The 40,724-nt window shown below is 62.2% G+C and carries 37 protein-coding genes, 1 tRNA gene and 2 rRNA genes (1 of these 40 cut by a window edge); 17 read left to right on the top strand and 23 right to left on the bottom strand.

Going from position 1 to position 40,724, the window contains the following annotated elements; translation table 11 throughout:
• Together JWV26_RS04630 and rhlB are read left to right on the top strand one after the other, a co-directional pair.
• Positions 1–1,147, top strand: the 3' portion of a protein-coding gene (locus JWV26_RS04630) for a dipeptidase (protein WP_206418504.1). 17 nt of this gene lie to the left of the window's left edge; only the last 1,147 of its 1,164 coding nucleotides appear in the window; its start codon lies beyond the left edge, outside the window; the stop codon is at positions 1,145–1,147.
• Positions 1,148–1,257: 110 nt separating this feature from the next.
• Positions 1,258–2,706 carry an ATP-dependent RNA helicase RhlB gene (gene rhlB, locus JWV26_RS04635; RefSeq protein WP_072426112.1) on the top strand — a complete coding sequence of 483 codons (1,449 nt, stop codon included), beginning with the start codon at positions 1,258–1,260 and terminating at the stop codon, positions 2,704–2,706.
• A 59-nt stretch (positions 2,707–2,765) separates the two neighbouring features.
• On the opposite strand, the gene JWV26_RS04640 is transcribed toward rhlB, so the two are convergent.
• The 5 genes from JWV26_RS04640 to JWV26_RS04660 all read right to left on the bottom strand — a co-directional run bounded on the left by JWV26_RS04640 (position 2,766) and on the right by JWV26_RS04660 (position 7,725).
• Entirely contained in the window at positions 2,766–4,205 is a 1,440-nt protein-coding gene (locus JWV26_RS04640) for a catalase (protein WP_206418505.1), read from the bottom strand.
• A 90-nt stretch (positions 4,206–4,295) separates the two neighbouring features.
• Entirely contained in the window at positions 4,296–5,033 is a 738-nt protein-coding gene (locus JWV26_RS04645) for a hypothetical protein (protein ID WP_206418506.1), read from the bottom strand.
• An 8-nt stretch (positions 5,034–5,041) separates the two neighbouring features.
• The gene (locus tag JWV26_RS04650; RefSeq protein WP_192984662.1) at positions 5,042–5,596 is read right to left on the bottom strand and encodes a cysteine hydrolase family protein; all 555 of its coding nucleotides are present in this window, start codon (positions 5,594–5,596) and stop codon (positions 5,042–5,044) included.
• Positions 5,597–5,639: 43 nt separating this feature from the next.
• Positions 5,640–6,464, bottom strand: coding sequence for an alpha/beta fold hydrolase (locus JWV26_RS04655; RefSeq protein WP_206419175.1), 825 nt, complete (start codon positions 6,462–6,464; stop codon positions 5,640–5,642).
• A gap of 145 nt (positions 6,465–6,609) precedes the next feature.
• A complete protein-coding gene (locus JWV26_RS04660; protein WP_206418507.1) occupies positions 6,610–7,725 on the bottom strand; it encodes an SMP-30/gluconolactonase/LRE family protein in 1,116 nt (371 codons plus the stop codon).
• 214 nt (positions 7,726–7,939) lie between these two features.
• Here JWV26_RS04660 and JWV26_RS04665 point away from each other — a divergent pair, with 214 nt between their 5' ends.
• The gene (locus tag JWV26_RS04665) at positions 7,940–8,323 is read left to right on the top strand and encodes a helix-turn-helix domain-containing protein (RefSeq protein WP_206418508.1); all 384 of its coding nucleotides are present in this window, start codon (positions 7,940–7,942) and stop codon (positions 8,321–8,323) included.
• On the opposite strand, the gene JWV26_RS04670 is transcribed toward JWV26_RS04665, so the two are convergent.
• From JWV26_RS04670 to JWV26_RS04680, 3 genes are all read right to left on the bottom strand, one after another.
• Complete coding sequence (locus JWV26_RS04670) at positions 8,310–9,263, bottom strand: helix-turn-helix domain-containing protein (RefSeq protein WP_241201275.1); 954 nt, start codon at positions 9,261–9,263, stop codon at positions 8,310–8,312. The two genes, JWV26_RS04665 and JWV26_RS04670, sit on opposite strands and share 14 nt — an antisense overlap.
• A 118-nt stretch (positions 9,264–9,381) precedes the next feature.
• Entirely contained in the window at positions 9,382–10,077 is a 696-nt protein-coding gene (locus JWV26_RS04675) for an MOSC domain-containing protein (protein ID WP_206418509.1), read from the bottom strand.
• On the bottom strand, positions 10,074–10,640 hold the full coding sequence (locus JWV26_RS04680; RefSeq protein WP_072426118.1) for a MarR family winged helix-turn-helix transcriptional regulator: 567 nt from the start codon (positions 10,638–10,640) through the stop codon (positions 10,074–10,076). Before JWV26_RS04680 ends, JWV26_RS04675 begins: the two co-directional genes overlap by 4 nt.
• Positions 10,641–10,757: 117 nt before the next feature.
• Here JWV26_RS04680 and JWV26_RS04685 point away from each other — a divergent pair, with 117 nt between their 5' ends.
• Genes JWV26_RS04685 through JWV26_RS04705 form a run of 5 tightly spaced genes read left to right on the top strand, consistent with a single transcriptional unit; the run spans position 10,758 to position 13,057 of the window.
• A complete protein-coding gene (locus JWV26_RS04685) occupies positions 10,758–10,988 on the top strand; it encodes a thioredoxin family protein (RefSeq protein ID WP_017675260.1) in 231 nt (76 codons plus the stop codon).
• A gap of 55 nt (positions 10,989–11,043) precedes the next feature.
• Positions 11,044–11,298 carry a DUF2024 family protein gene (locus JWV26_RS04690; protein ID WP_074917707.1) on the top strand — a complete coding sequence of 85 codons (255 nt, stop codon included), beginning with the start codon at positions 11,044–11,046 and terminating at the stop codon, positions 11,296–11,298.
• A 10-nt stretch (positions 11,299–11,308) separates the two neighbouring features.
• The gene (locus JWV26_RS04695) at positions 11,309–11,587 is read left to right on the top strand and encodes a Rho-binding antiterminator (protein WP_093053415.1); all 279 of its coding nucleotides are present in this window, start codon (positions 11,309–11,311) and stop codon (positions 11,585–11,587) included.
• A gap of 55 nt (positions 11,588–11,642) precedes the next feature.
• The gene (locus JWV26_RS04700; protein WP_206418510.1) at positions 11,643–11,897 is read left to right on the top strand and encodes a cytoplasmic protein; all 255 of its coding nucleotides are present in this window, start codon (positions 11,643–11,645) and stop codon (positions 11,895–11,897) included.
• 32 nt (positions 11,898–11,929) lie between these two features.
• Complete coding sequence (locus JWV26_RS04705; protein ID WP_206418511.1) at positions 11,930–13,057, top strand: NAD(P)/FAD-dependent oxidoreductase; 1,128 nt, start codon at positions 11,930–11,932, stop codon at positions 13,055–13,057.
• Between the two features lie 96 nt (positions 13,058–13,153).
• Here JWV26_RS04705 and JWV26_RS04710 read toward each other — a convergent pair whose 3' ends face one another.
• The 3 genes from JWV26_RS04710 to JWV26_RS04720 form a co-directional block, all read right to left on the bottom strand.
• On the bottom strand, positions 13,154–13,453 hold the full coding sequence (locus JWV26_RS04710) for a hypothetical protein (protein ID WP_241201276.1): 300 nt from the start codon (positions 13,451–13,453) through the stop codon (positions 13,154–13,156).
• A gap of 59 nt (positions 13,454–13,512) precedes the next feature.
• On the bottom strand, positions 13,513–14,499 hold the full coding sequence (locus JWV26_RS04715; protein ID WP_072426124.1) for a TerC family protein: 987 nt from the start codon (positions 14,497–14,499) through the stop codon (positions 13,513–13,515).
• Positions 14,500–14,682: 183 nt separating this feature from the next.
• Positions 14,683–17,046, bottom strand: a complete 2,364-nt coding sequence (locus JWV26_RS04720) for a DNA polymerase II (RefSeq protein ID WP_206418512.1) — start codon at positions 17,044–17,046, stop codon at positions 14,683–14,685.
• Between the two features lie 211 nt (positions 17,047–17,257).
• On the opposite strand from JWV26_RS04720, the gene JWV26_RS04725 reads away from it, so the two are divergent.
• Genes JWV26_RS04725 through JWV26_RS04735 form a run of 3 tightly spaced genes read left to right on the top strand, consistent with a single transcriptional unit; the run spans position 17,258 to position 18,945 of the window.
• On the top strand, positions 17,258–17,686 hold the full coding sequence (locus JWV26_RS04725; protein WP_206418513.1) for a group II truncated hemoglobin: 429 nt from the start codon (positions 17,258–17,260) through the stop codon (positions 17,684–17,686).
• Between the two features lies 1 nt (position 17,687).
• Positions 17,688–18,026, top strand: a complete 339-nt coding sequence (locus JWV26_RS04730; protein ID WP_059392951.1) for an FKBP-type peptidyl-prolyl cis-trans isomerase — start codon at positions 17,688–17,690, stop codon at positions 18,024–18,026.
• Positions 18,019–18,945, top strand: a complete 927-nt coding sequence (locus JWV26_RS04735) for a class I SAM-dependent methyltransferase (protein WP_206418514.1) — start codon at positions 18,019–18,021, stop codon at positions 18,943–18,945. Before JWV26_RS04730 ends, JWV26_RS04735 begins: the two co-directional genes overlap by 8 nt.
• Before the next feature lie 123 nt (positions 18,946–19,068).
• Here JWV26_RS04735 and norR read toward each other — a convergent pair whose 3' ends face one another.
• Positions 19,069–20,619 (bottom strand): nitric oxide reductase transcriptional regulator NorR, encoded by a 1,551-nt coding sequence (norR, locus tag JWV26_RS04740; protein WP_206418515.1) that lies wholly within the window; start codon positions 20,617–20,619, stop codon positions 19,069–19,071.
• A 192-nt stretch (positions 20,620–20,811) separates the two neighbouring features.
• On the opposite strand from norR, the gene hmpA reads away from it, so the two are divergent.
• Genes hmpA through JWV26_RS04755 form a run of 3 tightly spaced genes read left to right on the top strand, consistent with a single transcriptional unit; the run spans position 20,812 to position 23,425 of the window.
• Entirely contained in the window at positions 20,812–21,993 is a 1,182-nt protein-coding gene (hmpA, locus tag JWV26_RS04745) for an NO-inducible flavohemoprotein (RefSeq protein ID WP_206418516.1), read from the top strand.
• An 18-nt stretch (positions 21,994–22,011) separates the two neighbouring features.
• Entirely contained in the window at positions 22,012–22,263 is a 252-nt protein-coding gene (locus JWV26_RS04750) for a transmembrane sensor/regulator PpyR (protein ID WP_074917666.1), read from the top strand.
• On the top strand, positions 22,250–23,425 hold the full coding sequence (locus tag JWV26_RS04755; protein ID WP_206418517.1) for an NnrS family protein: 1,176 nt from the start codon (positions 22,250–22,252) through the stop codon (positions 23,423–23,425). Before JWV26_RS04750 ends, JWV26_RS04755 begins: the two co-directional genes overlap by 14 nt.
• Before the next feature lie 84 nt (positions 23,426–23,509).
• On the opposite strand, the gene rimI is transcribed toward JWV26_RS04755, so the two are convergent.
• From rimI to JWV26_RS04780, 5 genes are all read right to left on the bottom strand, one after another.
• A complete protein-coding gene (gene rimI / locus JWV26_RS04760) occupies positions 23,510–23,962 on the bottom strand; it encodes a ribosomal protein S18-alanine N-acetyltransferase (protein ID WP_021488733.1) in 453 nt (150 codons plus the stop codon).
• Between the two features lie 32 nt (positions 23,963–23,994).
• Entirely contained in the window at positions 23,995–24,780 is a 786-nt protein-coding gene (locus JWV26_RS04765; protein WP_206418518.1) for an energy transducer TonB, read from the bottom strand.
• Between the two features lie 151 nt (positions 24,781–24,931).
• Positions 24,932–26,170, bottom strand: coding sequence for a saccharopine dehydrogenase family protein (locus tag JWV26_RS04770; RefSeq protein WP_059392957.1), 1,239 nt, complete (start codon positions 26,168–26,170; stop codon positions 24,932–24,934).
• Between the two features lie 143 nt (positions 26,171–26,313).
• Positions 26,314–27,411, bottom strand: coding sequence for a carboxynorspermidine decarboxylase (locus JWV26_RS04775; RefSeq protein ID WP_072426134.1), 1,098 nt, complete (start codon positions 27,409–27,411; stop codon positions 26,314–26,316).
• 264 nt (positions 27,412–27,675) lie between these two features.
• Positions 27,676–28,281, bottom strand: a complete 606-nt coding sequence (locus JWV26_RS04780) for a hypothetical protein (protein ID WP_206418519.1) — start codon at positions 28,279–28,281, stop codon at positions 27,676–27,678.
• 221 nt (positions 28,282–28,502) lie between these two features.
• Here JWV26_RS04780 and mksB point away from each other — a divergent pair, with 221 nt between their 5' ends.
• The 3 genes from mksB (at position 28,503) to mksF (ending at position 33,346) form a co-directional block, all read left to right on the top strand.
• Complete coding sequence (mksB, locus tag JWV26_RS04785) at positions 28,503–29,744, top strand: Mks condensin complex protein MksB (protein WP_072426136.1); 1,242 nt, start codon at positions 28,503–28,505, stop codon at positions 29,742–29,744.
• Between the two features lie 84 nt (positions 29,745–29,828).
• Positions 29,829–30,518 carry an Mks condensin complex protein MksE gene (gene mksE, locus JWV26_RS04790; protein WP_061241048.1) on the top strand — a complete coding sequence of 230 codons (690 nt, stop codon included), beginning with the start codon at positions 29,829–29,831 and terminating at the stop codon, positions 30,516–30,518.
• The gene (mksF, locus tag JWV26_RS04795) at positions 30,515–33,346 is read left to right on the top strand and encodes an Mks condensin complex protein MksF (protein WP_206418520.1); all 2,832 of its coding nucleotides are present in this window, start codon (positions 30,515–30,517) and stop codon (positions 33,344–33,346) included. The genes mksE and mksF overlap by 4 nt, the downstream gene beginning before the upstream one ends.
• 130 nt (positions 33,347–33,476) lie before the next feature.
• On the opposite strand, the gene JWV26_RS04800 is transcribed toward mksF, so the two are convergent.
• The 6 genes from JWV26_RS04800 to JWV26_RS04825 form a co-directional block, all read right to left on the bottom strand.
• Positions 33,477–35,780 carry a PqiB family protein gene (locus JWV26_RS04800; protein WP_206418521.1) on the bottom strand — a complete coding sequence of 768 codons (2,304 nt, stop codon included), beginning with the start codon at positions 35,778–35,780 and terminating at the stop codon, positions 33,477–33,479.
• Positions 35,773–36,390: a paraquat-inducible protein A gene (locus JWV26_RS04805; protein WP_072426140.1), complete on the bottom strand. Its 618-nt coding sequence runs from the start codon at positions 36,388–36,390 to the stop codon at positions 35,773–35,775. The genes JWV26_RS04800 and JWV26_RS04805 overlap by 8 nt, the downstream gene beginning before the upstream one ends.
• Positions 36,377–37,036 (bottom strand): paraquat-inducible protein A, encoded by a 660-nt coding sequence (locus tag JWV26_RS04810; RefSeq protein ID WP_072426141.1) that lies wholly within the window; start codon positions 37,034–37,036, stop codon positions 36,377–36,379. Before JWV26_RS04810 ends, JWV26_RS04805 begins: the two co-directional genes overlap by 14 nt.
• A gap of 191 nt (positions 37,037–37,227) precedes the next feature.
• Positions 37,228–37,343 (bottom strand): 5S ribosomal RNA (rrf, locus tag JWV26_RS04815).
• Between the two features lie 139 nt (positions 37,344–37,482).
• Positions 37,483–40,375 (bottom strand): 23S ribosomal RNA (locus tag JWV26_RS04820).
• A gap of 258 nt (positions 40,376–40,633) precedes the next feature.
• Positions 40,634–40,709, bottom strand: a tRNA-Ala gene (locus JWV26_RS04825).
• Positions 40,710–40,724: the final 15 nt, after the last annotated feature.

Raw genomic sequence — 40,724 nt, forward strand, 5'->3', positions numbered from 1 at the left:
CGCCCTGCTTCTGCTGATTCCTCTCTCTGCCCTCGCCGTTCTGGGCCTGCCCCAGGTACTCGACGCGCAAATGAACAGCGTCGCCAGCCCGCCCCCTTACCCGGTCAGCGCCAGTGCGCAGAAGCTGCACCAGGGGCTGTTCGTCGCCGACCTGCACGACGACGCCCTGCTCTGGGAGCGCGACCTGCTCAAACGCTACGACTACGGTCACTCCGATCTGCCGCGCATGCTCGAAGGCCGCCTCGGCCTGCAGGTGTTCTCCACCGTGACCAAGACGCCACGCGGGCTGAACATGGAGAGCAACGCCGCCGACAGTGACAACATCACCCTGCTGGCCATGGCCCAGCGCTGGCCGCGGGAAACCTGGAACAGCCTGCTGCAGCGCGCCCTGTACCAGGCGCAGAAGCTGCAGGATGCGGCGCAGGCCAGCGAAGGGCGCCTGGTGCTGATCCGCAGCCGCGCGGACCTGGCCCGTTTCATCAAGGCCTGGGACCAAGACCCGCAGCGTGTGGCAGGCCTGCTCGCCACCGAGGGCCTGCAGCCCATCGAGAACCAGCTGGAGAACGTCGATACGCTGTTTGATGCTGGCTTTCGTATCGCCGGTCTGACCCACTTCTTCGATAACGAAGTGGGCGGTTCGGCCCACGGCCTGGCAAAAGGGGGACTGACGCCGCTGGGGCGCCAGGTGATCGCGCGCCTGGAAGAAAAAGCCATGCTGGTCGACCTGGCCCATGCCTCGCGCCCACTGATCGATGACGTATTGGCCATGGCCACGCGCCCGGTGCTGGTCTCGCACACCGGGGTCGAGGGCACCTGCCCCGGCACGCGCAACCTCAGCGACAAGCATCTGCAGGCCATCGCCGCCACGGGCGGGGTGATCGGTATCGGCTACTGGAGCACCGCCGTGTGCGACACCTCGGTCGCGGCCATAGTCCGGGCCATCCGCTATACGGTGGACAAGGTCGGTGTCGAGCACGTCGCCCTGGGCTCGGACTTCAATGGCACCGTGCATACACCATTCGACGTCACCGGCCTGGCGCAAATTACCGAGGGGCTGCAAACCGCCGGCTTCGACAATGACGCCATTGCCGCGATCATGGGCGGCAATGTACAGCGCCTGCTGCTGGCCAGCCTGCCGGAGAAATGAGGCACTGGGCACACGCTCCTCTTGACAGACGCGAGCGAAGCACTTCGCCACGCCCGCGTCTTGCATTACACTGGCGGGCGTTCACTCCTTAACCAGTCGATGAGAAGCCCGTGCTCAAAGCACTCAAGAAAATGTTCGGCAAAGCCGAAGACGAGCAGCCACAACCAGTGCCGTCACCCGTAACAGCGCCCGCCCAGAGCGGTGACGCAGAGCAGAAGCGTCCCCGCAAGAACAAGCCCGCCCGCACTGCCAGCGAGAGCGCAGGCGATAGCCCGGCGCAGCAACAGCCCCGCCCGCCCAAGGCCGACAAGCCACGCCGCGAGCGCCCAGCCAAGCCAGTAAGCACCTGGAAACTGGAAGATTTCGTGGTCGAGCCGGCCGAAGGCAAGACCCGTTTCCATGACTTCAAGCTCGCCCCCGAGCTGATGCATGCCATTCATGATCTGGGCTTCCCCTACTGCACGCCGATCCAGGCTGGCGTACTGGGCTACACCCTCAAGGGCCAGGACGCCATTGGCCGCGCCCAGACCGGCACCGGCAAGACCGCTGCGTTCCTCATCTCGATCATCACCCAGCTGCTGCAGACCCCGCCGCCGAAAGAGCGCTACATGGGCGAGCCACGCGCGCTGATCATCGCGCCGACCCGCGAACTGGTGGTGCAGATCGCCAAGGACGCTGCCGAGCTGACCAAGTACACCGGCCTCAACGTCATGCAGTTCGTCGGCGGCATGGACTTCGACAAGCAGCTCAAACAACTGGAATCGCGCTTCTGCGACATCCTCGTGGCCACCCCGGGCCGCCTGCTGGACTTCAACCAGCGCGGCGAAGTGCACCTGGACATGGTCGAGGTGATGGTGCTGGACGAAGCCGACCGCATGCTCGACATGGGCTTCATCCCGCAGGTGCGCCAGATCATCCGTCAGACGCCGATGAAAGGTGACCGCCAGACCCTGCTGTTCTCCGCCACTTTCACCGACGACGTGATGAACCTGGCCAAGCAATGGACGGTCAACCCGGCCATCGTCGAGATCGAGCCGGAGAACGTCGCCAGCGATACCGTCGAGCAGCATGTGTACGCCGTAGCCTCGGCTGACAAGTACAAGCTGCTGTACAACCTGATCAGCCAGAACGACTGGACGCGGGTCATGGTCTTCGCCAATCGCAAGGACGAAGTACGGCGCATCGAAGAGCGCCTGACCCGCGACGGCATCAGCGCCGTGCAGATGTCCGGCGACATTCCCCAGCACAAGCGTATCCGCGCCCTGGAAGGCTTCCGCGAAGGCAAAATCCGCGTCATGGTCGCCACCGACGTCGCTGGTCGCGGCATCCACGTCGATGCCATCAGCCACGTGATCAACTTCACCCTGCCGGAAGACCCGGACGACTACGTGCACCGCATCGGCCGTACCGGCCGCGCCGGCACCAGCGGCACCTCGATCAGCTTCGCTGGCGAAGACGATGCCTTCGCCCTGCCGCCGATCGAGGCACTGATCGGCCGCAAGATCCAGTGCGAAATGCCGCCGGACGAACTGCTCAAGCCGGTACCGCGCAAGCACTGAGCCAGCGCAGGTAGAACCAAGGCGAAGCCGCGAGGCTTCGCCTTTTTCATGCCTGAGCGTCAGTCACCCAAACCCAGCGCCCTGGCCACCCCTGCACCATAAGCGGGATCCGCCTTGCTGCAATGGCCGATATGGCGCCGTTTGATTTCTGCGGATGCGTCGCCCATCGCCCTGGCCGTGTTCTCGAACAACACTTGCCGCTGCGCCGGGCTCATCAGGCGGAACAGATCCCCCGGCTGCTGAAAGTGGTCATCGTCGACGCGGTGATCCCAGTTGGTCGCGCTTCCCTGCAGGGGTAATGGCGGCTCGCGCAGTTCCTGCCGATCCTCCCATTCGCCCTGACTGTTGGGGTAATGGGCGATGGTCGAGCCCTGATTACCGTCGGTGCGCATCTGACCGTCCCGGTGGTAGCTGTGGTACGGGCAGCGCGGTGCATTGACCGGGATCAGGTTGAAGTTGACACCCAGCCGATACCGCTGGGCATCGCCGTAGGAGAACAGACGCGCCTGCAACATCTTGTCCGGTGAAAAGCCAATGCCAGGTACGACATTGGCAGGCGAGAACGCGGCCTGCTCTACCTCGGCGAAATGGTTGTCCGGGTTGCGATTGAGCTCCAGCACGCCGACCTCGATCAGCGGGTAATTGGCATGCGACCACACCTTGGTCAGATCGAAGGGGTTGTGCGGGTGGCGACTGGCCTGCTCCTCGGTCATCACCTGAACACATAACGTCCAGCGCGGATAGTCGCCCCGCTCGATGCTCTGGTAGAGATCACGCAGATGGCTTTCACGGTCGGCGCCGATCACACTGGCCGCCTCGGCGTCGCTGAGGTTTTCGATGCCCTGCTGGCAGCGCAGGTGAAACTTGACCCAGAAGCGCTGATTGTCCGCATTGACCAGGCTGAAGGTATGACTGCCGAATCCGTGCATGTGCCGGTAGCTGCGCGGTATACCGCGTTCACTCATGGTGATGGTGACCTGGTGCAATGCCTCGGGCAGCAGACTCCAGAAGTCCCAGTTGTTGCTGGCACTGCGCAGGCCGCTACGCGGATCGCGCTTGACCGCGTGGTTGAGATCGGGAAAACGCATCGGGTCGCGGAAGAAGAACACCGGGGTGTTGTTGCCGACCAGATCCCAATTGCCTTCATCGGTGTAGAACTTCACGGCGAAACCACGGATATCACGCTCGGCATCGGCGGCGCCACGTTCCCCAGCCACCGTGGAGAAACGCACGAACACCGGTGTCTGCTTGCCTGTCGAGGCGAACAGACTGGCGTGGCTGAAACGGCTGATGTTGCCCGTCACGGTGAAGGTGCCATAGGCACCTGCGCCCTTGGCGTGCATGCGCCGCTCGGCAATCACCTCGCGGTCGAAATGGGCGAGTTTCTCGATCAGCCAGATGTCCTGTAGCAGAGCCGGCCCTCGAGGCCCAGCGGTCTGGATGTTGAGGTTGTCCACCACTGGCGCACCGGTGGCATGGGTCAGCTTCTGTTTGGACATGACAGGTAATCCTCAAGCAAATATGCCGAACGACGGGCGAACGCCAGCCGCCAGCGGAATCGATGACAGCCGACAATTGCGCGCGATGATTTAGTCCGAGGTCTTCCAGGTCGCAGGCAGGGACAGGTCGCCCGAGGCGACATCCCAAACGCTGGAGACACACAACAAAGGGTCATGCAGATCGGCATTGACCTGCAGCGCGGCGGTCACCCCGTCGTAGTTGAAACTGGCGGGGAAACCAACGGCCGCGAGTGGAACACGAATCTGCGCCGTGTCGTTCTTCACACTCAGGTCATAGCCTGGCGAATCGATGTACAGCGGCACGCCTGGCCAGGTGGCGGGCAACTTGGGTGTGGCACCCTCTGGAATGTCCCGCACCTTCAGGCCGCTGGGCCCACAGCTGGGCTCCTTGGTCAGCACCACCCAGTGCGAGTGCCACAGACCACCGTCATTGCCCTTGTCGCCGTCACCGTTCTCGTCGAGCTGCGGGGTGTCGTCGAAATCAGGGTGCGAGGTCAGCGCCAGAGCAAGAATGCCCGACTCCTGTTCGAACCCCACCGAACCACTGTCCAGACTCGTTGGCCAGACGTAGCTGTAGACCTCTGCACCGGCAAAGCTGCCTTTGGCGGTGGGCAGACGACTACCGGCCTGACCATCGACCAATTGCTCGAAGACCAGATCGCTGCCCTCCTTGAACACCCGGGTATGCACCAGATCGAAAGCCGCCTCGACCTGCCCGCCCTTTTCGCTGTGGATGCCTTCCGGGCCGTGGGCCCAGGCCGGGCTTGCCAGCATGGCCAGCCACGCACTTAGCGTCACCGTGTTCATAAGCGTCCCTAGCCTTTGGCAAGATATTCAGCAGTGGAAATCACGGGTGCGTAGCCGAAGCTGAGCGCCGCCATGAATGCCGCATGCACGTGCTCGGCCGGCACCGTTACACCGTTGAATTGCAGATCGAGCGTGGCACAGGCGTCATGCAGCACCGTGGTGTCGTAGCCGAAATCCACCGCGGCTCGGGTGATGCCATCAACGCACATATGACTCATGTTGCCGACGATCACCACGGCGTCGATGGCGTGCCGATCGAGTACCGCCTTGAGTTCGGTTTCGCGAAACGAGTTGATGTAATGCTTGAGCACCACCGGCTCGTCGCCCTGATTGATGACGCTGGGATGGATATGCGCCCCCTCGCTGCCGGGTCGAAAGAACGGCGCATCGGCGCTGGTGAACTCATGACGGATGTGCACAACCAGATCGCCGCGCTCACGAAAAACGGCGATCACCTGTGCCGCCTTCGCGGCGGCGGCTTCGACCTTGCTCAGCGTCCAGAGGCCGCCTGGGAAGTAATCGTTCTGGATATCCACGACGATCAGGGCTGTCTTGCTACTCATGGGTCAGTCCTCAAAATGACATTGAATGGCCGTTGCTGGCCGATCAGCTACGCAGGAAGGCCAGCATGTCCGCACCCAGTTGTTCCTTGTGGGTATCGGTGATGCCGTGAGGCGCGCCGGGATAGATGACCAGCTTGGCGTGTGGCACCAACTTGGCCGAAGCTCTAGCAGCGGCGTCCACGGGCACGATCTGGTCGTCATCGCCATGCAGGATCAGCGTCGGCACATCGAACTTCTTCAGGTCGTCGCTGAAGTCGGTTTCGGAGAAAGCCTTGATGCAGTCATAGGCATTCTTGTGACCCGCCATCATGCCCTGCATCCAGAACGCGTCGATCACTCCCTGCGAGGGTTTGGCACCGGGGCGGTTGTAGCCAAAGAACGGCCCACCGGCGACGTCGCGGTACAGCTGCGAACGATCGGCGAGCGATGCCGCGCGGATGCCATCGAATACCGAGAGTGGCAGACCACCTGGATTGGCCTCGGTCTGCACCATCAACGGCGGAACAGCGGCAATCAGCCCCGCCTTGGCCACCCGGGCGGTGCCATGCCGGCCGATGTAGCGCGCCACCTCACCGCCACCAGTGGAAAAACCGAACAGCGAAGCGCCACGCACATCCAGGTGATCGAGCAGTGCAGCCAGATCATCGGCGTAGGTGTTCATCTCGTTGCCATTCCAGGGCTGGCTGGAGCGTCCATGGCCACGCCGGTCATGAGCGATCACCCGATAGCCGTTGCTGGCCAGGAACATCATCTGCGCCTCCCAGCTATCGGAGTTCAGTGGCCAGCCATGGCTGAGCACCACGACCGGGCCGCTGCCCCAGTCCTTATAGTAGATTTGTGTACCGTCGCGTGTGGTGATGGTGCCCATGGTTCTACGCCCTCCATTCTCGGTTTGCGGATGGGCAGTGCCGGGACCAGCGCCCCGCACGCAACCGCCCAGGGGTAACAACATCACCGTTGCCAGCGCGGCAGAGCCGAGCAGCAATTGGCGACGTCCGTTATTCAAAGGTTGTTCAGGGGTTTGCGGCATGAGTTGCCCCTCCCTTGGCCGAAGATCGCGGCAGACGCAGCCGCACCAGATTCCAGGTACGCACCTGCTCTTCCCACTCGTCACCTTCGGTGGGGGTCAATGGCAGCGCCAGATTGCTGATCACCATCCAGTCGCCCTGCACCACGCTGCTGGCAGGGAACAGCAAGCCCAACGGGGCTCCGCTGGCACTGAGGCCCTGGAAACCACCGGCACGTATACGGATCAGCCCCTGTTCATCGACTCCCAGAAGCTGGTCGACCTGGTTGGCCAGCAGCCACAGCAGACCGTCGTGAAACAGCAGACCATCGGCTCCAGGCACGCTTTCGGCCACCACCTGCAACTCACCGCCAGGCAGCGGCATGCGCAGCAGACGACCGTCACCCGCGTTGTTGATATAGAGATGGCGCTCGCCATCATCGAGGGCTAGTCCATTGGCGCCAAAGGGCAGGAAGCCCGCCGTCGCGAGGAGCGGATCACGCGACAGCACCTCAAGCGAACAGGGTCTGCAGTGCGTGGCGTCAGCGATTCGATACAGCGCGCCCTGGAAGGAGTCGGACACATAGAGATCACCATTGCCGGCGAACACCAGGCCGTTGGGAGCAGGCATGCCACTGGCAGCGAACTCGATCCGGTCCTGGCTGCCGTCCGGGTTGTCCACCATGCGAGCCGCCGGTGCTGGCGGAACGAGCCGGGGGAAATCGAGCACATCCTCCACCGGGGTGTTCGCCGTGAAATCGGCCAGGATGCGTTGCAGCTTGCTGGCACCGAAATTGAGGATGTAGAGCTGGCCGTCGGCATAGCCCAGCCCGGTCAGCGGCATGCCGGCGAATGATCGCTGTGCCAGCAGGCGGCCATCGGCTGCGTAACGAAGCAGTTGATTGTTGCGCTCGGAGGCGGGCTGGCGCATATCGAACGTGCCGACGTAGATGTCGCCGTTACGTGGGTTGGTTGCCAGGCCTTCGGGGTAGCGCACCCCTGACGGCAACTCGACGAATGGCTCGACCTCCAGCACCTGCGGCCCGAGCGGCTGCGCCTGGCTGGCGGCAAACGCACCGGCCAGCACCAGACAGATGCCCAAGCTGCACGTCGACGGACTCATATAGCCTCCCCTCGCGTCGATCCACATCGAACGCTTCTGAAGGCTCGTCAGCTCGAACGGCGACTGGCGAGCGTTGAGTCGATGCTCGCCGTAGTGAGTGGTCGCTCACTACGTAAAATCGGCAAATCTCACTGCCTGGCGATTTGCCTGTTTTACGTAGCGAGCACCGTTGCACGCGCGCAACCTGAGTGCTCCCCCCGGCCAGGACACCGCCATGCAACTGCGAATGACGCCTCGCCAGCGCGCTCGCCAGGCCTCCCATGAGCAATTGCTGCAGCAGGTGCTGGCGCTGCTACCGCTGGCCGGCGGGCGCACACCACGGCTGACCGAGCTATGTCGAATGGTAGGCGTCAGTGAGCGGACCTTGCGCAGCGCCTTCGTGCATACGCTGGGCATGCCGCCGGCACGTTATCTGCGCCTGCGACGCCTGCACCTGCTGCGCGCCGCGCTGGCCATAGCCGATGGGCAACAGAGCAGCGTCGCGGCGATTGCACAGCGTTTCGGTTATACCGACTGCGGACGTATGGCTGCTGAGTACTACAGAGTTTTCGGCGAGTATCCCAGTACCACCTTGCTGCGACCGCTCAACGCGGGTTGAGCGGCCCAGCGAGTGCGCGGCGACTGCGCAGTGATTGCGACGGCAACTCACCGAAATAGAGCCGGTAAAAACCTGCGAAACGACCAAAATCCCAAACCCCGAAACGGGCACAGATCTCGGTGATGGTCTCATTGGCTTGCGCATGCAGAATTGCCCGGCGGATCGCATGAAGACGATGCTGCATGAGATAGCGGTGCGGGCTCATGCCCAGGTAGCGGGTGAACAGATTGCGTAAAGTGCGCTCCGAGGTGCTGCACGCCTGACACAGATCGGACATATGCAGCGGCGCATCCGGTGTCGCCTCCAGCAGCTCCAGGGCACGGCGGAGAATCTGCTGATGCCCGGCGTGATTTCGCGGAGCCAGCGTCACCGGCAACAGGCTGCGAAACACCAGCGCCATCAACTCTGCCTGTGCTGCACGCTCGGCCGCCGGAACATGCAGGTCCTGCGGCGCACAGTGGTCGATGCGTAACAGACGCAGCGCCAGCCATATCAGCGGCGCCAGATCCTGTTGAGCCACGCAGACCAGGTTGCGGGAAAGTATCGACAGATCGAACTCGTCTTCATGCTGCTGCGCCCAGCGCAATACCAGCTCGCATGACATGGCCACCGTCATCCAGCTGGCTGGCTGGCTGGCATCGATGTGGAACATGGCGTCAGGCACCATCCAGCCGATCAACCGACGGTCGAGGCGCTTGCCACCCAATACCGTGCATTCGTGCCGGCTCAGCGGCAGGAAGATATTGAAGAAGCCCGGCAGGCCGACGCCACTGTAGACCGTGCCCGCCCCCTCGCGACCGAACATCAGCGCCACGCCATCGAGCTCGACGACACGTAAACGCCAGTCGCGCTGCTGCCGTGAACGCAGCAGATAACGGCCCTCTACCCCGTACAAGGCCTCCTCGAACTCATCGAAGTCGGCGCAGATCAACCTGCTCATCTTGCCCCCACGGCAAACGCTAGGCGCTTGGTATAGAACCACCTGGAATCAACAAGAGAAACCAGTGTAGAAGCATTCGCATCCGTTTGCCGTTCCAGTCATCTGCGCATTTCGCTCGCTACCCAATGATGTCTGTGCCTTGCAGCCGAGGCGCCCAGTCCTCGACCTCGGCTTTTTCCAGGCGTCGCTCCAGGGTTCTGCGCCAGGACGGCACCAGCGGCAGGGCCAGGCATTCACGCAACAGCTCGGGCTCCACGCGCTTGTCGAACAACACCGCCGAAAGACGGCTGAGCGGCCAATCGGCATGAATGCGCTCCACCACCTGCAGCCGGTCTCCCACGCCAACCACGCCTTCCTGCAGAACGCGGTAATACCAACCGGTACGGCCGGACTGCTGCACCCTTAGCGCCAGGTTGGCAACGCCGAAGCGATCACTCAGTTTCCAGCACGGCATGCGCCCCTGGGAAACCTGCAGCAGGGCGGACCCCGCACGTATGAGGTCGCCCAGACAGGCGTCATCTTCGGTCCAGCCCGTGGTGCTGAAGTTTTCGCCGAAAGCACCGGGCTGCATCAGCAGTGGATGCTCGCCCAACTCGGCCAGCCAGGCGGCGTAGTGTTCGCGCGGGTAGTGGTGGATGGCCTTTTCCACGCCGCCATGCACCCGCAGGTCGCCCTGCTCGTCTCCGGCCAGCCCCAGCGTGGTCACCGCCAGCGCTTCCTGGCGTGGCACCTTGACAATGCCGCTGCGCGAGCCAGGCCGGGTGAAAGGCTGGGCACGGCCCGTCAGCAATGCATCGAGTTGCAGGCTGTTCATGCGGCCTCCGGGGGCTGATGTTCGCGGCAGATCAATTTGGCATCGCTTGGCTGCAGCGGCTCCTGGGTCAGGCCGCAGAACGGCTGGCCATCGACCTTCTGGTGAAAACGGCAGCTGCCACAGAGACCGAAGCCCGGCACATCGGTGTCGCGCTGAATTTCCCGCAGAAGATCGGTCAGCAGATTTTTCAACTGCCCTGCCTGGGCCCCCAGGCGCGCTTCGCCAGCAGCGAGGAAATCCGGCGGCAGCAGCGCCTGCAGCAACGCCCAGGCCGGGTCGGTGAGCGCCAGGTGCACGCTGCGCTTATCGCGTGCGTCCTGCGTCTTGATGATCAGCCCCTTGCCTTCCAGCGCCTTGAGCGACTGCGACACCGTGCCCTTGGTCAGGCCGAGGTAATCGGTCACCCCCAGCGGTGTATTCGAATAGTGGTTGCAGCGCGCCAGGTACATCAGCGCACTGAGCTGGATGGGCTGCAACTCGGCCAGCAGCGGGTGCTGGCGAAACCAGATACGGGTCAGGCTGGAAAGTCTTTCGAGCAGATCGAAGAGAGTCGTGTCGGTCATGTATCACTCCTGTCGAAACATAGTATCGACTAAATACCATGTTGACAAAGATCGATTTGAGCGTAGCCTGCGACTCAGTATCGATTCGATACCAAATTGACGAACAGGAGATTGACCATGACTCAAGCACGCTTCTATCACGCCGGTTGCCCCGTCTGCGTATCGGCCGAACAGACCCTGTTGAACCTGCTGGCTCCGGAGGTGAAGGTGGAGATCGTTCACCTCGGCGAACAGGCCACCCGAGTGGCGGAAGCCGAACAGGCCGGGGTCAAGTCGGTCCCCGCACTCGTGGTCGACGGCCAGGTGCTGCACCTGAACTTCGGCGCGTCCATCGACGACCTGAAGTAACCCAGAGCGTGCGAGACGCCCTGCGGCGTCTCGCTCCCCAGCGAGGAGAAACGATATGAAGGTGAATGTTTTCGATACCCACGTACGCACGCGCGACGGCCGTTACCTGCACTTCGATGTACTGATCGAGGGTAACGACCAGGGGCGAGCCAACCAGTTCGCCCAAGACTGGATGGCCGAACGCGGCCTGCAAGGCGACGATATCGAACAAAGCCACTGCCAGTTCTGCCACAGCGAGCCCGCACACCCCGAAGTCGCCGCGGCCATCAGCAGCAAAGGCTATTTCATCATTCCTCTGCAAGGCTGCTAGGAGACGCCCCATGAACGCGTATCGCCCCTTGAACTGCGACCTGCACGACTACCTGGAAATTGCCTGCATGCATGGCTATCGCTTGCTGATCGAACGACTCGAAGGTCCGAGCTTCGAGGCCAGGGCGCTGACCACGCGCACGACAGCCAGCAAGGAAGAATTTCTGGTGGTGCAAGGCGAAACCGGCCAGCAGGAGCTGCGCCTGGATCGGTTGCTGGCCATCACCCCGCTCAACACCGGCGCCAGCTTCGGCCGGATCGTGCTGGCTGACAGTTACTGCGCCGTCTGACCGCCTCTCGTCTGCCTGAAACCAGGTCGCATTGCCATCCGAGGATGAATCACCCATGCCCATCTTCCGACTTACCATCCGCCATGACGATCAGTTGCTTGGGCACTTCGAGTCCGATCTGCCTGCGGCACTGCAGGCCATCCGGAAAATCGCTGCCAGCCTGAGCGCGTCAGGGTACAGTCTCGACCTGCTCGTGGCGCACAGCGAACGGCGCCTGCTGGAAAGCGGTCCTGACGGCGTGCGCATGATCAGCCGGGAGCCAATGTTCGTCCCTGCACCTCTCGAGCAGTACCTGGACAGCGCCCCCTGACGAAATCACCTTGCACAGTGGATAGACGCGGCATGCAGCATTGCGATTACCTGATCATCGGCGCCGGCATTGCCGGCGCGTCCACCGGCTACTTTCTCGCCAGCCACGGCAAGACGCTGCTGCTCGAGCGCGAGGCGCAGCCCGGTTATCACGCCACCGGCCGCTCGGCCGCGCTCTACACCGTGGCCTACGGTACGCCGCAGGTCCGCGCACTGACGGCCGCCAGCCGCGCCTTCTACGATGCCCCGCCAGCCGGTTTCGCCGAGCATCCCTTGCTAACGCCGCGTGGCGAGCTGGTGGTGGATTTCAGTGGTGACGCCGCCGAGTTGCAGCGCCAGTACGCGCAAGCCCGCGAGCATGTCACCGTGGCTCGTCTGCTCGACGCTGACGAGGCCTGCGCGCTGGTTCCGGTGCTGCGCCGTGAGCGCGTGCATGGCGCACTGCTGGACCCCAGCGCCGCCGATATCGATACCGCGGCGCTGCACCAGGGTTACCTGCGTGGCATCCGCCAGCAAGGTGGGGAGATTCACTGCAACCGCGACGTGGTATCGATCGTGCGCCATGCTGGCGGCTGGCAGGTGGATTGCGCCGGGCAAAGCTATTGGGCAACGATGCTGATCAATGCGGCCGGTGCCTGGTGCGATGAGATCGCGCACCTGGCCGGGCTGCCCGGCATCGGCCTGCAACCCAAACGCCGCGCGGCCTTCACCTTTGCCGGTCCGCCGGGTGTCGACTGCCAGGCCTGGCCGGCGCTGGTGAGCCTGGACGAGTCCTTCTACTTCAAACCCGATGCCGGCCTGCTGCTGGGCTCACCGGCCAATGCCGACCCGGTGGCGCCGCATGACGTGCAACCGGAAGAGCTGGATATCGCACTGGGAATCCATCAGATCGAGGCACACACCACCTTGCAGATTCGCCGCCCGGCGCATACATGGGCCGGCCTGCGCAGCTTCGTCGCCGACGGCGATCTGGTCGGCGGCTTCGACACTCACGCAGATGACTTCTTCTGGGTAGCAGCACAGGGCGGCTATGGCATCCAGACCAGCGCGGCCATGGGTCAGGCCTGTGCGGCGCTGATCCTCCGGCAGCCGCTGCCGGAGCACTTGGTAAAAGCCGGCCTCAATGAGGCGATACTCAGCCCAGGGCGCCTGCTGCGCTGAGCAGTTGGAAGGTGTTCAGCCGCCAGTGGCCTCGGTTTTATTGAGGCCAACTGCCGCCTCACACACTAGACTCCATTACCCGATCCTGCCCTGGAATCAGGTTTCCACACCCTGTTCGAGCGGTTTCTCAGGCTCTTCCTGCTGTGCCTTGGTGTCCTGCTCCTTATCATCCTTGCCCAAGGCGCGATTGGTGGACTCCTGCAGAGAGTCCACCTGGCGATTGAGCTCATCGACCACTTCGCCGACCGACTCCTCGATCAGCGCCTGCGCTTCCTTCTTCGCCTCCTCCGCGAGTTTCTGCGCTGACTGTTCGGCCGCATCGCAGCCGACCAGAGTTATCAACGCCAGGCCCAGTGCGGCAGGCGCGAGTCGGTTTTTCCAGTGTGTATACATCATGGCTCTCCAGTTTCGAGGACCCGGCCAGACGTTATGCATAGCCGGGTTAACGTCTGTGTTCAGATCTGCGCGGGTGGCTGGCCACGGGTCTTGTAAAGCGACAGCAGCACACCACCGATCAGCAGGCCCAGGGTTACGCTCAGGGACACCGCCGCCGGAATCTTGCCGATGATGCCGACCAGGAAGATCTTCGCGCCGATGAACACCAGCACCAGCGCCAGCGCGTACTTGAGGTAGGCGAAGCGGTGGATCAGCGCGGCCAGGGCGAAATACAGGGCGCGCAGGCCGAGGATGGCGAAGATGTTCGAGGTGTAGACGATGAATGGATCCTGGGTGATGGCGAAGATCGCCGGTACGCTGTCGATGGCGAACAACAGGTCGGCGCACTCGATCAGGATCAGCGCCAGGAACAGCGGCGTCACCCACAGCACGCTGCGTCCCTGACCATCGTCCTGGCGGACGAAAAAGCGCTGACCGTGGAGATTCTCGGTCACGCGCAGGTGCTTGCGCAGGAACTTCACCAGCACGTTGTTCTGCAGATCAGGCGCATCATCGAGCTTGGAAAACAGCATCTTCACGCCGGTGAAGAACAGGAAAGCGCCGAACACGTAGAGGATCCAGTCGAACTCATGGATCAGCGCGGCGCCCAGGCCGATCATGATCGCCCGCAGCACCAGCACGCCCATGATTCCCCAGAACAGCACCTTGTGCTGGTACTGCCGTGGGATGGCCAGAAAGCTGAAGATCATGGCCATGAGAAACACGTTGTCCATCGACAGCGATTTCTCGATCAGAAAGCCGGTGAGGTAATCCATGCTGGCGTCGCCGCCCTTCTGGAAGAACACCCAGACGCCGAACAGCAGACCCGCAGTGATGTAGCCGGCCGACAGCAACAGGCTTTCGCGCACGCCGATTTCGCGGTTGTCGCGATGCAGCACACCAAGGTCGAAAGCCAGCAGAGAGATGACGACAGCGATGAAGACCAGCCACAACCAGGTGGCCGTGCCGAGGAAGTCGGCGAAGAGGAACGGTTCTAGGGCAGTCATGAGCCCCTCCTACAGTCAGATTGAACAGACTGTGATTCCGACATCGCGGTGTTAACCGCCAGAGGGGCCCGGCATCACGGGCACCAATATATGCAGCCCGCGAACGCCACTCAACGGGGCGAATTTTGCAAAGTATTTCACGCCAAGTGATCGTCCTGCGGCGCAAACCGGCCACGAGCCTTTTCAGAATAACCCCAGCTGGCCGTCCACCAGCCGCTCGAACTCGCCGCCGACAAAAGGCAGGATGGCATCGGCCACCGGCTTCAGTTGGCGGCTGATGTAGTGCTCGTAGTCAACCGGCGACAGCAGGCGCTCCAGCGGTTGCGGCCCGCCGGTGGTGATCAGGTAGCTGATCCAGCCGCCACGCTGATATTGCAGCGGCCGGCCAAGACGCTGGTTGTGCTCGTCGGCCAGGCGCGCGGCGCGTACGTGCGGCGGTACGTTGCGCTGGTAGTCGTCGAGGCGCCGACGCAAACGCTTGCGATAGACCAGCAACTCGTCCAGCTCACCGGCCAGGGTGCGCTTCACATAATCGCGCACGAAGTCCTCATAGGGCTGGCCGGCGAACACCAGGCGATACAGCTCCTGCTGAAAGCGCTGAGCCAGCGGCGACCAGTCTGTGCGTACCGTTTCCAGCCCCTTGAATACCATGCGCTCGCTGCCATCGGCGGCACATACCAGGCCGGCGTAGCGCTTCTTGCTGCCCTCTTCGGTGCCACGGATAGTGGGCATGAGAAAGCGTCGATAATGGGTTTCGTACTGCAACTCCAGCGCGCTGGTCAGGCCGTATTCCTGCTGCAGATGCTCACGCCACCAGGCGTTCACGCGGGCCACCAGTGCGCGGCCGATGCGCGTTGCCTCGGCCTCGTCGTGGGCGCGACCGAGCCAGACGAAGGTGGAATCGGTATCGCCGTAGATCACCGCATGCCCCTCGGCTTCGATCAGCTCACGGGTACGCTTCATGATCTGATGTCCACGCAGGGTGATGGACGAAGCCAGGCGTGGATCGAAGAAACGGCAGCCGCTGGAACCGAGCACGCCGTAGAAAGCGTTCATGATGATCTTCAGCGCCTGCGACAAGGCCGCGTTGCCGTCACGCTTGGCCACCTCACGGCCCTGCCAGACGCGCTCGACGATGGCCGGCAGGCAGTGCCGGGTACGCGAGAAGCGCGCGCCGCGAAAGCCTTCCACCGAGTGTTCGTCATCCGGTTGCTGCAGGCCTTCGACCAGCCCTAGCGGGTCGATCAGAAAGCTGCGGATGATCGACGGATACAGGCTCTTGTAGTCCAGCACCAGCACCGAGTCGTACAGCCCGGGCCGCGAATCCATGACGAACCCGCCAGGGCTGTTCTCGCCACGAATGTCGCCGAGATTCGGCGCGACGAAACCCAGGCGGTGCATGGGCGGCAGGTACAGGTGGGTGAAAGCCGCTACCGAGCCACCGCTGCGGTCGGCGGCTAGGCCGGTGACACTGGAGCGTTCGAGGAGGAAAGCGAGCAGATCGGTGTGGGCGAAGATGCGCGTGACCAGCTCACAGTCCTTGAGGTTGTAGCGGGCCAGCGCCGGCTTGTCCTCGTCGAACATGCGCTGGATCTCGTCCATCCGCGCATAGGGCGTGTCGATCGCCTTGCCCTCGCCAAGCAGGGTCTGCGCCACCGACTCCAGGCTGAACGAAGGGAAGCTCCAGGTGGCTGAGCGCAGCGCCTCGATACCATCGATGATCAGCCGCCCGGCCGCCTCGGCGAAGTAATGCTGGCTGCTGTTGTGCTGGCGCCAGCCCATCACGTCGCCGCCACGCCCCAGCAGCAGCGGCACCTTGAGTTGCTCGGCGTGATCGCGCAGCACGCGCAGGTCGAACTGCACCAGGTTCCAGCCGATGATGGCGTCCGGGTCATGCCGCTGCAGCCAGTCATTCAGGCGTTCGAGCAGCACCTTGCGGCTATCGCAGTACTCCAGGTCGAAGTCGACGATGCTGGCGTCGCCATTGGCTGGGCCAAGCATGTACACCTGGCGCTGCCCGCAGCCTTCCAGGGCGATGGAATACAGCTCGCCACGGGCGCTGGTCTCGATATCCAGCGACACCAGGCGCAGCGTCGGGCGGTAGTCGGGAGCCGGTTTGAGCGACTTGCACAGCAGGCTGCCGTCTTCCTGCTCGATACCGTCGAACAGCACGCTGGCGGTGATAAAGCGCTCCATCAGGTAGCGATCCGGCGGGCGGATATCGGCCTCGTACACATCGACACCGACCTGACGCAGCTTCTTCTCCAGCTGCAGCAACTGGCGGTACTGGCGGCAATACAGGCCCAGCACCGGGCGGCGCTTGAAGTCGCGCAAGGCCAACTCACGCAGCTCGACGCCCTGCTCGGTGCGCAGCAACGGCTCGGCCCAGGCGCGCTGCTCGGCGGGAATGAAAGCCACCGTCTCCTGGCACGGCAGGCGCACCTGGCGCGGGCCGGCATCGGTCGCCAGCCAGAAGGCCACTTCCGTGCCCTCCGGCGTATCGCGCCAATGGCGGCTGAGCACGAAGCCTTGCTGGGGTTGCGTCATCATCTTTTCAGGCAAGCACGATCTGCGCCCTCTCCCGCTTGCGGGAGAGGGCTGGGGAGAGGGTGTGAGCTTTTCCCCTCTCCCCCGGCCCCTCTCCCATAAATGGGAGAGGGGAGAAAACAGCCTTTGCAGTTGCCCATTACCTCAAACCAAACTGGCCGGCCATTCTACGCGAGCGGTTACAATGGCGCCTTTTCCGCGGAATAACGCGATGAGCCACACCCCTCCCTACGGCACCGGCGATGCCTCCTACCAGACTGCCGGTGGCATCGACGGCCTGCGCCACCTGGTCGATGATTTCTACCGACTGATGGACGAACGCCCTGAGGCTGCTGCCCTGCGCGCACTGCACCCCGCCGACCTCAACGCCTCGCGCGACAAGCTGGCGTGCTTCTTGAGCGGCTGGCTGGGCGGGCCACGCCTGTTCGCCGAGAAATACGGCAGCATCAGCATTCCGGCCTTTCATGCCCAGTGGCCGATCGATCAGGCGCTGGCCGAAAGCTGGCTGAGCTGCATGGCCGGCGCCATCGCCCTGCAAGGCTATGCGCCAGCCTTCGCCGACTACCTGCTGACCCAGCTGCGCGTCCCCGCGGAACGCTCGGTACAGGCCAGCCAAAACCGTCATCGCAAGGAAACCTGATATGACTGACGAACTGATCATCGAAGACCTGCAACTCGGCGACGGCAAGGCCGTGGTCAAGGGCGCCCTGATCACCACCCAGTACCGCGGCTGGCTGGCCGACGGCAGCGAGTTCGACTCCTCCTGGTCGCGCGGCAAACCGTTCCAGTGCGTGATCGGCACCGGCCGGGTAATCAAGGGCTGGGACCAGGGCCTGATGGGCATGCAGGTGGGTGGCAAACGCAAGCTGCAGGTGCCGGCCCATCTGGGTTATGGCGAGCGCAGCGTCGGCTCGATTCCACCCAACTCCAACCTGACCTTCGAGATCGAGCTGCTGGAAGTGCTGACCCGCGATGACTGACACCGCCCTCGCCACCCTGCGCGAGCACCTGCTGCAGGCATTGGAAAACCACCCCGGCACCGAGACCCGCCGCCTGTTCCACGGCCGCGGCCGCTGCTGGCCGGGGCTGGAACAGATCACCGTCGACTGGCTCTCCGGTATCGTCTTGGTGATGCTGTTCCGCGAGCCATCGCCGGCGCTGCGGCCGCTGCTGATCGAGTTGCTAGCAACGCCGCAATGGCAGGCCAGCGGCGCGCGCGGCCTGTTGCTGCAGCACCGCTATGTACAGGGCAGCGAGAGCGAATGGCTGGCCGGCGAGCCGCAGGCGCAATGGCCGATCATCGAGGACGGCCTGCACTACCTGCTCGACCTGGGCAGTAAGCAGAACAGCGGCCTGTTCCTCGACATGCGCCTGGGTCGCCAATGGGTGCGTGAGCAGGCTGCTGCCAAACGTGTGCTCAACCTGTTCGCCTACACCTGCGGCTTCTCCGTCGCGGCCATCGCCGGTGGCGCCGCGCACGTGGTCAACCTGGATATGGCGCGCGCCGCCCTTTCCCGTGGGCGCGACAACCATCGCCTGAACGAGCACGACCTGAGCCGGGTGGAGTTCCTCGGTCACGAGCTGTTCAAATCCTGGGGCAAAGTGCGCAAGAGCGGGCCTTATGACCTGGTGATCATCGACCCGCCAAGCTTTCAGAAAGGCAGCTTCGCCCTCACCCAGGACTACGCCAAGATCCTCCGTCGCCTGCCCGAGCTGCTCACCGAGCACGGTACGGTGCTGGCCTGCGTCAACGACCCGGATATTGGCCCGGACTTTCTCATCGACAGCATGGCCGCCGAAGCACCACAACTGCGCTTCGTCGAGCGCCTGGACAACCCGCCGGAGTTTCCCGATATCTCGCCCGAAAGCGGCCTCAAGGCGCTGGTGTTCCGGCTTTAATCATCCCCCAACGCGGCACCGATTGTGGGAGTCCCGCCCCGGGGCGAAGCTCTTGCCTCTGCGCTGCTGGCTCGATCGCATTCGCCGCGAGGCGCGGCTCCTACAAAAGCCTCTTGCTCTTCCCTACCGAATACCCAGCCGTTTGGCCAAACGACTGAGGTTGGCACGATCCACGCCCAGCTCACGCGCCGCATCGGCCCATTTGCCCTGATGGCGCGCCAGACACTGCTCGATCAATTGGCGCTGAAAAACATCCACCGCCGTGCGCAATTCCACACCCTCCGGCACCGGCTCGTCGGGCGCCAGCGCCGTATCGACAGTGGCGCTCGTGTCGCTAACGGGCAAGTCCAGATCCTGCACATCCAGACTGAGAATACGCGGTCGCTCGCCATGGCGCGCCAGTGCCTTGATCGCCGCACGGCCAATCAGGTGTTCCAGTTCACGCACGTTGCCCGGCCAATCATGACCGAGCAGCGCCTTCTGCGCCTCAGAACTCAGGCGCAAGCTGCGCAGCCCCAAACGGGCGCGGTTCTCTTCGAGAAAATAGCCGGCCAGCAGCAACACATCGCGACCACGCTCGCGCAGCGGCGGCACCGGCAACGGGTAAACGCTAAGGCGGTGATACAGGTCGGCACGAAATCGTCCGGCACGCACCTCAGCCGCCAGGTCGCGGTTGGTGGCGGCGATCACCCGCACGTCGACGCGGTGCTCGCGATCCGAACCGACCCGCTGCAACTGCCCACTCTGTAGCACGCGCAGCAGCTTGGCCTGGATCGCCAGCGGCAACTCGCCCACCTCGTCGAGAAACAGGCTGCCGCCATCGGCCAACTCGAACTTGCCGCTGCGCTCGCTCATGGCTCCGGAAAAGGCGCCACGCACATGACCGAACAGCTCACTCTCCACCAACGCATCGGGCAACGCCGCACAGTTGATGCTGACCAGCGGCCGCTGCGCACGTGGCGAAGCGGCGTGGATCGCCTCGGCCACCAACTCCTTGCCGACCCCGGTCTCGCCGGTGATCAGCACCGTCAGCGGGCTGTCACCGACCAGGCGAATCTCGTCCTGCAGCTTGCGCAGCGCCGCGCTCTGCCCCACCAGCTCGCGCGGTTGCTGGCGCGCCTGTTTGTACAGCTCGGTGAGCTGACGCTCGGCCTCGACCCGCTGCGCCAGGCCGCTGATGCGCTGGCTGACCTTGACCGTGGCCGCGGCCAGGCTGGCGAATGCCTCGAGGCTGTCCAGATCGAGCCGTCCGAAACTGGCCGGGTCGAGCGAATCCAGGGTCAGCAGGCCCCAGAGCTGCTCGTCCAGATAAAGCGGGCAACCGAGGCAATCGTGCACTTCCAGGTGGCCATGCAACCCCTCTACCAGACCGTCGTAGGGGTCAGGCAAGCCGCAGTCGGCAGCGAAACGCGTCGGCCCTGGGTGCTCCAGCAACGCAGCCAGACGCGGATGCTCGCTGACCCTGAAGCGCCGTCCCAGGGTATCGGGGCTCAGCCCCTCGACCGCCAGCGGCACCAGAACTTCGCCATCGAGCCGCAGCAGCGCCACGGCATCGCAAGGAAAGAGCTGGCGCAAGGCGGCGAGCAGGCGGCGATAACGCTCGCCGTCGTCCAGCTCGCGAGACAGATCGGCGACCAGGGGAATAAGAGTTTCCAGCAGAGGATTAGCGGTCATTTCGACTACTCAAAGTCATTATGACTCACGCGTAAGGCGAGTCATTAACACAACAAAATAAGTAAGCAACTGATATTTAAGGATTATTTAATTGGCACGCTTACTGATAGGTATCTATCGCTAACGCTAGCACGCCACAACTGGCCAGACGAGCCACACCGGCGCCTTTATTTGCCTTGCGGAGATAACCCTATGCTGACCAATGCTCAACGTGACCTGATCAAAGCCACCGTGCCCCTGCTGGAAAGCGGCGGCGAGGCGCTGACCACGCACTTCTATCGGATGATGCTCAGCGAACACCCAGAGGTACGCCCGCTGTTCAACCAGGCCCACCAGGCCAGCGGTGATCAGCCGCGTGCCCTGGCGGGCGGCGTGCTGATGTACGCCCGCCATATCGACCGCCTCGAAGCCCTCGGCCCGCTGGTGCGTCAGGTGGTGAACAAACACGTGGCCCTGCAGATTCTCCCCGAGCACTACCCCATCGTTGGCGGCTGCCTGCTGCGCGCGATCCGCGAGGTGCTGGGTGCCGAGATCGCTACCGATGCAGTGATCGAAGCCTGGACCGTGGCTTACCAGCAACTGGCCGATATTTTCATCGGCGCCGAAGAGCAGCTCTATACCGAGAATGCGGCGGCGCCAGGCGGCTGGCGCGGCGCACGCAGCTTCCGCGTGGCGCGCAAGGTGGTAGAGAGCGCCGAGATCACCTCCTTCCACCTAGTGCCGGTCGACGGCGGCGCCCTGCTCGACCATCAACCCGGCCAGTACATCGGCATGCGCCTGCTGCTGGATGGCGAAGAAGTGCGCCGTAACTACTCGCTGTCGGCCCTGGCCAACGGTCGCGAATACCGCATCAGCGTCAAGCGCGAGGTTGGCGGCCGTGTCTCCAATCACCTGCACGATAACGTTCAGGTCGGCGACGAACTCGAACTGTTCCCACCGTCTGGCGAGTTCACCCTGAGCGCCTCGGACAAACCGCTGGCCCTGATCAGTGCCGGTGTCGGCATCACCCCGGCCCTGGCCATGCTCGACGCGGCGCGGCACAGCGGCCGTCCCATCCACTTCATCCACTGCGCGCGCAATGCCGAGGTGCACGCTTTCCGCGACTGGGTCGATGCCCATGCCGCCGAGCATCCGCAGATTCGCCACTACGTCTGCTACAGCGAACCGCGCGAGGGTGACAGGGCCGACGCCACCGGTTTTCTGAGCCGCGATCTGCTGGAGCAATGGCTGCCGGCCGAGCGCGATCTGGACGCCTACTTCCTCGGCCCGAAACCCTTCATGGCGCAGGTCAAGCGTCATCTTCAGGCGCTGGGCGTTCCCGCCGAGCAAAGCCGCTACGAGTTCTTCGGCCCGGCCTCGGCACTGGATAACTGATCAATCAGGAGGTAAACCATGTATCCGCTCAATCTTCCACCTGCGCAGATTCTTCATCTGTCCAGCCAACTGCTCTGGAGCGGCCTGATTCTGCTACTCGTCGGGCTGGTCGCGGCCTACGGCCTGGAGAGGCACCTGAATATGCCGACACTGGTGCTCGCGCACAGCCTGACGCTGCTCGGCCCCAGCATCTTGAAGATCGGTTATGTGCTGCGCCTGATCGCTCAGGAGCGCCTGAACGACAGGGCATGTGCTCATGCAGTTGCTTGATCGCCAGCAGGCCCTGGCCATTGCGCCACTCTGGCGCCTTGGCTTTCGGCCGTTCTTCCTCGCTGGCGCCCTGTTCGCCCTGCTCGCCGTCGCCCTCTGGGCGGCGGTGCTGCAAGGCCTGACAAACCCAGCGGTGCCCGGCGGCCTGTTGGCCTGGCATCGCCACGAAATGCCCTTCGGCTTCGGCCTGGCAATCATCGCCGGCTTCCTGCTCACTGCCGTACAGAACTGGACGGGCCACCCCGGCCTCAGCGGGCGGCCGTTGATCACGTTGTTCGGCTTGTGGCTGGCGGCGCGTCTGGCCTGGTTCACATCCGTACCGCTACCCCTGCTGATCGCCATGCAACTGGCCTTTATCGGTCTGCTCATCGCGCAGATGGCGCGCCAGCTGATCGCTGCCCGGCAACGCAACAACTATCCGATTCTGCTGGTACTGTGCCTGCTCGCGCTGTGCCAGTCCCTCACCCTCGCCGGCCTGGCACTGGGCGACGATGGCCTGCAACGCCGTGGCGCACTGGCCGCCCTTTGGCTGATTGCCGTAATGCTGAGCCTGATCGGTGGCCGCGTGATCCCCTTCTTCACTCAGCGCGGCCTGGGGCGGGCCGAGGCCTTCGCCGCCCATCCCTGGCAGGACCGTCTGCTGCTGACCTGCGGTGTGCTGGTCGCGGCGCTGTTCGCCAGCGGGCATAACCTGCTGGCCAGTTCCTGGCTGACCGCCCCCTTTATCGTGCTGAGCGTGCTGCACGGCCTGCGCCTGTGGCGCTGGTACCCGCGCGGCATCTGGCGCGTGCCGCTGCTGTGGTCGCTGCATATGGCCTACGCCTGGCTGCTGCTCGCCACGCTCGGCATGACCGCCTGGCACCTGGGCTGGCTGGCGCAACCCGGCCTGGCCAGCCACGCACTGGCAGTAGGCGCGATGGGCGGTCTGATTCTGGCGATGATGGCGCGAGTCAGCCTCGGACACACCGGCCGAGCACTGCAGCCGCCGAAGGCAATGGGCTGGGCCTTCGGCCTGCTCAACCTGGGCGCGCTGATTCGAGTCTCGGCGGGTAGCGGGTGGTTGTGGCTGGCAGCGCTTTGCTGGAGCTTGGCCTTCGCTCTGTTCACCTGGCATTACGCGCCGATGCTGTGTCGGGCGCGGGTGGACGGGCATCCGGGGTGACAAGCGGACCAACGAGCATTGGCGGAAATGTCGGTGCACGCAGCGCACCCTACGGGTAGGGTGCGCTGCGCGCACCGGGCGCAATCAATCGACCAAGGTACAGGCCATCACCAGCGCATCTTCACGCCCGCCGACTGCCGGGTAGTAATCGCGACGGCGTCCCACTTCGTTGAAGCCGAAACGCTCGTACAGACGGTAGGCACTCTGGTTGCTGGCGCGCACTTCGAGGAAGCACTCGCGCCCGCCCAGCTCGTAGGCCTCTTTCATCAGGTGTTCGAGCAGACGCAAACCGAGGCCACGTCCCTGGCTTTCCGGCTTGACGGTGATATTGAGCAGATGCGCTTCGTCGAGGATCAGGTTGATCACACCATGACCGACCTGCTGATTGCCCTCGAACATCAGCCAGCAGTTATAGGACTTGAGGCTGTCGGTGAAGATGCCGCGCGTCCAGGGGTGGCTGAAGGCGGCGTATTCGATTTTCAGTACGGCATCGAGATCCGCCTCGGTCATCGGGCGGAAGGAAATCGCATCGCTCATTGGGCGTAACTCAGGCACAAAGACGGGGGTTCTCAGGAATGAGCGGGGGCTGACCAACGCTGGCGAACGCGCCGCATGGCCTGCCATAGTTCGCGCTTGCGCGCCGGCTCTTCCATCAATAGTTCCAGGCCTGGCATGGCCCAGCAGGCGCCAAGACCTTCGACCTGCAGTTCGCGGTTGTAGCTGTGCTCGTCGCCCTCACCGGCGAAGCGAATGGCCGGCAGGCCAACCAACCACAGACAGGTACTCGGCTGTTCTTCGAGGCGCGCTGCGACGAAGCTCTGCACGAACTCCAGTGCCGCTTGCGGGCCCTGATCCATATTGCCGCGCACCAATAGCGGCCAGCGCACCGGCTCGCCGAGCAACTGCGGGCTGTCCGGCAGGCCGGCGGCGCGCAGCAGATCCTTGAGCAGGATGTAGGCCGGGTCACGGCTTTGGAAAGGCTGACCGGTGGGCAGCTCCACCAGCAGGGCGCAATCGCCGGCCCGCAGCAACTGCAGGGAAAAACGCGGCGGCGGAGCACTGACCCGAGCCGGCTTTTCCTCGACAGGCTCCGGCTCCGCCACCGGTTCGACAACCGCCTGGCGCGACTGGGCGCCCGGGCGCGGGATTTCGATCTTCGGCCGTTCGGCCGGCGCTTCACGCACGGCTGCCGGAGTGACGGCAACAGGCTCTGGCACAGGCTCGAACGCTTCCTCCTGCTGCAGCTCAAGCAGCTCCAGACGCGACGCTGCCGCGAAGGGCAGTTCGGTACGCGGCAGCCAGGTGGCCACCTGCATGGCGTCGAGGTAGGCGCGACGGCGCTGTTCGGGAATCACAGGCGCTCCAGAGAGAGGATTTTCAACAGGGGCGGATTGTCGCGTGAAATGGCCGGAGCGGGAAGCGTTGCAACGAGATTGCGGGCAAACAAAGTCCCCAAAAACAAAAACCCCGCAGCTTGCGCAGCGGGGCTTTCGGGGTCACATGAGCTTACTGATCCCAGGGACGATCGCCATGCTCATCCTTGATGCGCGTCGGCAGGCCCATTACGTCCAGCAGCTTGAGGAATGGCTCGGCCGGCAGCTCTTCAACGTTGACCATGCGCTTGGCATCCCACTCACCACGCGCGACCAGCAGCGCGGCGGCGACCGGCGGCACGCCGGCGGTGTAGGAAATACCCTGACTGTCGGTCTCGGCGAAGGCTTCTTCGTGGTCGGCCACGTTGTAGATGAACAGTTCACGCGGCTGGCCGTCCTTGGTGCCTTTGACCAGGTCGCCGATGCAGGTCTTGCCGGTATAGCCCGGCGCCAACGAGGCGGGATCGGGCAGCACGGCCTTGACCACTTTCAGCGGTACCACCTCAAGGCCTTCGGCGGTCTTGACCGGCTGCTCGGAGAGCAGACCAAGGTTCTTCAGCACGGTGAACACGTTGATGTAGTGGTCGCCGAAGCTCATCCAGAAGCGGACGTTCGGTACATCGAGGTGCTTGGACAGCGAGTGCACCTCGTCATGGCCGGTCAGGTACAGGTTCTGTTCGCCCACCACCGGCAGATCGTCGGTGCGTTTGACTTCGAACATGCGGTTGCTCACCCACTGACTGTTCTGCCAGCTGTAGACCGTGCCGGTGAATTCGCGGAAATTGATTTCCGGGTCGAAATTGGTGGCGAAGTACTTGCCGTGCGAACCGGCGTTGACGTCGAGGATGTCGATCGACTCGATCTTGTCGAAGTACTGTTGTTGCGCCAGAGCGGCATAGGAGTTGACCACGCCCGGGTCGAAGCCGACGCCGAGGATGGCGGTCACGCCTTTCTCCTGGCATTCGGCCAGGTGCTTCCACTCGTAGTTGCCGTACCACGGCGGGGTTTCACAGATCTTGCTCGGATCTTCGTGGATGGCGGTGTCCAGATAGGCGACGCCGGTGTCGATACAGGCGCGCAGCACGGACATGTTGAGGAACGCCGAACCGACGTTGATGACGATCTGCGATTCGGTTTCGCGGATCAGTGCCTTGGTCGCTTCCACGTCCAGGGCGTTCAGCGCATAGGCCTTGATCTCGCCGGGCTGCTTGAGACCGCCCTTTGCCTGCACGCTGTCGATGATGGCCTGGCATTTGGAGATGTTGCGCGACGCAATTGCAATGCGACCTAACTCGTCATTGTGTTGCGCGCACTTATGGGCCACCACCTTGGCAACACCTCCTGCACCAATGATCAGAACATTCTTCTTCAATTGTTTCACCTCCAGGGAACTGCGTTGTTTTAAGCGTTTTGATGCGTATTTGGGCGGTGGGCTGAAGCCCACCCTACGACCCAAATCAGGACAGTTGGTAGGGTGGGCCGGGCGGCGTTCCGCTTCAGCCCACCACCACGACGTTACGACAGACTGGACAGGTAGTCGTCGAAGCCAAACTGGCGCGCCACCTCGACACTACCGTCGAGTTGTTTCACCACGATGGACGGCATCTTCAGGCCGTTGAACCAGTTCTTCTTGACCATGGTGTAACCGGCCGCGTCGATGAACGACAGGCGATCACCGATCTGCAGCGGCTTGTCGAACTGGTACTCGCCGAAGATATCGCCGGCCAAACAGGATTTGCCGCACACCATATAGGTGTGCTCGCCGTCATTCGGCGCCATCTTGGCGTTGAGGCGGTAGATCAGCAGGTCGAGCATGTGTGCTTCGATGGAGCTGTCGACCACCGCCAGGTGCTTGCCGTTGTACAGGGTGTCGAGCACGGTCACTTCCAGCGAGGCACTCAGGGTGATCGCCGCTTCGCCCGGCTCCAGATACACCTGCACGCCGTATTTTTCCGAGAAAGCTTTCAGGCGCGCGCAGAAGGCATCGATCGGATAGCCCTCGCCTGTGAAGTGAATGCCGCCGCCAAGGCTGACCCACTCGACCTGGGCGATCAGGTGGCCGAAACGCTCTTCGATGGTGGTCAGCATCTTGTCGAACAGCTCGAAGCTGCCGTTCTCGCAGTTGTTGTGGAACATGAAGCCGGAAATCTGCCCCATGACCTGCTCGATCTTCGCTGGGTCCCACTCGCCGAGGCGGCTGAACGGGCGCGCCGGGTCGGCCAGCAGGTAGTCGGAGCTGCTCACCTGCGGGTTGACGCGCAGGCCGCGGATGGTGCCCTCGGTACGCTCGGCGAAGCGCTCGAGTTGGCCGATGGAGTTGAAGATGATCTTGTCGCAGTTGGCGACCATCTCTTCGATCTCGTCGTCGGCCCAGGCCACGCTGTAGGCGTGGGTTTCGCCGGCGAACTTCTGGCGGCCCAGTTTCAGCTCGTAGAGAGAGGACGAAGTGGTGCCGTCCATGTACTGCTGCATCAGGTCGAACACCGACCAGGTGGCGAAGCATTTCAGCGCCAGCAGCGCCTTGGCACCGGAGTTCTCGCGCACATAGGCGATCTTCTCCAGGTTGACCAGAAGCTTCTGTTTGTCGATGAGGTAGTACGGCGTCTGGATCATCTCGTCGCCCCAGCAAGGTCGGCCAGTGGAGGGGTTTCAGCCCCCCGGGAAAAAGTGGACGCGAATTGTGCCGATAACCGGCGAATATCGAAAGGGCATTGGGGATTTTTTGTACAACCGGTGATGACCGGAGTCTGCCTTGACTGAGCGGAGACCCTACGGCCGAGCGGTTACAGTGATATGACCGAGCAAGGCTTAACCATCACCTGCGCCCCGAGGCGCACAGGGCTGTTGCGGGTCACATTGCCGCGATATCCGACGCGCTCAACGCTGACGAAACAGGCTCAGCAGGTGCTCGGCGATGGCGCCGCGGATGGTGTCGATGCTCAAGCGCGAGCAGTGAGCTAGCTTGGCGGGGTTGATACGGTGCAGGTGCAGCGATGGCATCCGCGCCTCGTACTCACGCAGATCGCCTTTCACCAGCACGGGCAGAAAATGTTCGCCGCGCGCCCGATAGCGCTCTATCAGCAAACGCAAGCCGGCCTGGAACGGTAATTCGCGCGAGGCGATCAGACGCGACTCACCTGGCACCTTCATATATAGGCCGTCGAACCCCACCGCTTCACCGGGCAGGATGTGCACACCGGTGGGCTCCACCGCATCGGCGGGAATATCGTGAAAGGTGTCGTGCCAGGCCATCTCGTCCGGCAGGATGGTGATACCGCCCTGCTCGTCCTGCGGCACCACGAAGCTGTAGTTGCTGTAGAGCTTCTCGACATAGCTGGAGTAGATGCACAGACGGTTTTCGAACCGCCGTAGAAACGCGATGGCCTGAGCACGGTCGGTAATGGCGTGTAGGTCCCAGTTCAGATCGCGCTGGTGCTGCAGCTCATGCCAACGGGCATCGACGTTCAGGGCAAGGGCAGACATCAGGGACTCCACAAACAGATTCGCTGTTGTCACGGCAGAAAGTGTGCCACCTCTCCAGCCCAGGTTTTCCCGGCTTTTCAAGCACTTGCCAGCCACCGCGCCGCACAGCCCGTCCCAATGTGCCGAATAGCGTCACCTGCCTCTGATCGATTCGGACTCAAACCCGGCATCCACCTTGCAGTACAATCGCCGCTTTTAACTTGCCTGGAACCGGCGCCTCGATGATCGATCCCAAGCGCGTTTTGCGCGCCCTCGCCGAACACTGGACGTTGCTCGAACCGCTCTGCGAGCGTTTCGACGCCGGCACCCTGAGCCTGGTGGAACTGCGCGGCCAGCTCGCCGTGCAACTGCCCGACGCCACGCCCAGCGACACCACTGCGCTGCTCGACACCTGGATTCGCCTGGACATCCTGGTGCCGGTGGCCAAGAGCCCCAACCGCTTCGAGCTCAACGCGCAGATCCATGATTTTCTCGCCTACCTGCGCCGCGAGCACCGCCTCGGCCTGTGCCTGGAGATCGAAGCCTACCTGCGCCACCTGGAGCGCCTGGCCGGCTATATCCAGGACGCCTTCGAGGTGCGCGACGCCAACGACCTGGCACGCCAACTGCGCCTGCTCGACATGCGCGTGCGCGACGTACTGAAGAAGCTGGCCAACGACGAACAGGCGCTGGTCAGCGTGGCCGACCGGGCCAAGACCAGCGACCGGCAGATTCCCCTGCGCCAGCGCTACGCTGAGGTGTTGGCCACCTGGGACGAATACGTCGAGCCGATGATCCAGCTGGTCGCAGCCGATGGTGCCTTCGAGCAGGGCGTGCGCCGCGTCGAACAGGTGCTGCTGCGCCTGCTCGGCGACCAGCAGCGCCTCGGCCAACTGGTCGACGACGACCTGCTGCTGCGCACCCACGCGCGCATCCTGGAAATGCAGACCACCGCCCAGTTGACCCTGCGCAAGGCCCGCGAGCTGCTGCTACCGCTGCGCGAGGAAGCCCGTCGGCACAACGCCGTGACCCGTGGCGCGGCACTGGCGCTGTCGGTGATCCGCAAGAAGGGCATCGACGCCGTGCCGCAGGCCGCCATGCCACTGTTCACCCGGCCGCAGAGCAACTTCCTCGGCAGCGCCAGCCAGGTCGAAGCCTACGTCTACGCCCTCGCCCGCTTCGAAGCCAAGCCGGCGCATTTCCCCAAGGCCAGTGGCAGCCGCAAGGGCGGCGCGCCCAAGGCGCCGAAGACCGCGCGGGAAATGATCGAGCGCTGCGAACAGGCCCTGCCGCTGCCGGACCTGATGACCTGGCTGCTGGAACAGGAGCCGGAAGGCGCCACCGACGAGCTGCTCTATTGGTTCTCGCGCCTGTCGCGCGAGTCGCGCTTCCAGCGTGAACGCCTGGAGCGCCGCCAGTACCTGACCCGCGAGCATGAAGTCAGCCTCGCCTCCTTCGCCCTGGTAGGCCAGCCCAATGGCTGAGCTGCCCGTAGGGTGCGCTGTGCGCACCGCAACCGACGACATGGTGCGCACAGCGCACCCTACGACTGCCCGTGAGCATTGCGTATGAACATCGATCTGAAAGAAATGACCCAGCTCGCGGCTGCTTTCCGCGACCTGTTCAAGGGCTACCACATCTCGCGCAGCGAGCCGGAGTGCTACGCCCAGCTGTCCAGCATGCAGGACCAGTACCGCGCCCTGTTCCGCGCCCTCGGTTTCGAGCTGGTGTGCGACCCGCGTGGCTTCTACTACTTCGTCCCCGAGCAGGTCGCCCCACAGGTGAACAAGACCGCCCAGCGCCTGGCGCTGTTCACCTTCATTCTAGTGGAGCATCTCGCTGACCAGGGCCGCGACCCATTGAGCGTGCTCGACGGCGGCAGCATCGGCCGTGACGAGCTGCCGGCGCTGCTGGAGAAATACCGCGACCTATTCCTGCAGGCCGAGGTGACCACCTTCGAGGAGCTGGAAGACAAGATCATCCGCCGCCTCATCCAGCTCGGCTTCGCCGAGGACAGCAACGGCGTTTACCGTTTCCTGCCGCCGATGCACCGTTTCCTCGACGTCTGCCTGTCGGTGCAGCACGACCGCGACCTGGCCGCCAGCCTGCACAGCAGCGACCTGCCGCTGCCGGCGCCAGTGCTGCTGGACGATGACGGCGACGCCGACACGGCTGTCATCGACAGCGAGGAATCCGAGGAAGACGCCCTGGCCCGCGCCATGGCCGAAGAACGCGCTGCACAGGAGATGGACGCATGAGCCAGGAACGCTACGGCATCCGCCGCTTCGCCCTGCTGAACACCGCCGGCTACAGCCTCGGCCTGTTCCCGCTGGAAAACCCACTGTCGGTCTACGGCGCCAACAACCTGGGCAAATCCGCCTCGATCAACGCCCTGCAGTTCCCGATCCTGGCACGCATGTCGGACATGAGCTTCGGCAAGTACAGCCTCGAGGCCTCGCGCAAGTTCTACTTCGCCAGCGACACCAGCTACATCCTCGTCGAAGTCGCCCTGCCCCACGGCCCGCACGTGATCGGCGTGGCCGGTCGCGGCCCCGGTGGCGGCTTCGGCCACCAGTTCTTCGCCTACGCCGGTGAGCTGGACCTGGAGCACTACCAGCAAAACGGCACCTGCCTGCGCCAGCGCGAACTGTTCAAGAACCTCGGCCAGGCCGGCATCACCGCCTACGAACTCAAGCCCGACGAACTGCGTCGCCTGCTGGTCGGCGGTCACACCAGCATCCCGCTGGACCTGACTCTGATCCCGCTGCGCTCGACCAGCGAGCAGAGCCTGAAGACCTTCCGCGCGCTATTCATCAACCTGCTGCATATGAGGGAGATCACCGCGGCGAAGCTCAAGCAGCTGTTCCTCGATGCCTTCGAGCACAGCCTACGCTCCGGCAGCGTCGACTACATCGCCGCCACCGAAGAGGCCTTCCGCGATGTGCGCCGCATGGAGCAGGACTATCAGGCGCTGGTGACTGCCGGCCCCTTGATCGAGGCACTGGCCTCGGGCGTCACTCAGCGCGAGACTCTACGCGGCAAGCTGCACCGTCTCTCGCCGCTGCTCGATAACCTGCTGGGCACTTGGCACGACTACGCCGATGCGCGCAAGGAAGAGCTGGTGATCCAGGCCGAGCACTATCGCAACGAGCAGGACGGCCTGCAAAACGAGCAGCGTGGTGGTACCAGCGAGCTGATGCGCCTGGAGCGCGAGATCAGCGGGATCCAGCGCTGGCTGGGCGAGCTGTCCGTGCTGAAGAACCGCTTCGCCCTGGTGGAAAACGCCAAGGTGCTGGAAGAGCAGCTGCTCGCGGCCAAGGACGCCCACGACGAACTGGCCGGCGCTCTGGCGCAGTCGCGCCAGTTCTCCAGCGAAGACCTGGACGAGCGCCTGCGCGACTTGGAAAAACGCCTCAAGTCGGTCAAGCAGCAGCTCGATCACGCCGACAACAACAGCTACTCGCGCCTGCGTGAGGAGTTCAGCCAGCAGGACGTCGACCGCCTGATGCGCCTGTTCAACGGCCAGTTGTTCAGCCTGCCGCTGGGCGAGAAAGGCATCCAGGCCGACGGCGACGACTGGGTCAAGGCCGTCGAGGCGGTGCTGGACCGCTTCAAGGGCGACACCTTCGCCGTGCCGGGCCTGTCCATCGACCTCAGCCATATCGAGCCGCCGGCTCTGCAGGCCCTGGCCGACCGCGCCGCCCTGCGCGACCAGAAGGATCGCCTGGAGCGCGAGCTCAAGCAGCTCAAGACCCAGCAGTCGGTGGCCGCCGACCGTGCCGCCAGCAAGGCCCAGGCCGAGCAGCTGTACCAGGCCGTGCTGGATGCACAGAAGGCGCTGGAAGACTTCCGCAAGAGCCAGACCCTGGCTGCCGAGGAGCCGCAGAAGCTGGAGCGCCTGGCCGAACTGGAAGGTGCGCAAGACGAACTCAAGCGCACCAGCGATGCCTTTGCCGAGCGCGTGCAGCAACTGTCCGCCAAGCTGCAACTGGTCGGCCGCCAGCTGGCTGATCTGGAAGCCAAGGAGCGCACCCTGGAAGACGCCCTGCGTCGTCGCCAACTGCTGCCGGCCGACCTGCCCTTCGGCACGCCGTTCATGGAGCCGGTGGACGACTCGCTGGACAACCTGCTACCGCTGCTCAACGACTACCAGGACACCTGGCAGGCGCTGCAGCGCATCGACGGCCAGATCGAGGCGCTATACGCCCAGGTTCGCCTCAAGGGCGTGGCCAAGTTCGACAGCGAAGACGACGTCGAGCGTCGTCTGCAACTGCTGGTCAACGCCTATGCCCACCGCCAGGACGAGGCCCTCACCCTGGCCAAGGCGCGCCGTGCGGCAGTCACCGATATCGCCCGTACCCTGCGCAATATCCGCAGCGACTACGACAACCTCGAGCACCAGCTGGCGCTGTTCAACCGCGAGATCAACAAGCGCCAGGTCTCCAACCTGCAGAGCTTCCGCATCGTCCTGGCGCCGAACAAGGAGGCCCTGCGCCATATCGACCAGATCATCCACAGCGCCGGCCAGTACGAGGAAGGCGAGACCCTGTCGGTATTCGACCTGTCGCAATCGGCCGATCAGGACGCGAAGAACGAGGAGGCCAAGGACTACCTGTCGCGCCTGGTGGCGGCCAACGGCAACCAGCTCGGCCTGAAGGATCTGTTCGAACTGGCCTTCGAAATCACCAAGGTGCATGGCCAGCCGATCATCCACACCGACATCGATGGCGCTGCCTCCAACGGCACCACCATGACCATCAAGGCGCTGACCAACATGTACCTGCTGTTGCACCTGATGGATCGCGAGCAGGCCGGGCGCGTGCGCCTACCCTACTACCTCGACGAGGCGGCGGACATCGACGAACGCAACCAGCAGGCGCTGATCGAGACCAGCCTGCAGCTAGGCTTCGTGCCGATCCTGGCCTCGGTCAAGCCGCAGGTCTCGGCCCACGTGGCCATCGACCTGGAAGGCGGCAGCGGCCCCAACGGCATCTATATCGATGAGGCGGACTGGAAGTTCATCAAGCCGCGCGAAAGTGCCAAGGCCCAGGCACCTCAGCAGGAAGAGGCGGTCGAGCCGGCTTGAAGCTCAAGCCCCTCCCAAGGTCCACACGACCGTAGGAGCGGCTGGGCGGCATTCCGCTTCAGCCGCGAGCTTTTATCAACCCAAAATGAAGGGGCCGCTCAATGCGGCCCCTTTCATTTCTGTGGTTTGCTCACTGCTCCAGCACGATCTTCGGCGCCCACTGCATCCACACATCCTGCGGCTCGTCGAACAGTGCAAAGGTCTGCCCCGGCTGCGCCGGCCCACCCATCTCAGGGTTGTTCGGCGTGGCGAAGGCGATGCCGCCTTCGAGCAACGCCTCCAGCGATTCGGTCCGCACCTTCACGCCCTTGAACAGCCCGGCATCCACACCGATGCCACTGGCATTCCAGAAGCGGCTGCCCGAACGTACCAGCGGCGCATAACGCGGTTCGATCAGCACATGGATCAATACGCGATCCGAAGTCGGCCCAAGTTCGAAATCCACCACCTTGCCCACCGGCACCTCGCGGTAGCTGACGATCACCCCCGGCTTGATCGAGCCACGCCGCGGTGCGCTCAGCATCAGGCGCAAGCCTTCCTCACGCACGGCCTGATTCGGCGCAGAAGCCAGGGCGACGAACTCCGTACGTCGCGCTCCTTTCTGCGCAGCCGGTTGTACCTCCAGATACTGACCGCTGACCAGCGTGCCGAGATTCGCGGCACGGATCAGGCTAAGTTCCGGCTTCACCACCCAGAAGCGCGTCCCCTCACGGGCAATCTGCTCGGCTGCCTGACTGATACGCACGTTGAGGATCACCGCTTGCAGGTCATCGGTCAGGCTCAGGCTCTCGACCTTGCCAACCTCCAGCCCCTTGTAGCGCACCAGGGTGCCTGGTTGCAGACCATCACCATCAGCCAGCCGAATGGTGATCTGCTGCCCCAGCTGCAAGGCGCTTTCGCGGTCCGCATGCAAGGCGAAACGCTGCACCTGACGGCCCGACCTGGCCGCCTGCAGGTCTGGCGTTTCGAAGGCGATACCACCCGCCAGCAGGGTCTGCAACGACTCGCTCTTCACCTCTACACCGGACAATCCACCCCTTAGGGTGATGCCACTGGCATTCCAGAAACGTGTGGACGTATTGATCAGGTGTACGTAGTCAGGCTCGATATGCACCCCGAGCACGACCTGGCTATTGTCGCGGCCAAGCTGGTAACTCTGTACCGAGCCCACCTTGATCTGCTTGTAGAGCACCGGACTACCGACTTCGATAGAGCCGAGCTGATCGGTGAACAGCACCAGATGCAGCCCTGGCGCACCGAGATCCAAAGGCGGCGCCTTGCTCCGCGCGACGAAGTTGCGTGCCGGTGGATTGCCCTTCTCCCCCGGCCGCACGGCAATGTAGTTACCTTTGACCAATGCCTCGAGGCCAGTGATACCGGCCAGCGAAATGGAGGGTTTGACCACCCAGAAATCCGAGCCCTCCACCAGATACTCTTCGGCCAGTGGATTGATGGTCAGCTCGGCCGTGGCGCTATTGAGGTCACGGTCGACCTTCATGGCTTTCAACGAACCGACCTGAATGCCCTTGTACATGACCGGCGTTCGGCCTTCCTGCAGCCCATCGAAATCACTGAGCTTCACGACGATCTTGATACCCGCCTGTGCCTCGTCGTAGTCCTCATAGAGACGGAACGGCAGCGCTGGATCAGTGGGCGGGCTGTCTTTGCGATGCTCGGGCGTGGCGAAGGCGATACCGCCGGCGACGATACTGGCTAGCGACTCGCTGCGCAGCTTGAAGCCGGACAGGTCGGCATCGACGCTGATCCCGCTGGCATTCCAGAACCGCGTATGTTTGCGCACCAGATGTGCATAAGCGGGCTCGATGAACACCTTCACCTCTACGGTGCTCTGGTCATCACCCAGGGTGTAACTCTTCACTCGGCCAACCTGAATCTGCCGATAGAAAACCGGGCTGTCGCGGTTGAGCGAGCCGAGCCGCTCAGCCTTCAGCGTGATGTGCAGCCCCGGCACATCGTCACCCATCGGCGGTTCTTGAGCCAAGGCGGTAAAGCTGCGGGTAGATTCGCCCTCACCGGGGCTGAAAGTAATGTAGTTACCTGAAACCAGTGTCTCCAGACCGCTGATACCAGCCAGACTGACATTCGGTTTGACCAACCAAAAACGAGTGCCCTCACGCAGATACTGCTCGAGTTCCTTATTGACCTCCAACTGAGCGACAACACCGCGATTCTTTCCACTTTGGTCAAGACTGATGGCCGTTACCTTCCCCACCGCCATACCCTTGTACATCAGTTCGGTCTTGCCGGCCTGAATCCCCTCGCCGCTGGCGAATACCAGCTCCACCTGAATACCGGCTTCGCTGTATGCACGCCACGCCAACCAGCCGCCAATGAGCAGTGCAATAAGAGGCAAAACCCAGATGGCTGACCAGTTCGAAGCAGGACGCGTCTTGGCCAGAGGAAGGTCAGTCATGATCGGTTTCCGTGTTATCCCAGATAAGGCGAGGGTCGAAAGTCAATGCAGCAAGCATGGTCAGTATCACCACACTGGCAAAGGCAGCGGCGCCTGCTCCAGCTTCGATGCTGGCCAGGCTGCCAAAATTCACCACTGCCACCAGAATGGCGATGACGAAAATATCGAGCATCGACCAGCGGCCAATCCATTCGATGAAGCGGTACATGAGGATCCTCTGACGCGCTGACATCGGTTGATGGCGCTGCACGGAATACAACAGCAGAGCAATCCCCACCAACTTGAAGGTTGGCACAAGAATGCTGGCAATAAATACCACCGCCGCAATAGGTAGCATGCCAAAGTTAATAAGCTCCAGTACGCCGCCCATTATGGTCGCTGGCGCACCTTTGCCGAGACTGTTGACGGTCATGATAGGCAGCAGATTAGCTGGGATGTAGAGAATCGCCGAAGTCAGCAGCAATGCCCAGGTTCTGATCAGGCTATTGGGCCGCCGGGCATGAATATGACCGCCACAGCGGCTGCAGTACTGGTGCTTGGCATCAACGTCGACTGGATTGAGTTGATGACACTCATGACAGACCAGCAATCCTGCCTCAATCGCCCGCATGGATATCCTCCCCGGACAAGGCTTCCCAGATCTGATGCGGTGACATGGTCACCTCCAGCCAGACTTGCACCAGCAACAGCGCGATGAAACAGAATAGGCCCAGGCCGAGGCTCAGGTCAGCCAGGTCCATCAGCTTGACCATCGCCACCAGGATGCCCATCAGGTAGACCTCGAGCATTCCCCACTCACGCATGTGATGGTAGATCCGGTAGAGCAACAAACCGTAGCTACGACCGAAATCCATACGAATACTCAGCAGCACCAGCAGTTGGCAAAGCAACTTGAGCAATGGCACCGCCATGCTGCACAGAAACACCACAACAGCGATGCCCTGCATACCGCTTTCATACAACCCGATTACACCGCTCCAGACGGTGTCCTGCGAGGTCTGCCCCAACAGGTTGAGTTGCATGATCGGCAGGAAGTTGGCTGGGACATAGAGCAGCAGAGCCGTCAGTACCAGTGCCAGGCTACGCCGCACGACATGGTGACGATGGCTGAAAAGCTCATAACCACAACGCGGGCACTCGGCACTCTCGCCATCCTGCAACACCGGCTTGCGCATCAACAGATCGCACTCATGACAGGCGACCAGCTGCTCGATCGGCAAGGATGACAAGGAGGGTTCGGGCGGCGAGTCAGACATGGAAGTCCCCAGCAGAATTCGCGCATTCTACCCGAGCAAAGCCAAACACCGACATATCATAGGGTCTGCCGCGCGCACCGCTGTAACCGCGTCCTTGTCGGTGCGCGCAGCGCACCCTACGCGAAGCTCTGTTTTCCGCGTGCCAAAGAAGAAACCCCAGACCGCTAGGCGATCTGGGGTTTCGTATAGGAGCTTGACGATGACCTACTCTCACATGGTGAAGCACCACACTACCATCGGCGATGCGTCGTTTCACTACTGAGTTCGGGATGGGATCAGGTGGTTCCAACGCTCTATGGTCGTCAAGCAATTCGGTTGGGATCTCGCGGTGAGGCGCTATCCCTTGGATACGTGATAGATCATTTGTAGTTCTTGCAAATTTTCGGCTTTCTGTCGACTTCACCATCGACACCCTCTGCTTTGAGGGCAGATTGTTTGGGTGTTATATGGTCAAGCCTCACGGGCAATTAGTATGGGTTAGCTCAACGCCTCACAGCGCTTACACACCCCACCTATCAACGTCGTAGTCTTCGACGGCCCTTCAGGGAGCTCAAGGCTCCAGTGAGATCTCATCTTGAGGCAAGTTTCCCGCTTAGATGCTTTCAGCGGTTATCTTTTCCGAACATAGCTACCCGGCAATGCCACTGGCGTGACAACCGGAACACCAGAGGTTCGTCCAACCCGGTCCTCTCGTACTAAGGTCAGCCCCTCTCAAATCTCAAACGTCCACGGCAGATAGGGACCGAACTGTCTCACGACGTTCTAAACCCAGCTCGCGTACCACTTTAAATGGCGAACAGCCATACCCTTGGGACCGGCTTCAGCCCCAGGATGTGATGAGCCGACATCGAGGTGCCAAACACCGCCGTCGATATGAACTCTTGGGCGGTATCAGCCTGTTATCCCCGGAGTACCTTTTATCCGTTGAGCGATGGCCCTTCCATACAGAACCACCGGATCACTAAGACCTACTTTCGTACCTGCTCGACGTGTCTGTCTCGCAGTCAAGCGCGCTTTTGCCTTTATACTCTACGACCGATTTCCGACCGGTCTGAGCGCACCTTCGTACTCCTCCGTTACTCTTTGGGAGGAGACCGCCCCAGTCAAACTACCCACCATACACTGTCCTCGATCCGGATAACGGACCAGAGTTAGAACCTCAAGGTTGCCAGGGTGGTATTTCAAGGATGGCTCCATGAGAACTGGCGTCCCCACTTCAAAGCCTCCCACCTATCCTACACAAGCAAGCTCAAAGTCCAGTGCAAAGCTATAGTAAAGGTTCACGGGGTCTTTCCGTCTAGCCGCGGATACACTGCATCTTCACAGCGATTTCAATTTCACTGAGTCTCGGGTGGAGACAGCGCCGCCATCGTTACGCCATTCGTGCAGGTCGGAACTTACCCGACAAGGAATTTCGCTACCTTAGGACCGTTATAGTTACGGCCGCCGTTTACCGGGGCTTCGATCAAGAGCTTCGCTTGCGCTAACCCCATCAATTAACCTTCCGGCACCGGGCAGGCGTCACACCCTATACGTCCACTTTCGTGTTTGCAGAGTGCTGTGTTTTTAATAAACAGTCGCAGCGGCCTGGTATCTTCGACCGGCATGGGCTTACGTAGTAAATACTTCACCCTCACCGGCGCACCTTCTCCCGAAGTTACGGTGCCATTTTGCCTAGTTCCTTCACCCGAGTTCTCTCAAGCGCCTTGGTATTCTCTACCTAACCACCTGTGTCGGTTTGGGGTACGGTTCCTAGTTACCTGAAGCTTAGAAGCTTTTCCTGGAAGCATGGCATCAACCACTTCGCATTCTAAAAGAACGCTCGTCATCAGCTCTCGGCCTTGACCCCCCGGATTTACCTAAGGAATCAGCCTACCACCTTAAACACGGACAACCAACGCCGTGCTGGCCTAGCCTTCTCCGTCCCTCCATCGCAGTAACTAGAAGTACGGGAATATTAACCCGTTTCCCATCGACTACGCATTTCTGCCTCGCCTTAGGGGCCGACTAACCCTGCGTCGATTAACGTTGCGCAGGAAACCTTGGTCTTTCGGCGTGCGAGTTTTTCACTCGCATTGTCGTTACTCATGTCAGCATTCGCACTTCTGATACCTCCAGCAAGCTTCTCAACTCACCTTCACAGGCTTACAGAACGCTCCTCTACCGCTCATCCAAAGGATGAACCCGTAGCTTCGGTGTATGGTTTGAGCCCCGTTACATCTTCCGCGCAGGCCGACTCGACTAGTGAGCTATTACGCTTTCTTTAAAGGATGGCTGCTTCTAAGCCAACCTCCTAGCTGTCTAAGCCTTCCCACATCGTTTCCCACTTAACCATAACTTTGGGACCTTAGCTGACGGTCTGGGTTGTTTCCCTTTTCACGACGGACGTTAGCACCCGCCGTGTGTCTCCCGTGCTGACACTTGCTGGTATTCGGAGTTTGCATCGGTTTGGTAAGTCGGGATGACCCCCTAGCCGAAACAGTGCTCTACCCCCAGCAGTGATACACGAGGCGCTACCTAAATAGCTTTCGAGGAGAACCAGCTATCTCCGAGCTTGATTAGCCTTTCACTCCGATCCACAGGTCATCCGCTAACTTTTCAACGGTAGTCGGTTCGGTCCTCCAGTCAGTGTTACCTAACCTTCAACCTGCCCATGGATAGATCGCCCGGTTTCGGGTCTATACCCAGCGACTAAAGCGCCCTATTAAGACTCGCTTTCGCTACGCCTCCCCTATTCGGTTAAGCTCGCCACTGAATATAAGTCGCTGACCCATTATACAAAAGGTACGCAGTCACCCAACAAAGTAGGCTCCCACTGCTTGTACGCATACGGTTTCAGGTTCTATTTCACTCCCCTCTCCGGGGTTCTTTTCGCCTTTCCCTCACGGTACTGGTTCACTATCGGTCAGTCAGTAGTATTTAGCCTTGGAGGATGGTCCCCCCATGTTCAGACAAGGTTTCTCGTGCCCCGTCCTACTCGATTTCATTGATAAGAGCGTTTCGTGTACGGGGCTATCACCCACTACGGCGGCACTTTCCAGAGCCTTCCACTACACTCAAATCAACTTAAGGGCTAGTCCCCGTTCGCTCGCCACTACTTAGGGAATCTCGGTTGATTTCTTTTCCTCAGGGTACTTAGATGTTTCAGTTCCCCTGGTTCGCCTCTTGCACCTATGGATTCAGTACAAGATACCCGGCTTATGCCGGGTGGGTTCCCCCATTCAGAGATCTCTGGATCACAGTCTGTTTGCCGACTCCCCAAAGCTTTTCGCAGGCTACCACGTCTTTCATCGCCTCTGACTGCCAAGGCATCCACCGTATGCGCTTCTTCACTTGACCATATAACCCCAAGCAATCTGGTTACTGTCTCAATCGTGAAGACGACATTCGCCGAAAATTTGCGTCTTGAGAACTACAAATTTTACCTTGACCAGATCAATTGCCAGTGAAAGCAATTAATCAGTCACTTCTATCACATATCCAAATTTTTAAAGAACGATATTCGTACCGGTCAAAAGACCAGAAATCAGCACTCACCAGGTCTACCCTGAAGCGCTCATTTCTGAACTCTCTAACACTCACCGCAACACGAGAGAGTGGTGGAGCCAAGCGGGATCGAACCGCTGACCTCCTGCGTGCAAGGCAGGCGCTCTCCCAGCTGAGCTATGGCCCCGTATTCTTCTGCACC

This window comes from Ectopseudomonas toyotomiensis (assembly GCF_017167985.1).
Lineage (GTDB): Bacteria > Pseudomonadota > Gammaproteobacteria > Pseudomonadales > Pseudomonadaceae > Aquipseudomonas > Aquipseudomonas toyotomiensis.

Coding starts and splice junctions, on each gene's coding strand:
- JWV26_RS04640 (WP_206418505.1), bottom strand. CDS start 4,205: ATGTCCAAACAGAAGCTGACCCATGCCACCGGTGCGCCAGTGGTGGAC.
- JWV26_RS04645 (WP_206418506.1), bottom strand. CDS start 5,033: ATGAACACGGTGACGCTAAGTGCGTGGCTGGCCATGCTGGCAAGCCCG.
- JWV26_RS04650 (WP_192984662.1), bottom strand. CDS start 5,596: ATGAGTAGCAAGACAGCCCTGATCGTCGTGGATATCCAGAACGATTAC.
- JWV26_RS04655 (WP_206419175.1), bottom strand. CDS start 6,464: ATGGGCACCATCACCACACGCGACGGTACACAAATCTACTATAAGGAC.
- JWV26_RS04660 (WP_206418507.1), bottom strand. CDS start 7,725: ATGAGTCCGTCGACGTGCAGCTTGGGCATCTGTCTGGTGCTGGCCGGT.
- JWV26_RS04665 (WP_206418508.1), top strand. CDS start 7,940: ATGCAACTGCGAATGACGCCTCGCCAGCGCGCTCGCCAGGCCTCCCAT.
- JWV26_RS04670 (WP_241201275.1), bottom strand. CDS start 9,263: ATGAGCAGGTTGATCTGCGCCGACTTCGATGAGTTCGAGGAGGCCTTG.
- JWV26_RS04675 (WP_206418509.1), bottom strand. CDS start 10,077: ATGAACAGCCTGCAACTCGATGCATTGCTGACGGGCCGTGCCCAGCCT.
- JWV26_RS04680 (WP_072426118.1), bottom strand. CDS start 10,640: ATGACCGACACGACTCTCTTCGATCTGCTCGAAAGACTTTCCAGCCTG.
- JWV26_RS04685 (WP_017675260.1), top strand. CDS start 10,758: ATGACTCAAGCACGCTTCTATCACGCCGGTTGCCCCGTCTGCGTATCG.
- JWV26_RS04690 (WP_074917707.1), top strand. CDS start 11,044: ATGAAGGTGAATGTTTTCGATACCCACGTACGCACGCGCGACGGCCGT.
- JWV26_RS04695 (WP_093053415.1), top strand. CDS start 11,309: ATGAACGCGTATCGCCCCTTGAACTGCGACCTGCACGACTACCTGGAA.
- JWV26_RS04700 (WP_206418510.1), top strand. CDS start 11,643: ATGCCCATCTTCCGACTTACCATCCGCCATGACGATCAGTTGCTTGGG.
- JWV26_RS04705 (WP_206418511.1), top strand. CDS start 11,930: ATGCAGCATTGCGATTACCTGATCATCGGCGCCGGCATTGCCGGCGCG.
- JWV26_RS04710 (WP_241201276.1), bottom strand. CDS start 13,453: ATGATGTATACACACTGGAAAAACCGACTCGCGCCTGCCGCACTGGGC.
- JWV26_RS04715 (WP_072426124.1), bottom strand. CDS start 14,499: ATGACTGCCCTAGAACCGTTCCTCTTCGCCGACTTCCTCGGCACGGCC.
- JWV26_RS04720 (WP_206418512.1), bottom strand. CDS start 17,046: ATGACGCAACCCCAGCAAGGCTTCGTGCTCAGCCGCCATTGGCGCGAT.
- JWV26_RS04725 (WP_206418513.1), top strand. CDS start 17,258: ATGAGCCACACCCCTCCCTACGGCACCGGCGATGCCTCCTACCAGACT.
- JWV26_RS04730 (WP_059392951.1), top strand. CDS start 17,688: ATGACTGACGAACTGATCATCGAAGACCTGCAACTCGGCGACGGCAAG.
- JWV26_RS04735 (WP_206418514.1), top strand. CDS start 18,019: ATGACTGACACCGCCCTCGCCACCCTGCGCGAGCACCTGCTGCAGGCA.
- norR (WP_206418515.1), bottom strand. CDS start 20,619: ATGACCGCTAATCCTCTGCTGGAAACTCTTATTCCCCTGGTCGCCGAT.
- hmpA (WP_206418516.1), top strand. CDS start 20,812: ATGCTGACCAATGCTCAACGTGACCTGATCAAAGCCACCGTGCCCCTG.
- JWV26_RS04750 (WP_074917666.1), top strand. CDS start 22,012: ATGTATCCGCTCAATCTTCCACCTGCGCAGATTCTTCATCTGTCCAGC.
- JWV26_RS04755 (WP_206418517.1), top strand. CDS start 22,250: ATGCAGTTGCTTGATCGCCAGCAGGCCCTGGCCATTGCGCCACTCTGG.
- rimI (WP_021488733.1), bottom strand. CDS start 23,962: ATGAGCGATGCGATTTCCTTCCGCCCGATGACCGAGGCGGATCTCGAT.
- JWV26_RS04775 (WP_072426134.1), bottom strand. CDS start 27,411: ATGATCCAGACGCCGTACTACCTCATCGACAAACAGAAGCTTCTGGTC.
- JWV26_RS04780 (WP_206418519.1), bottom strand. CDS start 28,281: ATGTCTGCCCTTGCCCTGAACGTCGATGCCCGTTGGCATGAGCTGCAG.
- mksB (WP_072426136.1), top strand. CDS start 28,503: ATGATCGATCCCAAGCGCGTTTTGCGCGCCCTCGCCGAACACTGGACG.
- mksE (WP_061241048.1), top strand. CDS start 29,829: ATGAACATCGATCTGAAAGAAATGACCCAGCTCGCGGCTGCTTTCCGC.
- mksF (WP_206418520.1), top strand. CDS start 30,515: ATGAGCCAGGAACGCTACGGCATCCGCCGCTTCGCCCTGCTGAACACC.
- JWV26_RS04800 (WP_206418521.1), bottom strand. CDS start 35,780: ATGACTGACCTTCCTCTGGCCAAGACGCGTCCTGCTTCGAACTGGTCA.
- JWV26_RS04805 (WP_072426140.1), bottom strand. CDS start 36,390: ATGCGGGCGATTGAGGCAGGATTGCTGGTCTGTCATGAGTGTCATCAA.
- JWV26_RS04810 (WP_072426141.1), bottom strand. CDS start 37,036: ATGTCTGACTCGCCGCCCGAACCCTCCTTGTCATCCTTGCCGATCGAG.